46 protein-coding genes and 2 pseudogenes (1 of these 48 running past the window's edge) are annotated in these 40,773 nt (G+C 36.2%); 36 read left to right on the plus strand and 12 right to left on the minus strand.

Going from position 1 to position 40,773, the window contains the following annotated elements; translation table 11 throughout:
* The 5 genes and pseudogenes from MT489_RS10080 to MT489_RS10100 all read left to right on the plus strand — a co-directional run.
* Positions 1-525: pseudogene (locus MT489_RS10080) on the plus strand (class I SAM-dependent methyltransferase) (it extends 183 nt beyond the left edge of the window).
* Positions 526-549: 24 nt separating this feature from the next.
* Positions 550-1,095 (plus strand): ribonuclease FAU-1 family protein, encoded by a 546-nt coding sequence (locus tag MT489_RS10085; protein ID WP_244681422.1) that lies wholly within the window; start codon positions 550-552, stop codon positions 1,093-1,095.
* A gap of 417 nt (positions 1,096-1,512) precedes the next feature.
* Positions 1,513-2,445, plus strand: a complete 933-nt coding sequence (gene mraY / locus MT489_RS10090) for a phospho-N-acetylmuramoyl-pentapeptide-transferase (protein ID WP_244681466.1) — start codon at positions 1,513-1,515, stop codon at positions 2,443-2,445.
* A 384-nt stretch (positions 2,446-2,829) separates the two neighbouring features.
* Positions 2,830-3,534 (plus strand): class I SAM-dependent methyltransferase, encoded by a 705-nt coding sequence (locus tag MT489_RS10095; RefSeq protein WP_244681423.1) that lies wholly within the window; start codon positions 2,830-2,832, stop codon positions 3,532-3,534.
* Positions 3,535-3,622: 88 nt separating this feature from the next.
* Positions 3,623-4,105 (plus strand): NUDIX hydrolase, encoded by a 483-nt coding sequence (locus tag MT489_RS10100; protein ID WP_244681424.1) that lies wholly within the window; start codon positions 3,623-3,625, stop codon positions 4,103-4,105.
* Between the two features lie 423 nt (positions 4,106-4,528).
* On the opposite strand, the gene MT489_RS10105 is transcribed toward MT489_RS10100, so the two are convergent.
* A complete protein-coding gene (locus MT489_RS10105; RefSeq protein WP_244681425.1) occupies positions 4,529-5,305 on the minus strand; it encodes a class I SAM-dependent methyltransferase in 777 nt (258 codons plus the stop codon).
* A 121-nt stretch (positions 5,306-5,426) separates the two neighbouring features.
* On the opposite strand from MT489_RS10105, the gene MT489_RS10110 reads away from it, so the two are divergent.
* From MT489_RS10110 to MT489_RS10150, 9 genes are all read left to right on the plus strand, one after another.
* Positions 5,427-6,305, plus strand: a complete 879-nt coding sequence (locus MT489_RS10110; protein WP_244681426.1) for a LysR family transcriptional regulator — start codon at positions 5,427-5,429, stop codon at positions 6,303-6,305.
* A gap of 23 nt (positions 6,306-6,328) precedes the next feature.
* Positions 6,329-6,793, plus strand: coding sequence for an NUDIX domain-containing protein (locus tag MT489_RS10115; RefSeq protein WP_244681427.1), 465 nt, complete (start codon positions 6,329-6,331; stop codon positions 6,791-6,793).
* Positions 6,794-6,814: 21 nt separating this feature from the next.
* Positions 6,815-7,300 (plus strand): GNAT family N-acetyltransferase, encoded by a 486-nt coding sequence (locus MT489_RS10120; RefSeq protein WP_244681428.1) that lies wholly within the window; start codon positions 6,815-6,817, stop codon positions 7,298-7,300.
* A 147-nt stretch (positions 7,301-7,447) separates the two neighbouring features.
* The gene (locus tag MT489_RS10125) at positions 7,448-7,999 is read left to right on the plus strand and encodes an ATP-binding protein (protein ID WP_244681429.1); all 552 of its coding nucleotides are present in this window, start codon (positions 7,448-7,450) and stop codon (positions 7,997-7,999) included.
* Positions 8,000-8,169: 170 nt separating this feature from the next.
* Complete coding sequence (locus MT489_RS10130) at positions 8,170-9,066, plus strand: alpha/beta fold hydrolase (RefSeq protein WP_244681430.1); 897 nt, start codon at positions 8,170-8,172, stop codon at positions 9,064-9,066.
* 172 nt (positions 9,067-9,238) lie between these two features.
* A complete protein-coding gene (locus tag MT489_RS10135; RefSeq protein ID WP_244681431.1) occupies positions 9,239-9,664 on the plus strand; it encodes a VOC family protein in 426 nt (141 codons plus the stop codon).
* Between the two features lie 515 nt (positions 9,665-10,179).
* Entirely contained in the window at positions 10,180-11,058 is an 879-nt protein-coding gene (locus MT489_RS10140) for an alpha/beta fold hydrolase (protein WP_244681432.1), read from the plus strand.
* Between the two features lie 39 nt (positions 11,059-11,097).
* Positions 11,098-11,289, plus strand: coding sequence for a hypothetical protein (locus MT489_RS10145; protein WP_244681433.1), 192 nt, complete (start codon positions 11,098-11,100; stop codon positions 11,287-11,289).
* Positions 11,290-11,691: 402 nt separating this feature from the next.
* On the plus strand, positions 11,692-13,281 hold the full coding sequence (locus MT489_RS10150; protein ID WP_244681467.1) for an FMN-binding glutamate synthase family protein: 1,590 nt from the start codon (positions 11,692-11,694) through the stop codon (positions 13,279-13,281).
* Between the two features lie 143 nt (positions 13,282-13,424).
* Here MT489_RS10150 and MT489_RS10155 read toward each other — a convergent pair whose 3' ends face one another.
* Entirely contained in the window at positions 13,425-14,702 is a 1,278-nt protein-coding gene (locus MT489_RS10155) for a YjiH family protein (RefSeq protein ID WP_244681468.1), read from the minus strand.
* Between the two features lie 307 nt (positions 14,703-15,009).
* On the opposite strand from MT489_RS10155, the gene MT489_RS10160 reads away from it, so the two are divergent.
* From MT489_RS10160 to MT489_RS10190, 8 genes are all read left to right on the plus strand, one after another.
* Positions 15,010-15,885, plus strand: coding sequence for a Cof-type HAD-IIB family hydrolase (locus MT489_RS10160; RefSeq protein WP_244681434.1), 876 nt, complete (start codon positions 15,010-15,012; stop codon positions 15,883-15,885).
* Between the two features lie 78 nt (positions 15,886-15,963).
* Entirely contained in the window at positions 15,964-16,377 is a 414-nt protein-coding gene (locus MT489_RS10165) for a GNAT family N-acetyltransferase (RefSeq protein WP_244681435.1), read from the plus strand.
* Between the two features lie 485 nt (positions 16,378-16,862).
* Entirely contained in the window at positions 16,863-17,546 is a 684-nt protein-coding gene (locus MT489_RS10170; protein ID WP_244681436.1) for a response regulator transcription factor, read from the plus strand.
* A gap of 1 nt (position 17,547) precedes the next feature.
* Complete coding sequence (locus tag MT489_RS10175) at positions 17,548-18,549, plus strand: sensor histidine kinase (RefSeq protein ID WP_244681437.1); 1,002 nt, start codon at positions 17,548-17,550, stop codon at positions 18,547-18,549.
* A 118-nt stretch (positions 18,550-18,667) separates the two neighbouring features.
* Positions 18,668-18,754 carry a putative holin-like toxin gene (locus MT489_RS22430; RefSeq protein WP_425311311.1) on the plus strand — a complete coding sequence of 29 codons (87 nt, stop codon included), beginning with the start codon at positions 18,668-18,670 and terminating at the stop codon, positions 18,752-18,754.
* A gap of 280 nt (positions 18,755-19,034) precedes the next feature.
* On the plus strand, positions 19,035-19,718 hold the full coding sequence (locus MT489_RS10180) for an ABC transporter ATP-binding protein (RefSeq protein WP_244681438.1): 684 nt from the start codon (positions 19,035-19,037) through the stop codon (positions 19,716-19,718).
* Positions 19,715-22,294, plus strand: coding sequence for an ABC transporter permease (locus MT489_RS10185; protein WP_244681439.1), 2,580 nt, complete (start codon positions 19,715-19,717; stop codon positions 22,292-22,294). The genes MT489_RS10180 and MT489_RS10185 overlap by 4 nt, the downstream gene beginning before the upstream one ends.
* 56 nt (positions 22,295-22,350) lie before the next feature.
* On the plus strand, positions 22,351-23,583 hold the full coding sequence (locus MT489_RS10190) for a hypothetical protein (RefSeq protein WP_244681440.1): 1,233 nt from the start codon (positions 22,351-22,353) through the stop codon (positions 23,581-23,583).
* A gap of 373 nt (positions 23,584-23,956) precedes the next feature.
* Here MT489_RS10190 and bshB2 read toward each other — a convergent pair whose 3' ends face one another.
* The 3 genes from bshB2 to pdxK all read right to left on the minus strand — a co-directional run bounded on the left by bshB2 (position 23,957) and on the right by pdxK (position 25,929).
* Complete coding sequence (gene bshB2 / locus MT489_RS10195; RefSeq protein ID WP_244681441.1) at positions 23,957-24,640, minus strand: bacillithiol biosynthesis deacetylase BshB2; 684 nt, start codon at positions 24,638-24,640, stop codon at positions 23,957-23,959.
* 24 nt (positions 24,641-24,664) lie between these two features.
* The gene (locus tag MT489_RS10200) at positions 24,665-25,012 is read right to left on the minus strand and encodes a YojF family protein (protein WP_244681442.1); all 348 of its coding nucleotides are present in this window, start codon (positions 25,010-25,012) and stop codon (positions 24,665-24,667) included.
* A gap of 110 nt (positions 25,013-25,122) precedes the next feature.
* Entirely contained in the window at positions 25,123-25,929 is an 807-nt protein-coding gene (gene pdxK, locus MT489_RS10205; protein WP_244681443.1) for a pyridoxine/pyridoxal/pyridoxamine kinase, read from the minus strand.
* Between the two features lie 591 nt (positions 25,930-26,520).
* Here pdxK and rsgA point away from each other — a divergent pair.
* From rsgA to MT489_RS10235, 6 genes are all read left to right on the plus strand, one after another.
* Positions 26,521-27,576 carry a ribosome small subunit-dependent GTPase A gene (rsgA, locus tag MT489_RS10210; protein ID WP_244681444.1) on the plus strand — a complete coding sequence of 352 codons (1,056 nt, stop codon included), beginning with the start codon at positions 26,521-26,523 and terminating at the stop codon, positions 27,574-27,576.
* 2 nt (positions 27,577-27,578) lie between these two features.
* Entirely contained in the window at positions 27,579-28,022 is a 444-nt protein-coding gene (locus MT489_RS10215) for a GNAT family N-acetyltransferase (RefSeq protein ID WP_244681469.1), read from the plus strand.
* A gap of 32 nt (positions 28,023-28,054) precedes the next feature.
* Positions 28,055-28,819 (plus strand): class I SAM-dependent methyltransferase, encoded by a 765-nt coding sequence (locus MT489_RS10220; RefSeq protein WP_244681445.1) that lies wholly within the window; start codon positions 28,055-28,057, stop codon positions 28,817-28,819.
* A gap of 142 nt (positions 28,820-28,961) precedes the next feature.
* Positions 28,962-29,486, plus strand: coding sequence for a GrpB family protein (locus MT489_RS10225; protein WP_244681446.1), 525 nt, complete (start codon positions 28,962-28,964; stop codon positions 29,484-29,486).
* Positions 29,487-29,509: 23 nt separating this feature from the next.
* Entirely contained in the window at positions 29,510-29,713 is a 204-nt protein-coding gene (locus MT489_RS10230) for a hypothetical protein (protein WP_244681447.1), read from the plus strand.
* 20 nt (positions 29,714-29,733) lie between these two features.
* The gene (locus tag MT489_RS10235) at positions 29,734-30,405 is read left to right on the plus strand and encodes a hypothetical protein (protein ID WP_244681448.1); all 672 of its coding nucleotides are present in this window, start codon (positions 29,734-29,736) and stop codon (positions 30,403-30,405) included.
* Positions 30,406-30,994: 589 nt separating this feature from the next.
* Here MT489_RS10235 and MT489_RS10240 read toward each other — a convergent pair.
* The 4 genes from MT489_RS10240 to MT489_RS10255 all read right to left on the minus strand — a co-directional run bounded on the left by MT489_RS10240 (position 30,995) and on the right by MT489_RS10255 (position 34,148).
* Positions 30,995-31,384 carry a tautomerase family protein gene (locus MT489_RS10240; RefSeq protein WP_244681449.1) on the minus strand — a complete coding sequence of 130 codons (390 nt, stop codon included), beginning with the start codon at positions 31,382-31,384 and terminating at the stop codon, positions 30,995-30,997.
* A 197-nt stretch (positions 31,385-31,581) separates the two neighbouring features.
* Positions 31,582-32,364, minus strand: coding sequence for an ABC transporter permease (locus MT489_RS10245; protein WP_244681450.1), 783 nt, complete (start codon positions 32,362-32,364; stop codon positions 31,582-31,584).
* A 6-nt stretch (positions 32,365-32,370) separates the two neighbouring features.
* Positions 32,371-33,174, minus strand: a complete 804-nt coding sequence (locus MT489_RS10250) for an ABC transporter permease (protein ID WP_244681451.1) — start codon at positions 33,172-33,174, stop codon at positions 32,371-32,373.
* Positions 33,171-34,148 (minus strand): ABC transporter ATP-binding protein, encoded by a 978-nt coding sequence (locus MT489_RS10255; RefSeq protein ID WP_244681452.1) that lies wholly within the window; start codon positions 34,146-34,148, stop codon positions 33,171-33,173. Before MT489_RS10255 ends, MT489_RS10250 begins: the two co-directional genes overlap by 4 nt.
* Positions 34,149-34,278: 130 nt before the next feature.
* On the opposite strand from MT489_RS10255, the gene MT489_RS10260 reads away from it, so the two are divergent.
* Positions 34,279-34,848 carry a Uma2 family endonuclease gene (locus MT489_RS10260; protein WP_244681453.1) on the plus strand — a complete coding sequence of 190 codons (570 nt, stop codon included), beginning with the start codon at positions 34,279-34,281 and terminating at the stop codon, positions 34,846-34,848.
* A 40-nt stretch (positions 34,849-34,888) separates the two neighbouring features.
* On the opposite strand, the gene MT489_RS10265 is transcribed toward MT489_RS10260, so the two are convergent.
* A complete protein-coding gene (locus MT489_RS10265; protein WP_244681454.1) occupies positions 34,889-35,464 on the minus strand; it encodes a YdcF family protein in 576 nt (191 codons plus the stop codon).
* Positions 35,465-35,539: 75 nt separating this feature from the next.
* Here MT489_RS10265 and mobA point away from each other — a divergent pair, with 75 nt between their 5' ends.
* The 5 genes from mobA to MT489_RS10290 are packed head-to-tail and all read left to right on the plus strand — an operon-like array spanning position 35,540 to position 38,642.
* The gene (mobA, locus tag MT489_RS10270; protein WP_244681455.1) at positions 35,540-36,124 is read left to right on the plus strand and encodes a molybdenum cofactor guanylyltransferase; all 585 of its coding nucleotides are present in this window, start codon (positions 35,540-35,542) and stop codon (positions 36,122-36,124) included.
* Positions 36,121-36,585 carry a molybdenum cofactor biosynthesis protein MoaE gene (locus MT489_RS10275; protein ID WP_244681456.1) on the plus strand — a complete coding sequence of 155 codons (465 nt, stop codon included), beginning with the start codon at positions 36,121-36,123 and terminating at the stop codon, positions 36,583-36,585. The genes mobA and MT489_RS10275 overlap by 4 nt, the downstream gene beginning before the upstream one ends.
* On the plus strand, positions 36,578-36,811 hold the full coding sequence (moaD, locus tag MT489_RS10280; RefSeq protein WP_244681457.1) for a molybdopterin converting factor subunit 1: 234 nt from the start codon (positions 36,578-36,580) through the stop codon (positions 36,809-36,811). Before MT489_RS10275 ends, moaD begins: the two co-directional genes overlap by 8 nt.
* Before the next feature lie 5 nt (positions 36,812-36,816).
* A complete protein-coding gene (locus MT489_RS10285) occupies positions 36,817-37,833 on the plus strand; it encodes a ThiF family adenylyltransferase (RefSeq protein WP_244681458.1) in 1,017 nt (338 codons plus the stop codon).
* Positions 37,834-37,844: 11 nt separating this feature from the next.
* Positions 37,845-38,642 carry a YhfC family intramembrane metalloprotease gene (locus MT489_RS10290; RefSeq protein ID WP_244681459.1) on the plus strand — a complete coding sequence of 266 codons (798 nt, stop codon included), beginning with the start codon at positions 37,845-37,847 and terminating at the stop codon, positions 38,640-38,642.
* Between the two features lie 27 nt (positions 38,643-38,669).
* Here MT489_RS10290 and MT489_RS10295 read toward each other — a convergent pair whose 3' ends face one another.
* Entirely contained in the window at positions 38,670-38,996 is a 327-nt protein-coding gene (locus MT489_RS10295; protein WP_244681460.1) for a YflT domain-containing protein, read from the minus strand.
* A gap of 117 nt (positions 38,997-39,113) precedes the next feature.
* Here MT489_RS10295 and MT489_RS10300 point away from each other — a divergent pair, with 117 nt between their 5' ends.
* Positions 39,114-39,791: a uracil-DNA glycosylase gene (locus tag MT489_RS10300; protein ID WP_244681461.1), complete on the plus strand. Its 678-nt coding sequence runs from the start codon at positions 39,114-39,116 to the stop codon at positions 39,789-39,791.
* A gap of 53 nt (positions 39,792-39,844) precedes the next feature.
* Here the strand turns inward: MT489_RS10300 and MT489_RS10305 are convergent.
* Positions 39,845-40,042, minus strand: a pseudogene (locus MT489_RS10305) (spermidine synthase); the annotation flags it as partial.
* A 198-nt stretch (positions 40,043-40,240) separates the two neighbouring features.
* On the opposite strand from MT489_RS10305, the gene MT489_RS10310 reads away from it, so the two are divergent.
* Entirely contained in the window at positions 40,241-40,504 is a 264-nt protein-coding gene (locus MT489_RS10310; RefSeq protein WP_244681462.1) for a YwdI family protein, read from the plus strand.
* Positions 40,505-40,773 lie beyond the last annotated feature (269 nt).

A 40,773-nucleotide genomic window follows, 5' to 3' on the forward strand; every position in this document is an offset into this window, starting at 1 on the left:
AGAAATAGTATCCCTATGGCCTAGTTACTAAAAGACCGAGATTGCACAGTAGTCTGTGTTGATTTACTTGAGTCCGCTTTACAAAAACTAAAACAATATAGTGAAGAACATGGTGTTCAGGAAATTATTCGAAGTGTACAGACAGATATAGGAAACTTTTCAATAACTCCAAATACCTATGATTATATCGTTGCCGTTTCTAGTCTAGAACATGTTGAATCCGAAGCTGTTTTTGGCCAAGTAATCTATCAAATGGCAGAAGGAACAAAGGACCAAGGAATAAACTGTATTATTGTAAACTCAGAGGTGGAAGAAATAGATTTAGAAACGAATGATTATTTAACACCGCTAATGGAAATAAACATATCAACTGAAGAGATGATAAATAAATTGAACGATGCCTATAAAAGGTGGGAAGTATTGAAGGTGCTAGTGAAACCATTGGAATATACAATAAAGCGCAAGCAACGTCCTATCTTACTAAGAACAAATGCTATTACATACGTAGTGAAGAAAGTTAAATGAACACTGATTTTAGGGGGGACAAGATTGTTAGAGCGGAAATATGGTGACCGTTCAGAATGGAAGCGAGTGCTTAAAAGGGAATATATCCAATCATTTTTCGATACAGAAGAGTTTAAAGGGTATGTTACCTTATTAAATATTCATAATGTCAGAGAGCCATTATTTGTTAAGTATGGTGCAAATAGTGTATGTATAGTGGATGATGGGTACATTTGGCTTCAGCACTTTCCTACGGAGGGACACCATTCTTTAACTACAATGTTTGATGCTCAAGGGAATATCGTTCAATGGTATGTTGATATTTGTTTACAATGTGGGATTGATAATAATGTGCCTTGGGTGGATGATCTGTTTTTAGACATTGTAATATTACCAACTGGGGAAATCTTTATAAAAGATGAAGATGAACTGGATGAAGCATTATCGAGGGGAAGTATTGATGAAAAACAATACAAAATTGCTTGGAAAGAAGCAAATAAATTATGTAAGTTGATTGCTAATGATGGCTTTGATTTGATGAAGTTATCCAGAGCTCATAAAGAGATGTTACTTAAAAAACTGAACAAATAAGTTATTCAAGATTCTTCAATTTATTATGAAAAATCACAGCCTTATTAAGAAGCTTATTTATTAGATATTGCAATTAGACGAGTAAGGCAGCCCCAATTTAACATACTGTTTTCCATCCCCAAGGAGGGTGCAGTATGACCATAATAGGCTTTCTCGTTCGGTAAATCTGTAACTATTCTTAAAAATCCTGAATATACATAAGACTGTACTCTTTTTTAGTTATACAAAGCATTCAAGAAATTATTCACTCAAGGTTGTTAGAGATCACTACGAATAACTATTTGTCCCAATTTATTTGAGGCATACCAACGTTCTTTGTACTGTGTTTTGCTTAAAAGAGAAAATAACCCAAACAAAATAAATGAAGATTACTAGAAAGGATGTAACTGAATTGTGACTGTTCCAATAATACCAGCGATGATTTCTTTTATAGTTGTCGCGGCATTATCTCCGCTTTTAATTGCTGTGTTAAAGAAATTAGGACTTATTCAACCTATAAGAAAGGAGCTTCCTTCTGACCATCAGTTAAAAAAAGGGACTCCGCTAATGTTTGGAATGATTCTTTTTGTCGGTGTAATCGTAGCCACTCTTTATTCCCCAACTCCATTAATGTTTTTCTTAGCCATTACATATATCTTGTTCAGTTCTGTTGGGTTCTTAGATGATTTTTGGAAAGCTTCCCGGCAAGACCCAGGAGGAGTATCGGGTAAGACGAAACTCATTTTTCAGTTTTCTTTTACGGGTATTTTATTATTTTACGTCGTTAATAAACTAGGTATAGATACAAATATTCAAATTTATAAAAATGTTTCCTTTGATCTCCCAATCATGTTTTATGTTATTGTGATTACTTTATTTGTTGTAGGTTCTGCAAATGCTATTAATTTTACCGACGGATTGGATGGCCTTTTAGGTGTCGTTGCAATTCCTACTTACTTTTTCTTTTTTATCATTTCAGAAAGTACAGAAGTACAACTTTTTAGTTTAATTATGGTTGGGTGTTTGCTTGGTTTTCTTATTTATAATATTTACCCTGCCAAAGCTTTTATGGGTGATACAGGTTCGTTGGCTATAGGTGGATCATTGTCGTTTCTTGCTGTCCTTGAGAAAGTAGAAATCTTAATTCCAATCTTATTTTTCATTTATTTTGCAGAGCAATTGTCAGTTATATTGCAAGTTTCATCGTTCAAACTGACCCGCAAACGAATTTTCAGAATGACACCAATCCATTATCATTTTTCTTTAAAATATGGCTGGTCAGAAACAACGATTGTAGCCGTTTTTGGATTTGTATCTTGGATTGGAACTTTTATGTGTTTAGCCTATTGGAGATTTCTTCTACATCTATGAAAGGTACAATCGTCATCCCAACGCATATTAGCGGCAACCAAGCAACGAATAAAATGAGAAAAAGAAACACGGGCTTGAAATCAGCAACCACATAAATTGAAGTACTTATCAATATTCCGATTATTAAATAAAGAGCGAAGATCATTTCTCATCAACTCCTTTTTAATATTATAAAAAAGGAGTTGTATTTTGATTGGGCTCTTTATCAATTCGGTTACGAATGATGATGTTTATGCTTCTTCAACATAATATTAAGTTGAAATGAAGGGATTGGTAACTTCTTATAGAATAACTATCTAATACTTGGAGATGTATAAAATTGTTTGGAAAAACTGTTCTTTAATCCACTCCAATTAGAAAATTAAAGATCAGGGAGTGATCAATTTGAGTAAAGCAGAACAACATACGAAGCTGGATTTAGAGAGAATTGTTTTTATCAGAAGGACATTTGATGAATATTTGAATATGTTTTCTCTTTTAGAAGAATCTCTCAGAGGAAAAAGAATACTAGATTGTCCAGCAGGTGCTTGTTCTTTTACAGCTGTTGGCAATAAATTAGGACTGGATATTACAGCGTGTGATATTGCTTATTACTATTCTGGTGAGGATTTGAAAAACAAAGGTCTTCAGGACATTGAACATGCGATGAAGCAAATGCAAAAAGCTAAAAAAAATTATATTTGGGACTATTTTAATGACATTGAAGGTCTTAGAAATCATCGCTTGAGTGCATTATATGATTGTACTAACGATATGGCAGAATCGAGTGAACAATATGTGCCCGTTACCTTGCCTTTAATGCCGTTTGAAGATGACGAGTTTGATATCCTTCTTTCTGCGCATTTTTTGTTCATGTATGCCGATCGATTAGATATTGAATTTCATATAGCGACCATTGAAGAGATGTTGAGAGTTACAAAGGAAGAAATCCGTATCTTTCCTTTAGTGGACTTGGAAGGAAAACGATATGAACATTTAGATAGAATAATAGGACATCTCATTGATAATGGATGTTTAGTGGAAGAGATTAAAGTACCATATGAGTTTCAAGCGAATGCTAATTCGATGTTGAAAATAGTAAAAGGATAATTAAAATTAGTGGCGAAGACTTACATTAATAAATATGTCTTTTTGTCAGAGCTGGATCTGAGTAAATATAATTTCGGGGGTTATTAGGATGTTAATGCCGACGCATATTGTGGCAGTAGGTGGAATTGTAGAAAATCAAGAAGGAAATATACTTTTAGTTAAGACACGTGATGGGGGATGGGTATATCCAGGGGGACAGGTTGAAGTAGGAGAAAACCTACTCGATGCATTAAGTCGAGAAATTAAAGAAGAAAGTGGAATAGATACAGTTGTTTCTTATTTGATTGGAGTCCATTCCAATACAAGAATACATAAATGGTATGATGGTGTAACTGATGTTCCGACTAAAGTAATGTTCGATTATGTGTGCAAGCCAGTAGGCGGCGAATTAAGTATTTCGGAAGAAACAACAGATAGCCGCTGGGTTGCAAAGGATAAAGTGCTGGATTTGATTACTGCGCCAGCAATCCGTATGCGTTATCAAGCCTATTTGGAATTTGATGGAACGATCAATTATACAGAATATGTGACAAAACCTAAGTTTGAACTTAAGGTGAAAAGAACTTTGTAAAAGATAATTTGGTCCAGATGATATAGCATGCAGGATAGAACCAATAATACCGGCAAGTGAGTCGGCGTTTAAGTGTTAAAAAGACAATCCTTAAAGTAACTGCGGAATGAAAGAAGAGCAACGAAAATAGGCTGGGACATAACTTCGACAAAGATAAAGCCGAACAATAGGTTGATTAGTGTATATACGCGCTCTGGAAATATACTTCGCTTTCCGTGGGCGGCTGGTTAGCCTCCTCGCTCGTTCCGAGCTGCGCGGGGGACTCACCTAAGCCTTCCTCCCAAAGGAGTCTTCGTATATTTCCTCCGCTAAGTTAGATCATTGTTCGTCTTTAGTTTTGATTGTTTTAGTTATGTACTAGCCTCATGAACATTTAATATATTAATTGCCAGGAGGAACAGTTGAAGAACACTGCTCCTTCTATTACTCTTTTATTCCAATAACACGAATCCTTTTATAATCTGCTGTCCAATTCCGGCCATGATATAGAATTTCTCTTAAATTATTCTCAACATTTTTGATGATCTGGTCTTTTTTATCATCCGGAATTCCCTCCAACAGAGCATTTCCGAACATCTCTATCCAATTTTGTAATCCATTTTCTCCTTCCAGTTCTGTTGGTCTGTCAAAGTGTTGGGCAAGGGTGACTCTAAATCCCGTTTCCTCCATTAAAGATGAATACTCCCCAATACTAGGAAAGTACCAAGGGAATTTCCTGATATTATTTTCGAAACTAAATAGTTTCAATTGGTTTTTAATTTCATCCGTAATAATTTGAACGTTTCCTTTCCCGCCAAACTCAGCGACAAATCTTCCGCCCTGTTTTAAGCTCTGATAAATACAATGAAGTGCCTGCTGAGGCGGTTTTACCCAGTGAAGTGTGGCATTTGAGAATACCGCGTCAAATTCGTTTCTGTATTTTAAGTCTGTTGCATCACAAACAATAAAATGAATATTTGGATACTTAATTCTTGCTTGCCTAACCATATTATCAGACTTATCAACACCTATCACATCTACTCCATAGTCTAATAATTTCTTTGCCAAATCCCCTGTTCCACAACCGAGATCAAGAATTTTTTCTTCTTTTTCTGGGGCCAACCATTCAACAAGGTCATTACCAAACGTTGAAACAAATGAATGTTTGTTATCGTACAATTTCGCATTCCAAAAGTCTTTCGTATTTTTAACATTCTCCATCCATAACGCTCCTCCAAATAAGCTGTATTTTTATGTTAATTCCATTATACTTAATCAAAAGGATTGCGAATATTAACAAAAATTAAAAGTTTTAATAACTAACCGTTATCAATTGGAGAGAATGTATGTGGATATCAAATGGCTAAAGACATTTATTATTGCTGCAAAGTATGAAAATTTTCGCAAAACCTCGGAAGAACTATTTTTAACTCAGCCCGCAGTTACAAAGCATATAAAAAGACTTGAAGAAAATCTAAACTGCCTGTTATTTGAAAGAAGCGGAAAACATATTACACTAACAGCTGCTGGTCATCGTTTTCTTCCTTATGCAAGGGAAATTATTGCTACATTTGAAAAAGGGTTGGAAGACTTTGAATCTTGGAAACAAGGATATAAACGTAAATTAACCATTGCAGCAGCTCCGCAAATTGCTTCTTCTATCTTGCCTTCCTTATTGAGAAGCTTTACTGAGGAAAATCCTGATATTGAAGTATTGATCAACGTCCTTACATCATATGAAATCGGGGATGAAGTCAGTGGGGGAAGAGCTGACTTAGGATTAACACGAGTAAAGCCTATTCAAACGAATATAGATTGTCAGATCATTCATGAGGAGCCAGTTCTACTCGTCGGTCCATTAATTTCCGAAGATAGCGAATATGGTGAGATTGCAGCTTTTCGAAAATACAGGTTAATCACCCATAATCATCCCGATTATTGGGATGATTTATTAAACAATATTAAGAGATATTATCCAATTGTTCGAACAATGAAAGTGAATCAAATAGAAATTACAAAACAATTTATCGAGCAAGGACTAGGAATATCATATTTACCGGCTACGATGGTAAAGAACGAAGTAAAAATGAAAAAGCTATTAGAAATAAAGCCAGATAAAATAGTATCTCCTACCTCCTCAACATATGTTTTAACAAAAGTAGTAACAAACGAATCAAAGGAATTCATTGAGTTCTTAAAAGAGTCGATTTTAAGATATTAATTATATAAGTAGGAGGAATCTTGATGAATATTAGAAACTCAATAAAAGCAATCATCATTAATGGGGAAAATATTTTATTAACAAAAAATAGGGACCATGAAGGGGATTTCTATCTTTGTCCTGGTGGCGGACAGGAACATAGCGAAACATTTCATAAAACATTAGTACGGGAATGCATAGAAGAGATTGGGCGAGAGGTTAGCATAGCAGAACTATTGTTTATACGTGAATATATAGGTAGAAATCATGAACATTCGGCTCTCGATTTTAACGTGCATCAAGTTGAATATTATTTTTCATGTCAGCTTGATGAAGCCGAAGAAATGAGCTTTAACCCTTCTAATCCCGATCAAAATCAAATAGGAATCGAGTGGGTGCCAATTAATGATTTACTGCATTATCGGCTGTATCCAAAACAATTAAGAAAATATATTATAAAACAATTAAATGGAGAAAAAACTCCGATCTATTTGGGTGATGTTAACTAATATAGAGAAAGGATCAGAAAAATGGAACATATTATTCGCAAAATGAAAAAAGAAGATATCCAACAAGTCCAACAAGTAGCAAAAACTAGTTGGAATCATACCTATGAAAATATTATCCCTATGGAAGTTCAAGAAAGCTTTCTAAGATCCGCATATAGTGATGAAATGATGCAGAGTCGACTAGAACATTCTTATATGAATGTTGCCTTAGTTAATGGGAATATTGTGGGCTTTGCAAATTATTCTCCTGTTCAAGAGGGCGGAAAAGTAGAACTTTATGCTATCTACCTATATCCAGAGTACCAAGGAAAGGGAATAGGAACTTCCTTACTAATAGAAGGAATTAAATCCCTTGAAAATGTCAAAGAGATTTATATAAATGTAGAAAAGAATAATAATATTGGAAAAACCTTTTACATTTCCAAAGGTTTCGAAAAGGTCTCGGAATATGACGATGAATTGGATGGGCACACACTAAGAACGATTAGGATGGTTCTAAAAGTATAGAGGTACGATTAGGGAAAAAATAGGGTCATTTTTTGACTGTGTGGGATTTAACGAAAGGCAAAAAATATTCTCAATCACTACATAAATAATCTTCCGAATAATGGTAAAAGACAATTGTTCAGCAATTATTGAGAATGGAGTGTTCTTATGAAAAGATTAGTAATCATAACAGTTGGTAAAACGCATAGTGGGAAAACGACATTTGCTAGAGGATTAGAACAACAGTTATATAACTCAATTGTTATTGATCAAGATAACCATGCTGAATTCATCAATACTTATTACAGATCACTGTTACCACAAAAAGGACCTAATACTATAAAGTACGCTGTCACTCAGACAATTGTGGATTATGCTGTAAATCAGACTGATTTTCATCTTATTCTTTGCAACTCGAATCGTTCTGAGAGGGCTCGCTTGAATCTGCTAAAAAATTTTAAGAATAAGGGATTTATAACCATCCTCGTTCATTTAGATATTCCAGATCACATTCTTCAAGAGCGAGTCTCTAGCAGTCATCGCAGTACAGCCATATTTAGAACTGCTTCTACTTTTGAAGAAGTGCTTAACAGGCAACAGGCTGAGTCTCATTCGGATCCAATAGAAGAAGAAGCTGATTATTTATTTGTAATCAAAGATACGGAGGAGATTCAATTAGTCACTAGTAGGATTACGGATATTGCTAATAGTTTGGATTAGTTATTTTCAGTCTCTTTGATTGAAGGGCAAGGATTAGAAAAAATATTAAAAAGTTAATTGAAATTAAATCAAAAAACCGCACCCTGTAGAAGTTATTCTTTCACAGAATGATTGATTAAAATATTGTAGAGAGAATTCTTAGTATTAAAATTAATAGGAGGAATGTTAGCTTGACCAATTATACTATGGCATTTAGAACTATTGAGGGTTCGGAAAAATTTAAACAGATGTATGATGCCAATCTTTCGTTATGGAAAGTGGATTACGAAAGTTTTTACGTTACAACACGTTTCGGTGAAACACATATTCTTGCAACCGGACCTAAGGATGCTTCTCCATTAATTTTATTGCACGGTTTTGGATTTGGAGCGACCATGTGGTATGCCAATATCCATGAACTTAGTCAATACTACCGAGTATATGCGATTGACATATTGGCTGATTTTAACTTAAGCGTAGTAACAAAACCTTATAAGGAAAAAAAGGACTGCGCTGAATGGCTATCGGATGTTTTCCATGCATTAGGAATTGAACAAGCAGCAGTATGCGGTCATTCAGCAGGAGGATGGCAGGCTATTAATTTTTCAATTCTATATCCTGAAAAAGTTAATAAGCTTGTTCTTTTAGCTCCAGCTGCTTCATTTATTCCATTTTATAAGCAATTCTTTGTAAGGCTTTTCAGTATTATGTTAATTCCTAAACGTTCATTTGTTATAAATTCATTCTGCAGCTGGTTTGTTGCCAAAGGGAATAAGGTGGAATCAAATTTGTTCGAGCAGTTTTACTTAGGGCTAAAACACTATAAATTTACTAAAACGATCGTTCCTTCCGTTTTTAGCCATGAGGACTTTAAGAAAGTAAATATGCCGACATTGGTTATGGTTGGTGATAAGGAAGTCATTTATAATTATGAGAAAATGTTAAAAAAGGCACAGCAGCTGATCCCTCATATTAAAAATAAAGTTATTCAAAACGCGGGGCACGCCCTATCAATTGAGCAAGCCAACGTGGTAAATGATCATATAATTAAGTTTTTAAATTCAAAAGAAACAATAGAGTTTTTATGATAATGAATCAATTAAATTGGAGTGCCAATCACTGAGACTAATAGAAAATGATAAATAACAACCTTGCATATTTACATAAAGGTCTCTAGGGAAATGTTAGCCTAAATACAATATGGATTTTCTAAACTTTTCTTGAGGCTATATATGAAAATCAAGATAAGGAGAGGTACATATGAAAAAAACATGGTCACAGAAATTACCTGTCGCTCAATTCAGGATTGCAAGGCCCACTAATCAATTACAGAAAGTAATTGAATTTTACCGTGACGGAGTTGGTCTGGAGGTAGTAGGATCCTTTGAGGGCCATGACGGGTATGACGGGGTGATGCTCGGCTTGCCTGATACAAGTTATCATCTAGAATTTACCCAACATGAACATGGCAGTCCATGCCCGCCACCAACGGCAGATAATTTATTGGTATTTTATATCCCTGACCTTGACGCAAGAAATGGAATCGTTAATAGATTGAAAGAAATGGGTTACGGGGCAGTGAGTCCAGAAAATCCATATTGGAATAATTCAGGAGTGACGATAGAGGATCCTGATGGATGGAGGATTGTATTGCAAAACTCCTATACTTTGAATTTTGGCGAATGAATCGGATGTTAAATCTAAGAATAACAATTGCTTTCAGTGGATTGTAAAGATTGCTGAAAGTTTGTGAATGGTCCGGATAATTTTCTCATTCAAACTACTTTATTGATTGAGGTAATAAAGAAATATAAGCTAATTTTCATATGATAATGTAAAAAATTACAATCATTTTAATACTTTATAAGAAGAGGCTATGATTGAAAATAAAAAATTTCTTCTGAGCCTTTTTTTTATTAAGGCTAGTCAAAATTTCCTATTACACCGAATAATGGTGGGACTTCATGATGAGAAACTTACAGAACATCTAATGGTATTTCTTTTAGAATTGTTAATTCTCTTGCTCTTACAAGTGTATGTAGAGTATTTTAAAAACTTAAAATATTTCGTTAAAAGCGGGACTTTCTGAATTCTTTCTGGTAAACTATTCCTAAGAATGTATGTTTGGTAAAAACAAGTTTTAACTGCAACCAATAATATTATTAATTTCGAATTAAGTAAAATCAATTTAGGGGATAAAGATGACATCAAAATTATCAATTTTCAAATCAAAAACTGGAGAAGAAGAGTTCTTAAAATCTTATGAAGAAGTAATGAATCTATGGGAGGTAGCATACGAAGAAGTAAAAATACCCACAAAGTTCGGAGAAACACATGTAATAATTAGCGGACCAATAGATGGTGTTCCTGTTGTAATGTTACACGGTATGACTGGAAATTCGAGTTTCTGGTATTCAAATATTACTGCCCTTCAATCCTATCGGGTTTACTGCATAGACACTGTGGGCGATTTTGGAAAAAGCTTGGTACAGACTCCATTAAAAACAGAAGAAGACTGCGTTATATGGCTCGATGAAGTATTGAAAGGATTAGGTATACAAAACATTCATTTAATAGGTCATTCAATGGGGGGATGGCTCTCTTTGACTTATGCAAAAAAACGACAGGAGAATTTAAAAAAATTGATCTTAATTGCTCCGGTTGCATCAATATTACCAATACCTTTTATGAAACTTATTAGGTACATTTATCCCGCTATGCTGTTTCCGTCAGAAAAAAGAATTAGAAAAGGATGGGAATGGTTCTGTGCAAAAGGAAATGATATTCACCCTATAGTAATGCAGCAAGTTATTATTGCTTATAAGCAGTGCAAACCCATTCTTGCAGTTATACCTAAAAATTTTTCAAAAGAAGAACTGAGCGGACTGAAAATTCCCGTATTGTTTATGGTTGGAGATGAAGAAAAAATTTATCGTGCAAATAAGGCAATAAACACAATAAAAGAGAAAATTCCACATGTTGAAACAACAATTATACAAAGCTCCGGTCATCTATTGATTGCAGAACAAGCTGCAAAAGTTAATAAGGCTATAGTAGATTTTTTAATAAAGGAACATTGATTAATTCACACAATACAAGATTGCAAAAGGGATGTTTTTATGAAAGAAAATGATCACTTTAAAAGACAATTAAAAGAGCATAAAAAAAATCCAATGATAAATCTAGCTGATTCAATAAATCGTTCAATGACGGGAGATTTACATGCTTTTTCTGGAAGTGGTTGTTTTTCCATAATATTAACATTAATCATTATTGGTGGGGTTCTTTTGCTATATCAATGCTCCAATTAAAAATATGGCTCTTATCTTAACAATTGGTGCTAATTGTATTAATTGAAATTATCAGAGTGAATTTGAAACTTAAAACTTAGTTAATCTGCTAAGAAAAGAGCTGCATCCTTCATAAAAACCGCTGAACTCACCATGTATGTGTAAAAGCGGCTTTTGGGCTTTTACAATAACAACAAACTTTACGAAACCAGCCAAAAATATACATAGAAGGCTCTCTTATTAGTCAAATATTTGACTAAATAAGAGAGTCTTTTTTTCTAAAGTTTTTAATCTATTGAACTTTGGGAAATTGAACACTTGGTTAAATTGATATGTTTGAATCTTTACATAGAAGTCTAAAAGAAAAGAAACGATATAGGATGGTGAAAAAGCTTGAATTTTACTGAGATATTTGCTGTTGTTATGTTTACAATTTTTGCAGTAGTCGTCTTCGTATTTGTCGCACTTATTCTTTGGCTGTATATTAAGGATGTTAATCAAAAAGAGCACTCTGTTCTTAGGAATTATCCGATATTAGGGAAATTTAGATATTTAATAGAATTTATAGGACCTGAACTCAGACAATACTTGTTTGAAAATAACCGAGAAGGAAAGCCTTTTTCAAGACATCAATATAAAAATGTTGTTTTAGCTGGAAAATATAATGAACGAGTTCTTGGTTTCGGATCGGAAAGGGATTTTGAAGAGCCTGGCTTTTACATAAGAAATGCAATGTTTCCATTGTTATATGATGAAATGAGAATGGATCAAGGACCTAAGGTAGAAACAAAAGTTTATAAGATAGATCGGGAAGGGTTATTTAATCGAAAAGAGCATCGAGAAAAAGCATTCATTGATCCAGAGTTATTGGCGGATGAAGACATAGTTATAATAGGTGAAAAAACCTGTAAAAAGCCTTTCAAAGTAAAAGGGCTAGTTGGACAATCCGCAATGAGTTATGGTGCACTTGGAAAGCATGCCATAACGGCTCTTTCTAAAGGCTTGGGAATTGCGGGTGGGACTTGGATGAACACAGGGGAAGGAGGACTCTCCAAGCACCATTTAGCAGGTAATGTAGATATTATCATGCAAATCGGTCCTGGTTTGTTTGGAGTACGGACGGAAGCAGGAGATTTTTCTTGGGAACAGTTTAAAAGAAAAAGTGACATAGAACAAATTAAGGCATTTGAATTAAAACTTGCACAAGGTGCGAAAACTCGAGGTGGACATATTCTCGGTGAAAAAGTCACTCCTGAAATTGCGGAAATACGTAATGTTACTCCATGGAAAACAGTTGATAGTCCGAATCGCTTTAGAGATTTCAACAATACGGAAAGTTTAATGAATTTTGTAGAGCAACTAAGAGACGTTGGGGGAAAACCAGTTGGCGTTAAAATAGTTGCTGGATCAAAGGCAGAAGTTGAAAAGTTTGTGCGAGAAATGGCTGAGGTTGGGAAGACTCCTGATTTTATTACAGTGGATGGAGGAGAGGGAGGTACGGGGGCTACCTTCCAAGAATTGTCTGATGCTGCAGGTCTTCCACTTTTCTCAGCTTTACCTTTATTGGATGAGATGCTGAAAAAGTATGGAATTAGGGATAAATTAAAAATTTTTGCATCAGGAAAGCTTGTAACTCCTGATAAAATCGCATACGCTCTTTGTTTAGGTGCGGACTTAGTCAATACAGCCAGAGGGATGATGATATCTGTTGGTTGTATCATGGCACAGGTTTGCCATAACAATACTTGTCCCGTTGGGGTCGCTACCACTGATCCAAAACGTGAAAAAGCATTGGTAATTGAGGAAAAGATGTATCGTGTTGCTAATTATGTGATTTCATTGCGTGAAGGATTATTTAATTTAGCTGCAGCAGCAGGTGTCGCTTCCCCAGTAGAACTTTCTGAAGAACATCTTATGTATCGAACTCCTTCCGGTCAGCTTTTGACGGGTGAAGAATTTAAGAAGAGTATGTTGGCTCTTCCTCCCGAATTGATAGATAAAAAGATAGATTGATAAGAAAAGCGTAAGGCGCCTGGAGCTAGACAATGAAAGATGAAAGACTTCCTTTAAATAAGGATCGAATAAAATTATACCTTCTTTACTTTAAATAAAAACCGCACCATAACTTTTGAAATGGCGCGGTTTTGTGATGCAATCTAAAAAATGATATGTGCAATCAAAGTAATAATCGGTAATGTAATCAATGTCCGCAGTAAAAATAGGATAATTAGATCTTTCATCCCAACCGGAATTTTAGAACCAATTAATAACCCGCCGACTTCGGACATGTAAATTAATTGGGTGACGGATACACCAGCTATAATGAAGCGTGTCATATCCGATTCTATTCCTTCAGCTAAGATAGATGGCAAGAACATATCGGCAAACCCAACCACTAATGTTTGGGAAGCAGCCCCAGCCTCAGGGACTCTCAACAATTCAAGTAACGGAATAAAAGGTGTGCCAAGCCATTGGAATAGTGGAGTGTACTCAGCAATGACTAAAGCTATCGTTCCAAGAGCCATGACGATTGGAGCAACGCCAATCCACATATCTAAAATATTTTTGCCCCCATCTATAAAAAAGGCTTTAATACTGCTACTCTTTTTTGCTTGGAGTTGTGCTTGTTCAATTCCATAACCTAATCTTGAATAACCATCGGGAATTAGTTCGGCGGTATTGTCATCTTCTTTACCGTTTATAAAAGTGTTCGGCTTTTTAGATAATGGCCAAATCCTTGGAAGGATAATCGCGGCTATTACACCTGAAAACGTTACGGCAAAATAATAAGGTACAAAATAATGCATTAAGCCAACTTGTTTTATAACTACGATACTAAATGTAATGGAGACAACGGAGAAGGTTGTCCCAATGATAGCTGCTTCTCGTTTCGTATAATGTCCTTCCTCGTACTGTTTGCTTGTAAGCAATACCCCAATCGTTCCATCACCAAGCCAAGACGCAAGAGCATCAATTGAAGACCGACCTGGCAGTTTAAAAATAGGTCTCATAAATTTAGTCATTAACGCTCCGAAAAACTCTAATAATCCAAAGTTCAATAATAATGGCAAAAGCAGTCCCGCAAATAGAAAAACGCTAAAGAGAACGGGTAAGAGACTATATAATAAAGTTCCCCCTGTATTTTCCGACCAGATCGCTTCTGGACCAATTTTAAAGAAAACTAAAGTTGCAAAAACAACGGCTAATATGCGTGCAATCACCCATATGATAGGGATATCATATAGAGCACTCAAAAATGGTGATTGAGTAATTACCTTTGGTTTAGCTAATTTCGCAATCATTGTTCCGATGAACGCTAAGATAATGATGCATGTCATAATTGCTGGAATAGCGGATCCAAGAATATTTTGCAACGTCTCAGATAGAACGGCGATTGGAATCGTAACTCCTTCTTTAGAAGGTATGGGGATCATGAATAAAAATATACCAATTAATGATGGAATCAAAAATAGAAAAAAATCCTTTGGAATAATATTAAGCTTCTTCAATGATGTTCACCTTTCGTTTATAAAAATTCAACGTTTTTCATTTTAATGCAAAAGACGAGAAATGCCAAATGTATTAAATGGGAATTTTTTGAGGGACAGGTCCAAAGGGGACAGGTTCGATTAGACCTGTCCCCTTTGGACCTGTCCCCCTTTCTTTGCATTGATACCCTTTTTCGGTTAGAATTAATCGCAATAGAACGGTGCGTTTTAGCATGAGAAGGAGCAATGAAAATTGATTAAATGTATTGCAACAGATATGGACGGAACTTTATTAAATGCAAAACAAGAGGTAAGTGAAGAAAATATTCGAGCAATCCACGCTGCACAGGAAAAGGGAATTGATTTTGTTTTGGTAACGGGAAGAGCGTATAACGAAGTCCGTTATGTACTTAGAAAGACGGGACTTACATTGCCAGCTATTTGTGTAAATGGTGGGGAAATTCGTGATATTGAAGGGAATGTCAGTTACTCTGTAGGTTTAGATGGACCAACTGGAGCGAAGATTACTTCTGTATTTGAAGATCTGGACATTTATTTTGAACTGTATACAACTGAAGGTACTTATACAACGGATTATGAAAAAGGAATTCAAGTACTCGTTGATATTTATCATACTGCGAACCCATCTCAAGATGTGGATAAGATCCGTGAATCGGCAGATGAACGATTTAATCAACGTCTAATACATGTAATTGATAATTTTAATCCTATTTTTGATGCATCTGATTGTCATGTTTATAAATTTCTTGCTTTTTCAATGGACGAAGAATTATTAATGGAAGCGAGTGAACGATTGAAGAAAATCGGTGGTTTGGAAGTAACTTCATCTGGTCGAAACAATTTAGAAGTCATGCATCACGAAGCACGTAAAGGAAATGCCCTAAGAAGATATGTAGAGGATAAGGGTATATCACTAGAAGAAACGATGGCAATGGGAGACAACTATAATGACTTATCCATGTTAAAAATTGTGGGACATTCAGTCGCGATGGGAAACTCAGAGCCGGAAATAAAAGATATTTGTAAATATGAAACAGATACGAATGATGAAAATGGGGTTGCCAAAGCGATCATGAAAGCTCTTGTACAAATGGAAGCAACTCAATAAAAAGGCGGTTGTCATTTTGTTACTTTACTTTTGATATATCATCTACCAAATAAATAATAAAATTGGAGATGGTATATTATGAAATATAAAATTTCTCTTGATGGAATTTCTTCTGAAATGCTAAATGGTTTCTTTGTGGATTGGCCAAACCCTCCAAATCCACAAACTCACCTACAGCTATTAAAAAATAGCAGTAACGTGGTTATCGCAATAGATGAATCTACGAATCAAGTAGTCGGATTCATAACAGCAATAAGTGACGGAGTTCTATCAGCCTACATTCCACTTCTAGAAGTATTGCCGGCATACAAAAATAAAGGGATTGGCAAGGAATTAGTAAGCCGGATGCTAAAAGAACTCAATCATATATATATGATTGATCTATGTTGTGATGATGATCTAGTTCCTTACTATGAAAAGTTTGGAATGTTTAGGACTAATGGAATGATTTATAGGAATTATAGTAGGCAATCTGGAAATAAAGATGAATAAATGTATGGACAAAAACGCTTATTATAGAATATAAAGAGGGACACCAGCGGTAACGGCAACTGGCATCCCAACATACAGCTACACTGCATGAAGTGCAGCTACCCAAGGAAGAAATAACCCCCTTTGCTGGGCCAAAGCAAGGGAGAGTTATTTCTTTTTATATATTGAAACAACTACGACGACTACAGATACGATAAGACTTGAAAACCGTAAATAAGACCATTGCTTCGTATATAGTTACCATCAGCGTCACCTTCTCTCCAAGAGGACGTGATCGCCGCTCACCTGCTTATGTAACTATATATTTTTATTATTTACCAATTGGAAAGCGTCCCTCTACTATATAAGTAGAATTTCTCCTCATTCACCTCACTTAGATAAACATTCTTACAGTCTCCATAAACAATGCAATGAAAGTCATTGCACAATTAAATCATATTCCTTACACTCTATACATAATGATTCACGAAAAAGGTGATCCAATAATGAAAATTTTACTTGTGGAAGATGATAAAACAATTGCTTCTGGACTTGAATATTCCCTCCAACAGGACCATTTTTCCACGATTTTATGTCACGATGCTACTTCCGCTAAGAAGGTAATAGCGAAACAACTTGATCAGATTTCTCTATGTTTGTTTGATTTGTCTTTGCCAGATGGCAGTGGTTATGAATTGTGTAAAATTGTTAAAGAGAAGGGCGATGTTCCGGTCATTTTTTTAACGGCTATTGACGACGAAGTTAATGTCGTGATGGGGCTTGATATGGGTGCAGACGATTATATTACGAAACCATTCCGTATTCGCGAACTGCTTTCCCGCATAAAATCAGTTTTACGAAGATATAACAAGCAAGCCCAGTCAAAAACGCTCATTGAATTAGACAATATTAAAATTAACACTCTTGAAGGTAAAGTATATAAAAATGGCGTAGAGATTATTTTAACAGCCTTGGAATATCGTTTGTTGTTAATCTTTGCAAATCATATTGGACAAGTTCTTTCACGAAATCAGTTGCTTGAGCAAATTTGGGATGTAGCAGGGGATTTTGTGAATGATAATACATTGACAGTTTACATCAAAAGATTGCGAGAAAAACTAGAGGACCAACCGCAAAATCCAACAATTATTAAAACGGTACGCGGTTTAGGTTATAAGGTTGGAGATTAACATGCTGCGGAATAAAGAGATTCAGATTTTATCACTAGTTATGTGGGTAATCAGTTTAGCAGGAATGATAGTAGCGTTCTTTATTTCAACTTCTGCCTTTATTCTTGTTTTGAGTGTATCTATTTTACTGATTACCTCCTGTTACATTTTTACTCATTGGAGATATCGGGAAATTGAAAAGTTGTCTAGTTATTTACGACAAATTACTAGTGGCAATTATTCTCTCGATATACGAGATAACCATGAAGGCGAACTTAGTATTTTAAAAAGCGATATTTATAAAGTTACGTTAATGCTTTCTGAACAGAGTTCACTTTTACAAAAAGATAAAATCCAATTAACAGATGCAATTTCCGATATATCTCACCAACTAAAAACACCGTTAACTTCAATGATGGTCATGTCTGATTTATTAAGTGACGCTGAGTTGCCAACGGAGAAACGAACTGAATTCACACGCAATATACGAGTTCAACTTGAGCGGATTGAATGGCTAGTTTCCTCATTATTAAAGTTATCAAAAATCGACGCAGGTACGGTTCAATTTAAAAAAGATAAAGTTATCGTGCAGAAACTGATTCATACAGCCATGCAATCGGTCCTCATTCCAATCGACATTAAGGAACAGAACGTCTCGATAGATGGGGAAGAATTGGTCTCATTTATTGGTGATTTCAATTGGACGGTTGAAGCAATCATAAATATCTTAAAAAACTGTGTAGAACATACGGACGAAGGTGGGACGATTTTAATTACTTTTACAGAAAACGCATTGTTCACAGAACTGGTGGTTGCTGATAATGGAAAGGGCATCCCGAGAGAAGATCTGCCACACATTTTCAAACGTTTTTACAAAGGAAAAAATGCAAGTGAAGATAGTGTAGGAATCGGTCTTGCGATGGCATATAGCATTATTAAAAGTCAAAACGGGGATATCAGTGTTGTCAGTGGAAAAGGGAAAGGCACAGAGTTTAGGATTAAGTTTTATAAGCAAGTGATTTAAATGGATAACATGGACAAACTACATTCGAAAAATGATATGATAAGAGTAGGCGCAATATAAGGAAAGTTAAGGGTGGAAGGCTTTTACCTCCTAGATATTTAGAAAGGAGGTGATGCCTATGACTACTTTTCAAACCATTTATCTTATGATTAGTTTTGCAACACTGATTGTTGCTATTCTGTCATTTCATAAAAGGGAAAAGTAAAAACCACCCTTAGCCTACCAGAGCTTACCAGGGTGGTTTTACTTCATCTTAGAAAGCCTTCCCTTTTAACGGGAAATTATATTGTGCCAGTCGGTAGGGTGTGTCCAGCACCTTACCGTCTTTTTTATTTTCTGAATATCTATTAATACTATACCATAATTAATGACAATTATAACTTGCAAACAACTTTAAAGTGACTAAATTGTCATTTTAAAAGTCACTTGAAAGTCATTTTAGACAGATACACTATAATCAACAGCAAATATATGGAGGGGTTACGATGGAAATTTTAAAAATAGAAAATCTGTCTAAAGTGTATGGAAAAGGTGAGACGGCAGTTAAAGCATTAGATAATATTTCTTTTTCCGTGAAAAAAGGAGAGTTTGTTGCGATTATCGGTCCATCTGGTTCTGGTAAATCTACGCTTTTGCACTTGCTTGGTGGTGTCGATCGACCTTCAAGCGGTAAAGTATTTGTGGATAATACCGATATTTATGGACTAAATGAAACACAGTTAGCAATTTTTAGAAGAAGGCAAATCGGATTGATCTATCAATTTTACAATCTTATTCCGGTTTTGACCGTAGAAGAAAACATTACTTTGCCGCTGTTACTTGACCAACATAAAGTGGATAAAAAGCAGTTCGACGATATCGTAAAAAAGTTAAATTTAGAAAATCGTTTAAACCATCTACCAAATCAGCTTTCTGGAGGGCAACAACAACGGGTTTCGATTGGCCGTGCTTTAATTAGCAATCCAGCAATTATGCTAGCGGATGAACCGACTGGAAACCTAGACAGTAAAAATAGTGGTGAAATTATCGACTTGTTGAAAATGTTTAATAAAACATACAATCAGACTCTTATTGTCATTACTCATGATGAGCGAATTGCTCTTCAAGCAGACCGCATCATCGCCATTGAAGACGGAAAGATTACGAAGGACGAGGTGGTTCGTCCATGAATATTGTCAACAAACTGACAATTAGACATTTACGTAAAAATAAAAGACGAACACTTGTCACGATTATTGGGGTAATCATTTCCGTCGCAATGCTCACGGCGGTTGCAACGATTGGCGTTTCTTTTATGGATCTTATGAAGCGGCAGACAATTGCTGATGAAGGGGAATGGCATGTTGTTTATAAAGATGTAGACATTGACCAGGTTCATACTATAAAAAAAGACGAGGATACAAAAAAAGTAGTCCTTTCAAAAGATCTAGGATATGCATTGCTGAAAGGCAGCAAAAATGAAAATAAACCTTATCTATTCATCAAAGAATATAACCAATACGGTTTTGAGCAATTTCCTATAGAATTAAGCAGCGGAAGATTGCCACAGTCAGAAAATGAAATTGTCATTTCAGATGAAATTATTAATAATGCCAAGGTTGATTATAGAATTGGTGATATTATAACACTAGATGTTGGTAACAGGATTGCAAACGATCCGGAGATACATGGACCGATGGATCAAACTTTTTCATTAATGACTAATGAGAAAGGTGAAATGAATGAAGAGCTTAAAGATACATCAACTAAAGAATTTGCGATAGTTGGTACGATCAAACGGCCAACTTGGGAAATACCTTGGGCACCAGGTTATACAGTGATTTCTTATCTTGATGAAGAACTTCTTGGTAAAGATGACCTTGTCAATGCGACGGTAGTCTTAAACAAAGTTAAAACTTCTTTATTCAATCATGCAACCAATTTAGCTGAAAAAAATCAAATAGGAAAAGTTGATTTTAATAATAATTTACTCCGCTACTACGGTGTAATAAAAAGTGAAGGCATGCGCACAACACTTTATTCATTGTCAGCCATCATTATGGTCATCATTATTATCGGTTCAGTATCTTTAATTTACAATGCTTTCGCGATTTCTGTTGCGGAACGTTCCCGTCATTTAGGTATGCTTTCTAGTGTTGGGGCAACAAAAAAACAAAAGCAAAACTCGGTATTTTTTGAAGGCTTTGTTATTGGACTGATCAGTATTCCAATTGGAATTATTGCAGGATTAGCTGGAATGGGAATAACCTTTTTATTCATCAATACTATTATTCAGGGAGCAATGGGTGTTAGTGAAAAGTTAAAAGTGACTCTAACCCCAGGTTCAATACTTGTAGCAGTATTGGTTTCGATTATAACAATTTTTATCTCAACTTTTATTCCGGCTATAAGAGCTTCTCGAATTTCTGCTATAGATGCTATCCGTCAGTCAACGGATGTAAAACTTACTAGAAAAGCGGTAAAAACGTCTAAGTTTGTTCGAAAGGTATTTGGAATTGAAGCTGAAATTGGTTTGAAAAATTTAAAAAGAAATAAGCGCAGATATCAAGCAACCGTTTTTTCACTTGTTATTAGTATTATGCTCTTTTTATCTGTAGCATTTTTTACAGCAAATTTGAAAAAATCATTATCCCTATCCCAGGAAGGACAAAGCTTTGATATCATGATGGAAGTTCAAAAAGGGAGAGACGACCAGCTAGTCAAATCGATTTTGTCTATGGATGAAGTGACAAAATCTAGCATGATGTCGCAACAATATTTCGTATCTTCATGGATTGAAAAAGATAAGACGTCTGATGCTGTCCGCAAGTTTGAAGGTTTCAACGATCAGCTTGTAGATGGCAAGTATCCATATGGCATTAATCTTTATTCGTTAGATGAAAAAAGCTTAAAGGCCTATGCAAAAGAAGTAGGTGCTGATTATAACGAGCTACAAAATGGATTAAATGCGATTGTCATTGATCAGATTAAGTATGAGGATGCTGATGCAGGAAAATATGTTGAAACGAAAGCAATCTATACGAAAGTAGGGGAGCAGATTGATTTATTTTCCAATGATGCAGAGCATGAGAAAGAGCAATTTATAAATAAAATAACGGTAGCTGCTTTAACCAGTAAACTCCCTATGGGGGCTAATGGAGGATATCCAGGTAGTTTGGATGTAATCGTGTCTGAATCAACTTTAGAAAAATTGGGCTTTGTCGCAGAAGATAACCGAATGCTCTATTTTAACAGTAATGACCCACTTAAAACTCAGGAAAAAATAGAGGAAATGGAAGAAGTAAAGCATTACATCTGGAACGTTTACAAAAGCCGCCAGCAGGAAGAACAAATGGTCATGATCATGTCTGTCTTTACGTACGGGTTTATCGTGTTAATTACAGCGATTTCGATTGCGAATATCTTGAATACCATTTCCACGAGCATTTCTTTAAGAAAAAGAGAATTTGCGATGTTGAAATCAGTGGGAATGACACCAAAAGGTTTTAACAAAATGATTAACTACGAGAGTATATTTTATGGTGTAAAGGCATTAATTTATGGACTCCCTTTGAGTGTTGTATGTATGCTTCTTATCTATAAGGCGCTAGCGAATTCATTTAGTTATAGTTTCGCACTACCTTGGTTAAGTATTATCTATGTCATAGTAGCTGTTTTCCTTATCGTTGGCACGTCGATGCTCTATTCAAGCGCTAAGGTTAAAAAGGAAAACATCATTGATGCTCTGAAACAGGAAAGTATATAAATGTGGAAAAGGCTTCTAGTAATAGAGGCCTTATTTCTATATAAGGGGTGTTTTAAGTGATTCAAAAATGGATTGCGGAAATCGAAAAAGATTGGGGATTGGAACATTTCGATTTTAAAAAAGCATTGATTAAAAGAGATGCTTCCGCTATTAAAACAACGGAGTATAAGATGGAAATGGAATGGTTTCCCGCGGGTGCTGAAATGGAAGATGAATCGAATCCGCCGGGAACGATTTATGCCGAAGTTAATTTTACATACGGAATTTTAACAAGCTTTATTGTTGTCATGAGTGAGGATTCAAGGGAAGATCCACCTTTGCTTCAGAGTCCTAAGTTAGATGATGTAGTGGGGTGGGTTGAGTTAAATATTGGATTAAAGTATGATTCTGATTTTCGGCTGCGAAGGAAGGATAAAGATGGTGACTGCACGGAATATTTCTTTTCTTCTATTATAAACGGAAGAAAGGTATCACCTGGAGGTCATATTGAAGTTAAAGTAAATGAGCGAGGATGTATCGTGTTTTATTCGTTGTTTGGTTTCTTTCATGCGCTTTATCCTGAAATTGAAGTTAAGCATGAGGAAGATCAGTCAACCGTAAATATGGATGAGATAATAGAGAAGCAAGTCGTTCTTTTTGGAGTGCCGGAAGAAGATGGATACCAGCTTTTATATGGTGTAGACGAAGAGTTTATAGATGCGGTCCATAAGTCTGTTGTCCTCTTTTGGAATAAAGAGGATTCAGCTGAGGAAATTCGCATCTCTGATAAAATAGTCGGCACAGTGTGGGAGCAGTTTTACGAATCGCAGAAGATTTCTGAAGAAGAAATGTCATTAAATATTCCGCATTCAGATTGTCTTCCTATTTCTGGGGATGAAAATAGTGAGTTCGTAAAAGTGATTTCGAATTATTTAAAAGTACACCGTCCGAATGAGAGTGGAAAATGGCAGGTGGAAAACATCGAGCGGCTAAATGGCCTTTTACACGCGGATGTCGTTCCTGTTAATGACGCGGATCGAATTGTAGATAAATTTAGATTCTTATATGATGCCAATGAACATGAATTGCTTTATGTTTTGGATAAACGAGAGATGTTAAGTCAAATGAACCAGTTGCCTACATTTGATGTGAAAGTTACGAAAGATGAAGCGTTGGAGCTATTAGAAAAAGATATCTTTTTCGAGCAATATTATTTATACGATTTTAATAAGAAGGTTTTAAGGCCAACTAAGCGGATTGATTGCCATGAATTTGTAAATGCGGTGACAGGAGAAAAGGTGAGAGATTAAAAAAGTAGTGTTGTTTGGGAAACAAGTGACTATCTAATAGAGATGTTGTTTCATCTAATTAGAACCTCTTATCATATATAGGATTATGGAAACGTCTAATAGAGATGTCTAAACATCTAAGAGAACTATGAAATCACCTAATAGAAATCTCGAATGTCTAATAGAACTATGAAATCATCTAATAGAAGTCTCAAATCATCTAATAGAAATGGGAAATCATCTAATAAAAGCACGAAATCATCTAATATAGACTTGAAACGCGTTATAGAAAGTTCCAAACGTTTATTATTCTGTTATTATTTGCCTTAAGCAGGATGATTCGCGATTAATCCATCATTATAATAAAAAACCTGGTTAGAACTCCTAACCAGGTTTACAACACTTTATCCTTTTCCCAATCGTACGTCCAAAAGCGTTCTTTATGCCAGTGGGCCAATAATGCGGGGTCATTAGCAGAGATTTTTTCTTCCATATCAGCTAGCATCCAAGCTGTTTGGGAAATATGGGCTTTCAATGCTCCGAGTTTTTGTTCCCAAGCTGAGCTTACATCATAATGTATGTCAGCTGGGCCAATTTCCGCTTCTGTATTTTTTGAAAAAGCGACGCAATGTAATTTTGGTCGGCTTTCTTTAGGAAGTCTTCTCACGGCACGAACGACGGCTCTTCCCGTCGCCTCATGGTCAGGGTGGACTGAATATCCGGGATAAAACGAGATAACAAGCGAAGGATTAAGCTCCTCAATCAGTTCAAAGACCATATTTGCAAGCTTTTCATCACTTTCGAACTCAAGTGTTTTATCCCTGTATCCCATCATACGTAAGTCTGTAAGTCCCATTGATTTTGCAGCAGCTTCAAGTTCTGCTTTTCGAATTTTCGGTAATGACTCTCTTGTCGCAAACGGGGGATTTCCGAGATTCCTACCCATTTCTCCAAGAGTTAAGCAAGCATATGTAACGGGTGAGCCGTTTTTTATATAACTTGATATCGTTCCAGAAACCCCAAATGCCTCGTCATCAGGGTGAGGGAACACAACTAGTACATGGCGTTCTTTCTCCATTGGCACAATCTCCTTTCAAAAAACTTATTCGAATGGCGTCTTGCTGATTTCTAGAGCCACAGCTAATTTTCCATCATATCCGTGACCTGCAAGAAGCAAACGTCCTAATTCATCCAACTCAAAATGTGTAAGGCCTTCGGCGTATATCCATCCAATTGGAAGCTTTAATCCAACTCGGTATGGCCCGTCTCCTACAATTTTTCCATGCTCATAGCATACTTGTGCATTACGAATATATGCTCCGGCTGAAAAGAATGATTCATTATTATGTGCAGCGTATGCACCATTTGTTGTTTCCAAATGTATGTAAACACTTTCACCAGCGAAATCGTTTATATGTTGTTGCACCTGCAATAAATTTATTTTTTCCATTTCCTTGGCCTCCTTCCTTAAGGAACGATATATTTATTTTACTAATAAATTTGCATTTTGTCTTATAAAAAAACACCCGAAAAGATGGATTCTCTTCCCGGGCGTATAATTTAAGCTTTTTTATTGTACGCTCCATGCATAACTGGACCAACATATTGATTCAGCTTCCAACCATGTTCAATCGCTGCTGTAACAAACTCCTTAGCGGCAGAAACCGCGTCCTTCACAGATTTTCCATGTGCCAAGTTTGCAGTAATGGCAGCTGCGAACGTACAGCCTGCACCGTGATTGTATGTGGTCCCCAATTTTTCTTTTTCAAGAAGTACAAATTCGTTTCCGTCATAGAAAAGATCCACTGCTTTATCGTGATTCAAACCTTTACCGCCTTTAATGACGACATTTTTTGCTCCTAGCTCGTGAATTTTCCCAGCCGCTTCTTTCATATCATCGATTGTTTTAATTGGGCCTGTTTTAGCAAGCTGCCAAGCTTCGAAAAGGTTTGGCGTAACAACAGTTGCACGAGGTACGAGCAGTTCGCGTAAAGCTTCCGTGTTTTCGGGTTGTAGCACTTCGTCTTCACCTTTACATACCATTACAGGGTCAATTACGACTTTATCCAATTTATGCTCATCAATTTTTCGGGCGCCGAGTTCAATGATATCAACAGATCCGAGCATTCCAGTTTTCATAGCGTCGATACCAACTGATAAAATTGTTTTCAATTGTTGTTCAACAATAGATACATCGATTGGAAAAACACCGTGGCTCCAGCTATTGTCTGGATCCATTGTTACGATGGACGTTAATGCGGTCATCCCGTAGACGTCGTGTTCTTGAAATGTTTTTAAATCCGCTTGTATACCTGCACCGCCGCTGGAGTCAGAACCAGCAAGAGTCAATACCTTTTTCATAGTCATTAAGCGTTCCTCCTAGTTTCACTGGATGTTTATTTTTAGAATATACCAAATTTCCCGTTATGAAAAGATTTTTAACCTTTACAAAACAGGGTGTCCCATTGTAAACTAAAAATGTTAAATTACACATGATTTTCCAAGGGAGGAATGTAGTATGTCAAATGTAATCATTAAATTCATAGAAAACTTCATACTGCCCGTGGATCATGGTGTTAATTTAAGATAATTATTAAAAATCCATTGATTCATCCATTTTCCATGGGCACATATAAGCTCATGGTTTTATTTTTGTACGGGATACGTATGCCCATTTTACAAAAAACAGAAACCGCGACTTGCGGTTATTTTTTTTGTCTAGCTTCAGCGCCTATCAACTAGCAAACTTCTTGTTCTTCTCCCTACGATAAGTCAACATCGATTCGCCTAAAGGCTCATCGTGTTTCCTTTATCTCAGTCGAAGGCCGAAAAAGGAACGTCGACTAAAACCGCCACGTCCTGTGGCGACGTCGACGGACCCACATCCTGTGGGCCTGTACGTCGATAAGCAAGGCGCTTACGCTTTTCTACATGCAAAAAATTGGAGGAATCTTAATAATGGATTTAAAAACTTTAGGTTGGAATGAACAATTTGAAAATGAATTCGAATCAATTAAACAAGATGGCTACTCAGTGGGAAGAGTTGCCTTAGAACATAAGCATTTGTATAGAGTATTAACAGAAAGTGGAGAAGTATTAGCAGAGGTGTCTGGGAAATTTCAATATAATGCCGCCGGTCGGGGAGCTTATCCAGCAGTAGGGGATTGGGTTGTACTTTCTATAAGAATGGAAGAGAGTAGAGCAACGATTCACCACGTTTTACCGAGAAAAAGTAAATTTTCCCGAAATATAGCTGGTGCTACAACGGAAGAACAGATTGTTGCAGCAAATGTTGATACTGTTTTTATTGTAGCTGCCCTCAATGCTGATTTTAACGTCCGAAGAATTGAAAGATATATGCTGATGGCTTGGGAAAGTGGGGCTAATCCAGTAATAATTTTAAGCAAAGCAGATCTTTGTCAGGATATAGATGAGAAAGTAAGCGAAACGGAATCAGTCGCAATTGGAGTCCCGATTCATGTTGTAAGTGCTGAGCAAAATATAGGACTTGAGGCACTTTCTCCTTATATAAAAGAAGGCAAAACTGTTGCGATTCTAGGATCATCCGGAGTTGGCAAATCGACTTTAGTCAATACATTTACAGGGAAAGAAACATTAAAAACAGGCGGCATCCGTGAGGACGACGCTAGGGGGCGCCATACAACAACCCACCGTGAACTTGTTGTCCTTGAGCATGGAGGTATATTAATCGATACCCCAGGAATGAGAGAATTGCAGCTTTGGGAAACAGATACAGGACTTAGTCAAGGCTTTTCCGATATCGAGAATTTGGCATCCCTTTGTAAATTCAGAGATTGTGGCCATCATAATGAACCAGGATGTGCAGTTCGCAGAGCTATTGATCAAGGTGAATTGGACGAAGAACGGTATAAAAGCTATCTCAAGCTGCAAAGAGAACTAGCATATTTAGAGAGAAAAGAAGATAAACAACTAGCTCAAGCTCAGAAAGATAAATGGAAAAAGATTACGATTGGGCAGAGGAAAAAAAGGTGAATATGCCATATATAATAGAAGTTGTTTTAGAAAAAAATGCTGAGATTTCCTCCTTTCTAAATAAAATGATTAGAGATTTTAATAATGAGCATTCCATTCATCATAGGAAAGTAAGGAGAGAAGGTTCAAAACAACCGATAAATATTATTGTAATGGATGAGGATAAAAAATGGGTCGGTGGTATAACTGCTGAAGTTTATTGGGAGTGGCTTGAAATAAACAAATTTTGGTTTGATGAAAAATATAGAGGTAAAGGATTAGGCGGACTATTACTTGAAGAAACCGAAAGAATCGCAATAGATAAAGGTGCAAAAAAGGCACTATTAACTACTTATGAATTCCAAGCACGATCTTTTTACGAAAAAAAGGGATACGAGGTGGTCGGTGAAGTTAAAGACTATCCGCCAGGAAGCAGTTATTATACATTGGTGAAGTCGCTAATTTGAAAATGAAAGATTTAATGAGACAGGGGAAATAAATGCTAAAGAATTCCGAAGAATATAATGATCCAATTTTATATGATAAAGAAAATGAATCTTATAATGAAGATATTTCATTTTTATTGAAATGGGCTGAAAAAAAGCAAGGACCAATTATTGATTTGGCTTGTGGAACAGGGAGAGCTACAATTCCGTTGGCGAAGGAAGGACACCAACTGATTGGAGTAGACATTCATCCTAGTATGTTAAACGAAGCGGAAAAGAAGGCATCTAAACAGAATCTGCCAATCAAATGGATTATACAAGACTGTACCGAGTTTGAATTAAATGTAAAAAGTGGCTTGATTTTCACGGTTGGAAATTCTTTTCAACATTTCCTTACAAATGAATCGCAAGATGGATTATTATCTTCCGTGCATAAACATTTAGAACACGAGGGAATCTTTATTTTTGGCTCAAGGTTTCCGAGTACGGAGGAATTATTACAGCCAAGCTCAGAGGAGTATTGGAGAACATATATCGACCGTGAAACTGGGGATAAAGTGGATGTTTATACTATCAGCAGCTATGATAATCTAGACCAGATTCAACACTACGAAACGATTAGGAAATATAAAAATACTCATGATGAAATCGTAAATGAAAATAGAACAAAAATTAGTTTGCGATACGTATTTCCAAAAGAAATGGAACGACTATTATCCGTACATGGATTTAAAATATTGCATGTATATAAAGATTGGAATGAAACACCAATTACAAATGATAGCTATCAAATGGTGTATGTTTGTCAAAAAATATAAGATGTTAGATGTGAGGCCGCTTGGATAATCCGAGCGGTTTTTTGCATTATTAATAATTCGCTATGAAAGAAGGACTATACGAATAAGCGAGGAATAATTATATGAGAAAGAATGTAAACGGAATTCGAACGAGGTGAACTCAATGAAAGTACGACTCTCAGTTTTTAACGAAAACTGGGCTCAAATGTTTCAGGATGAAGCCCACTTTTTAAAAACAATATTTGGCGATGAAGTAATAAAATTCGAGCAATTTGGGAGTACATCAGTTAGAGGCCTAAAGGCTAAACCAGTAATCGACATGATGTGTATCGTGAAAGACATTGAAAAGATAGATTCATTCAATGCTAAAATGGATTCTCTTGGATATGATGTTGCAGGAGAATGGGGGATTCCAGGAAGAAGATTATTTCGAAAAGGTGGGGAAAATAGGACACATCATATTCATTTTTATCAACAAAATAATCCACATATTAAACGTCATTTAATTTTTCGTGATTACCTGAGATCTCATCCACAAGAAGCAGAAAGTTATAGTGAATTTAAGGAAGAGCTAGCGCGCAAATTTGATGACACAAGGGAGTATAGTCTAGCTAAAAGAGCATTCGTGAAAGAAATGGAAGAGCGGGCTTTGATCTGGTTTCAAAGGAAAAAAAACCTATCACTCTGAACATTTTCAGGAGGAATCTTTTTTTGAAAATATTAATATGGATTATCCCCAATATTATGTGTTACTTAATGTTTATCGGTTTGATTATTTTTATAGTAAAAAATGAGGACGGATTACTTGAAATTAATCAGTTATTCATATGGTTGTTAATAAGCATTATTCTCTTGCTAGCATCTATTTACGGCAGCTACAGAATTCAGCGATGGATAAAAGAAGGAAAAATATAGTGGAGGTCGGGGGAATTTGATTGAAAACAGTAGTTATCAATTTTCTTTTTCGAATTTTGTTTTATCCATTACCTAAAATATTGATTAGTAAAGAAGAAGAGAACGCATTTAATCATTTATTCGAAAGTTCTTGTAAAAAAGTGGATAAATTAATTACATATAACCTTGCTATCCCTAAAATTAAATTTCTTTACTATTTAACGAAAAATAAGCGAATTATTTTGCATGGATCCAATAATAAAGAAATAGATAAGTTTGAACCGCGCCAACAAACTTTATATAACGGAGAATTAGCCACAGCGATTTTTGCTACTAAGGATCCAATATGGCCTGTTTTCTATGCAATTTTGGATAAAGAAAAGATAGTCGGAAATATAAGAAACGGATCCATTTCAACAAATGGCAAAAAGTATTTTCACTTTTATTCTATAACTAAACCAACACTCTTAAATAAGCCTTGGACAACTGGAATGATTTATATATTGGCAGAAGACTCCTTTACCAAGATAAGTAAAGGTGCTATTCAGTTCAATGAGTGGGTAAGTGAAAAAGCCGTATCACCAATTGCTAAATTGGAAATTGAACCAAGCGATTTTTATTTTTTAAATAAGGTGGCAATTCATCGTTCTGAAGAATCGATTGTTAAATCATGGCTTCTATACAAAGTTAGAAGTTTGATAAAAGGCGCATAACCTAGCGTGAATAATAAAATATAATATTGGTTTTCTTTAAGAAACAGATGTCTTCTTTGAGATGTCAAACTGCTTGTTAGGAATACAAAAAGAGTGTTTAGAGCTTGTTTTATGTATCGACGTTTAGTTTGCTTCAGCGCAAAAAATATTAATAAAAGACGGAAGTGTCCTAGTGTCTTAATAGAATATATTTTGATAACTATTTTGTCTTTCTTCTTATAAAATGTTAGATGACTTTTTATGAGTGATAGCAGTGGAGAAAGGTATTCTTTGAGGTAGAACACATCATGTATTCATTTTTTTGACATAATCGTAAATTGAAAGTCTTTCCTTTTTTAAGAGAAAAGAGGCTGGACATAACTAAAACAATCAAACCTAAAGACGAACAGTGATCAAATTTAGCGGAGGAAATATACGAAGACTCCTGTGGGAGGAAGGCATAGGTGAGACCCTGCAGCTCAGGACGAGCGAGGAGGCTCACCAGCCGCCCACGGAAAGCGAAGTATATTTCAGGAGCGGGTATGTACACTAATCAACCTATTGTTCGGTTTTATCTTTGTCGAAAAGAGTTATGCCCGGTCTCATAAGCTTACACATTTATATTATAATTCAAAACCAACTCATCACCAGGTAGTCCTCTTATGCCCCAATTATGTTTTGGTGTTTCAAAAATAGTAATCTCGACATCTTGAGGGGATATTTCTAATTCTGTATTAATACGTTCAAATAACAACTTTATTAATTGCTTTTTTGCTTCAACAGTTCTACCTTCAAACATGCTAATCTCGATTATGGTATATGCTTCAGTTCTTCCATCTGCAAAATAAAAGTCACTTTTATCCAGGGGGAAAAAACGATGGAATTTCTTATCTGTAGGATATTCAAGTGCATCAACCATACAAGAATGAATAATGCTCGATAAAGTTTCCTTAATTGGATCTAGATTATCCTTAACCCCATAAATTTTAATTTGTCCCATGCTTATTTTTCCTCCAAATGATTAATCATTTCTAATACGTTTAATCGTTTTTAAAATCAAAGTGGAAGGTCTACTATGCATAAATCCTTGATTGAAAATAGAAGAAGAAGGTTATTAATCCTGAACAAAGGGAAAAGATTTTTCGCCACTTAAATTTTAATAATACTAATTTTCGTATAGAACCACTTTCTATATACTTACGAACCCGTCGATCGATAATGCTTCACCCCAAACTGCCAAACTAGTAAACAAGGGAGAATAAACACAATTCCTACAACAGGAGCCAGCATATTTATTATAGATTGTCCTTCGCTTCTCCCTAACACGTACAATAAAGGCAAGTAGTTGACGCATCCAAATGGAATAACGAATGTAAAAAATTTCGTCACCCATTTATGGTAGATATTTAATGGGTATTGTGCCATTTCTCTGCCGCCGTCTGTAAAAATGTTCACGACTTCAAGTCCTTGAATCGTCCAAAAACAAAGTGTAGCCGCCAACATAAAAATTCCGGTAAAAATAAATACTCCGCTCACAATCATCAAAATAAGAACACATACTTTTACAAAACTCCATTCAATCGATAGATTACTTAATGCCCAAGCTAGGACAATAACACTTTGTATTAGCCGTCCAAATCTCGTAAATTCAAATTGGGATCCCATCACTTGGATGATCGTACCTCTAGGTCGTACGAGCAATCTATCAAAATTTCCATTCCTCACAAGGGAAGAAAACGAATCAAATCCCCGTGCAAAACACTCACTGATGGCAAATGCCATATGGATTACGGCAAAGCAAAGGGCCACTTCAAAAAATGTCCATCCTTTTATTTGTCCGAAGCGTTCAAATAAAAAGTATAATCCGGCAAAAACGGAAAACGGAATGAAAAATTGGCCGAATGATAAGAGCCAAAACGATGTTCGATACTGCATTTGTGACTTGAACAATATATGAAGATATTTAAAGTATAAACTCATCCTACTTCACCCTCCTTGAACGACGACTCTTTGCAATGCTTTTTGAAAGGCAAATCTTCCGAGTAAAACAAGAACGACTAGCCATACGAGTTGAAAAAGAATGCCAATCAACGCCTCGTCCTGCGGGATATGTCCTGAATAAACTCGAAATGGAAAATCAGCAGTATAACGAAATGGCAGCATATAAGCGATATTTTGCATCCAAGTAGGCATTAAAGGAATTGGAATTGTCAGTCCAGCAAAAAACTCACCTATCACACTAAACATAAGTAATGAACCCACTGGTGACATCGTGATGAAGACAGAGATGTAAATGAACATGGAGATGGCTACTAGGAGTAATAAACCAAGAATGATAGATGTTAAAAATAAAAGAAAGGTAGTGAAGTTTGACGGTAATGTCATCCTATATGGTTGCGGTAATAAAAAAGCAACAATAAGGATAGGGAAGCTGCGAAGAATCGCACTTGACAGACGTTGCGCCAGTAATTTGGCATACCAAAATCCATAGATCCCGCAAGGTCTACAAAGCTCATACGCGATATTGCCAGTTGTAATTAAATCGAAAAGTTCATTATCTCGAAACCAAAGCATGATGAAGGCAAGGAACGCTTGCTGAAGCCAGAGGTATGTAATTAATTCTTTTAATGACATTGGAGGAGTTTGTATAGCATGTTCGTAAAATGCCTCAAAGATCATAATGTACATAAATCCCCAAAAAAACTGCGTTGCTACACCAGCTAGTGCCGCTGTTCGATATTGCATCCCGTTCATGAGCCTTAACTTCAAGACAGAGGTATAGGCACTCATATTTGGTACTCCTTATACAGCTGGACGATGATTTCTTCAATAGGCTGTGAATCAATCGAAAGGTCAACGATTTCCACCATACTTGATAATGTGGCAATGACTTCCGAAACCATAATTTTCTCTGTATCCACACTTAAAACTGCTCTCTCGCTAGTTTGAGAGAGTACGGTCACCCCGTTAATATCAAAATCCAGCGTTGTTTCTCGATAATCTACCGTCATCATTTTGGTAGAGCCAAACTTTTTCCGTAGGTCATTCAGCTTTCCGTCATATAGTAAACTGCCTTTTCCAATTAAAATGACCCGGTCAGCAAGTGCCTCGATATCATTCATATCATGGGTGGTCAATATGACTGTTACGCCTTTTTCTTTGTTAATCGTTTTGATGAAATTTCTTACAGCGATTTTCGAAAGTGCATCTAGTCCAATTGTTGGTTCATCCAAAAATAATACGCTTGGACTATGCAGTAAAGAAGCTGCTATTTCGCAACGCATTCGCTGACCTAAACTTAACTGTCGTACTGGTGTGTTGATAAGCTCCTTTAGTTCAAGCGTTTCTACTAATAAATCTACATTTGATTTATATTCTTGCGGGGGGATTTTATATATATCACGGAGAAGTTCAAAAGAATCCATGACAGGAACATCCCACCAAAGCTGGGAACGCTGGCCGAAAACAACTCCGATATTTTTAACATATGAAACTCTTTCTTTCCAAGGAGTGTATCCCATAATCTTGCATTCTCCGCTATCAGGTACTAAAATGCCGCTCATCACTTTAATCGTCGTAGATTTTCCTGCACCGTTCGGTCCGATATAACCGACAATTTCTCCTGGTTCAATTGAAAAAGAAATATTATTAAGCGCATGAACAATTTTATGCTCACGATAAAAAAGCGCTTTCAGTGAATTAGTAAGTCCAGTTGAGCGCTTAGCAACCTTAAATGATTTACTTAATCCTTCAATTCTAATCAAGCATGTCCCTCCCTTTAAAAAACATAATCGGAAGGAAGATGTTACCATTATATAATAAAGCTGTCAATCCGTTTTTTAAAAATTTGAAAAATATATGATATAATTTTGTTAGTAAGAAAGGATGATGACTGTGACTCTTTATCAAAAAAATCAGGTTACGTTAAATGAGTTTTTACAAATTCGAGAGAATACGGAAGAACTCTTGGAGTATATTGACGGATTTATCTACATGTCACCATCACCATCGATAAGACATCAACGAATATCTAGGAAGCTCTTAGTTCAATTGGATCGTTTTTTGGAAGGGAAGCCTTGTGAAGTTTTTTCGGCACCAATTGATATAGAATTAAAAAACGACGAGATGGATGGAACAAAAATTGTCATACCAGATCTTAGTGTAATTTGCGACAAAGAAGGATTTACGGATGCCAAATATGTCGGTGTTCCAAGTCTAATAATAGAGATTCTAAGCCCTTCCAATCAGTCTCATGATTTAATTACGAAATTAAATATATATATGACTTATGGTGTGAAAGAATATTGGATTGTTAATCCAATTCTGCAATCTATAACAGTGTACACCCTTAATGATGAAGATATGTATGAACAACATGACATGAAAACGGAAATAGGACAGATTCATTCGAGTTTTTTGGAAGAATTCTGTATTGAATTAAAGGAGCTTTTTTCTGAAAAGTAAAAATCGAGTGTTAACTGTATGCCAACGCTCAATTTTTTAATTATTTTCCGAATACTGATGTTTTTAAAAGTGCAAGACGCTCGCGGGTTTTTAATTTCCATTCAACGACTTTCGGTGTTTTTGCTGCGACGGCATCTGACTCCAAATCTAGTTGCCGACCAATTTCTCGAGCCCGAGCGAGATGATAGTCGCTTGTAATAATCGTAACAGCGTTAACTGAAGCGGGGAGGAGTTTCTTGGAAAATAGAATATTTTCATAGGTGGAAGTCGATGCTGTTTCCAGAATTAAACGATTTTCCTCAATACCATTTTCCATGAGATATCGTTTCATTGCTTCTGCTTCAGAAATATCTTCATCAGGACCCTGTCCTCCAGATAAAATTATTTTTACGTGAGGATGTTCTTTCGCATAATTTAGAGCTGCTTCAAGTCTGTAACGCAAAGAAAGTGATGGAACCTCACCATTTACTTTTGCACCTAGAATAATAGCATATTCATATTGTCCATTTGCTATAGGCAACTTGCCAGCGATTATCCAATTTCCTGTTTTTATCCACATCGTTATACCGAATACGGCAAAAGGAAGTAACCATATTAATATACGTTTTAATTTCAACTAACCTCACCTCATAATTAAAGAATATCGGACTTCTTCCTAGTAGTAAATCTATTTTTAAAGGGGGGCGAAGAAGTGAACACGATTATTTTAGCAGGGGGAAAATCAAGTCGCATGGGTGAAAATAAGGCTTTGGTGAGAATAGGCGGAAAACGAGTAATCGATCGATTGATAGAGGAATTTCTTCCTGTTTCGGAAAAGGTCATTGTTATCGCCAATGAAGTGTTTACCCTAATAGATGATTCGGTTCTAATCTTAGAAGATTCAGAGACATATAAAGGTCAAGGTCCGTTGGTTGGGATATTAACCGGGCTAACTGCTGTAAAGGAGGGCACATGTTTAGTTGTTGCCTGTGACATGCCTTTTGCATCTAGGGAGTTAGCTACGCTTCTTGAACGTACACTTATTGAAAAAAATCTTGACGCGGCGGTTCCTATTGCAGATGGACAAATCCATCCATTATTTGCTGTCTATCAAGCTCGGATATTAGATGATGTGATTTCAACTCTAAAAGAGGGTAAAAGGGCAGTGAAATCTTTGCTAGATCGTTTAAATGTTGAGTATATTGAGATTGGAAAGTCATTAGATTTTTGGAATATGAATACAAGGGAAGAGTATTTAGAAGCGAAAAACATTATTGAAGGGAACGAGTCTGATTGAATTGTGAAATTACGAGGGACACTATTAAGATAGATGAAATATACGCCAAAGTGGTAAGGAGGGAAGCCGGAGCTGTTACTACTTTTATCGGAACCGTTCGGGAGCTTACATATGGCAGAAAAACGCTATATTTGGAATACGAAGCATACGAAGAAATGGCTTTAAAAAAACTTGAGCAAATTGTAGTGGAAATGAAGGAACGCTGGCCAGGAGTAGAAGCAGCAATTTCGCATAGAATTGGACGCTTAGAAATAAGTGATATCGCTGTTGCGATTGCTGTCTCTTCACCACATCGCCCGGAAGCGTATGAAGCAAATCGTTACGCTATTGAGCGGATTAAAGAAATTGTTCCGATTTGGAAGAAGGAACATTGGGAAGACGGAGAGAAGTGGATTGGAAACCAGCGGGGAACGAAGGAATATGTGGATGGAATACCAGAGGAGGTCGATTTAATTGAATAAAATATTATTATTTGCCCAATTAAAAGAACAGGCTGGGAGTAATACCTTAGCTTTGGATGTTTCAGGAAAAACTGTAAAGGAACTGCGTGATTATCTAGAGTCAGAAACAGATTTAGGTAGCTTGACTGGAATAATGATTGCCATAAATGAAGAATTTGCTACTGATGAAACAATAATAAACGCTGAAGATGTAATCGCTCTAATCCCACCAGTAAGCGGGGGCTAATAAAAATGGATCGATACTCGAGACAAATTTTATTTAAAAAAATTGGAGAATCTGGACAAAAAGAAATAGGGAAGAAGCATGCAATTATTCTTGGGGTAGGCGCACTTGGAACGCATACCTCGGAGACACTTGCTAGAGCTGGTATAAGAAAGCTACAAATTATTGATCGGGATTATGTCGAAATGAGCAATCTACAGAGGCAGCATTTGTTTACGGAAGAAGATGCCATTAAAAAATGGCCGAAAGCAGAAGCAGCGAAAAATAGATTGCAGCAAATAAATAGTGATGTTGAAATTGAAGCAATTGTTGCCCAGGCAGACGAAGTTTTGCTTGAAAGAATAATAGAGGATGTCGACTTACTCATCGATGGAACGGATAATTTTGAAACACGATTTTTAATGAACGATATTGCTCATAAGTATGATATCCCGTATATTTTCGGTTCCTGTGTCGGTACCTTCGGAATGGCCTTTACGATTATTCCAGGGGAGACTCCATGTTTACAATGTTTATTAAAAAAATTGCCTTTACAGGGGCAAACATGCGATACCGTTGGAATTATCGCTCCAACAGTTCAAATGGTTACAGCACATCAAAGTGCGGAAGCTTTAAAAATTTTATCCGGCAATAGGAAAGCGGTGCGAAAAACCTTTGTTTCGTTTGACCTGTGGGAAAATGAATATGTTTCTTTAAAAGCAGATGCACTCAAAAGTAAAGATTGTCTTACTTGTGGGGAAGACTGTACTTTTCCATTTTTACAAGCTGATTCAAATATGAAAGTGGCGGTTCTATGTGGTAGGGATACTGTACAAATTCGTCCGGTTGATGGGGTCCCTATTTTATTGGAACAACTTGCTGATAGGTGGCGTTCCGCGGGATTTGAAGTTGGAGGAAACCCTTTCTTGCTTTCAATCGTAAAAGAAGGAACAAGAGTTGTCTTTTTTAAAGATGGCCGCGCGCTCGTCCATGGTACAAAAAATCCAGACGAAGCGAGGAAAATCTATCATTCTTTAATAGGTTAGGGGAGTTTTGTATGGTAAGTTCTGCAACAATTGTTTCAATGATTGTTTCATTTATCATTGCAATAGGTACACCTATATTTTTGCTTGTTTTTTTCAAAAAAAGATACAAAATATCGCTTATTGTATTATTGATAGGGATGGCGACGTTTTTTCTATTCGCTTCGGTTTTGGAAGGACTTTTACATAGCTATTTGCTCGTATGGAATACATCTACGAAACAATTTTTAGAAAATCCATGGCTTTTTATGCTATATGGAGGACTAATGGCTGGTATTTTTGAAGAAACTGGCAGATTTATAATGATGAAATTAGCTTTAAAGAAATACCGGGAGTGGAAAGATGGACTCGCGTTTGGACTTGGACATGGCGGAATGGAGGCTATTCTATTAGTTGGGGTCAATAGTATTGTGATGCTTGTTTTTGCTTTTATGATTAATAATGGAACGTTTGATTCATTGTTAATCAATGAACAAACAAGAGAATCGATGGCTCCAATTAAGGCTCAATTGACGAGTGGTTCTTCGTTTATCATCCTTTTAGGAGGGATTGAACGCTTAAGTGCTCTCGCCATTCATCTCGGTCTATCAATCCTCGTATTATATTCAATCCGTAGTCGTAAAATTATGTTTCTTTTTTTAGCGATCCTCATACATGCATTTTTTGATTTCCCTGCAGCTCTTTACCAAGCAGGTGTCATTAAAAACATTTATTTAGTAGAGTTGTTAATAGCAATTATCGCGGTAGGTTCAATTTACTGGGTTGTGAAATCCAGAAAATTATTCAAAGATGATATAAGGGCTGCCAGTTAGAGTATGGCAGCCCTCATTAATTGAATATTAGTGTTGAGTTGTTGCAACGATGACAACTTGTCCTTGGTCGAGAACTTTCTCGTATTGTTCTGCTTCTGCTTCAGTTAATCCGACTGCTTCAAATTTAGCGCGAAGTTCGTCTCCTCTTTTTCGGAAGACATTGCTGACCGAATCAAGAACTCCAAGCTCTCCCACTCCTACTACTCCGGTATCTGTAACGTCCGTCAAATCCTTGGATCGTTCTTCATCATGAGCAAATAAATAAATATCATCATGCTCAAATCCTTGGGCAGTAAGTTCATTTATGATATTTTTTGCTTCTAGACCATTCTCGCAAACTCTGACGGTATTCATGCATTACATCTCCTTTTCTAGTAAATATATGGACACTATTTATATAACCGGAAACATTTTAAATGAAACATTTTTGGGGTAAAGAGTACAGAAACGAATGATGAAAGAAGGGACTACATGAAGAACATTTTAAAAAATGATTGGGCTCAATTGCTAGAATCGGAGTTTCAAAAGCCATACTATGAAAAGCTTTGGGCTTTTTTAATCGAAGAGTACTCAAAGTTTACCATTTATCCAAATCAGAAAGATATATTTAACGCTCTCCATTACACACCATATGAAAATGTGAAAGCTGTTATTCTTGGTCAAGATCCCTACCATGGACCTGGCCAAGCTCATGGTCTTAGTTTTTCCGTTAAACCAGAAATGCGAATACCGCCTTCGTTAAGAAACATATTTAAAGAGTTGAAAAATGATATTGGGTGTGAAGTTCCAAATAACGGTTATTTAGTTAAGTGGGCAGAACAAGGCGTCCTCATGCTTAATACGATTTTGACTGTCAGAGCTGGGCAGGCATTTTCTCATCGAGGGAAAGGATGGGAGATTTTTACGGATAGAGTGATTTCGTTGCTTAATGAACGGGAAAAGCCAGTTGTATTTATTCTTTGGGGACGTCCAGCACAAGAAAAAATCGCGCTTATTAATACGAATAAACATAAGATCATTCAATCTCCACACCCTAGTCCATTTGCGGCAAGAAAGGGCTTTTTTGGCAGCAATCCTTTTTCAAAAACGAATGAGTTTTTGCATGAATTAGATGAAACGCCTATTGATTGGCAAATTCCTAATATATAATTTTTTCGGATGGCTCTTTTCTAAACTTTGTTGCTTTTTTATATTAATACCTATTGAGGATTTTTATGTAAAAAGAGAGGAACATGAGAAATCATTTCATTATAAATATGTCCTTCCAATGCTGTCGATTGTACGACTCCATCTAAAATTAACATCCGCCCAAAATTATAGGAAACAGCAATCATGACATGCTGAAAGGCGGACTTTACCGAAAAAATGATTTCTTTAAGACGATAGCTGACAGTTAAATTTCCTCAGTCTTTTTTAATAAGCCAGTAATTCGAATCTACTTTTTGCAGCCATTCCACGAAATATCACGCCTTTCGCATGAATTTATTTTTTGATTTTTATCGTAAAAATGCCTATGCTGTAATTGTAGCAAAGGAAAAATGCTTAAGCGAGGAAACGAATGGCTACCAATTGTAATTGCAATGACTGGAGTTGTCAGAATGAGTATTTCATATAAAACGTTGCTGGAAAAAATGGAAATCGAGATAAGGAAAGCTAGGGGAGCAAATGGAGAGCACGAGCTAAAAGGGCATCTATATGCAGTTAAAGCCCTCGCTGAATTGGCGTTAGAGGGAGAAGTTAGTGGCAATTTTACAACTCAAAAAAACACGGTTCTTGAAAATGTCCAAACTATTTCTATTCCTAGCCAAGAACCAGTTAAGATGGATGACGGAGCGAATGGAGATTCATTGTTTGATTTTTAAAAGAAAAGCGTAAGCGCCTGTCCATCGAGGTACAAACTTCGGGGCCTCTGACTGAGATAAAGGAAACACGGAGAGGAACGAGCCGATGTTGACTTATCGTAGGGAAGAGGACAAGAAGTTTGCTAGTCGATAGGCGCTGCAGCTAGACAAAGAAAAGCGTAAGCGCCTGTCCATCGAGGTACAAACTTCGGGGCCTCTGACTGAGATAAAGGAAACACGGAGAGGAACGAGCCGATGTTGACTTATCGTAGGGAAGAGGACAAGAAGTT

The sequence above is a fragment of the Lederbergia wuyishanensis genome (assembly GCF_022900255.1).
GTDB classification, from domain to species: domain Bacteria; phylum Bacillota; class Bacilli; order Bacillales; family Bacillaceae_C; genus Lederbergia; species Lederbergia wuyishanensis.

Coding starts and splice junctions, on each gene's coding strand:
- mraY (WP_244681466.1), top strand. CDS start 1,513: ATGATTTCTTTTATAGTTGTCGCGGCATTATCTCCGCTTTTAATTGCT.
- MT489_RS10215 (WP_244681469.1), top strand. CDS start 27,579: ATGCCATATATAATAGAAGTTGTTTTAGAAAAAAATGCTGAGATTTCC.
- MT489_RS10165 (WP_244681435.1), top strand. CDS start 15,964: ATGAAATATAAAATTTCTCTTGATGGAATTTCTTCTGAAATGCTAAAT.
- MT489_RS10225 (WP_244681446.1), top strand. CDS start 28,962: ATGAAAGTACGACTCTCAGTTTTTAACGAAAACTGGGCTCAAATGTTT.
- MT489_RS10100 (WP_244681424.1), top strand. CDS start 3,623: ATGTTAATGCCGACGCATATTGTGGCAGTAGGTGGAATTGTAGAAAAT.
- bshB2 (WP_244681441.1), bottom strand. CDS start 24,640: ATGGAGAAAGAACGCCATGTACTAGTTGTGTTCCCTCACCCTGATGAC.
- MT489_RS10285 (WP_244681458.1), top strand. CDS start 36,817: ATGGATCGATACTCGAGACAAATTTTATTTAAAAAAATTGGAGAATCT.
- MT489_RS10295 (WP_244681460.1), bottom strand. CDS start 38,996: ATGAATACCGTCAGAGTTTGCGAGAATGGTCTAGAAGCAAAAAATATC.
- MT489_RS10110 (WP_244681426.1), top strand. CDS start 5,427: ATGTATGTGGATATCAAATGGCTAAAGACATTTATTATTGCTGCAAAG.
- MT489_RS10120 (WP_244681428.1), top strand. CDS start 6,815: ATGGAACATATTATTCGCAAAATGAAAAAAGAAGATATCCAACAAGTC.
- MT489_RS10200 (WP_244681442.1), bottom strand. CDS start 25,012: ATGGAAAAAATAAATTTATTGCAGGTGCAACAACATATAAACGATTTC.
- MT489_RS10125 (WP_244681429.1), top strand. CDS start 7,448: ATGAAAAGATTAGTAATCATAACAGTTGGTAAAACGCATAGTGGGAAA.
- MT489_RS10145 (WP_244681433.1), top strand. CDS start 11,098: ATGAAAGAAAATGATCACTTTAAAAGACAATTAAAAGAGCATAAAAAA.
- MT489_RS22430 (WP_425311311.1), top strand. CDS start 18,668: ATGACTACTTTTCAAACCATTTATCTTATGATTAGTTTTGCAACACTG.
- MT489_RS10240 (WP_244681449.1), bottom strand. CDS start 31,384: ATGGGACAAATTAAAATTTATGGGGTTAAGGATAATCTAGATCCAATT.
- MT489_RS10290 (WP_244681459.1), top strand. CDS start 37,845: ATGGTAAGTTCTGCAACAATTGTTTCAATGATTGTTTCATTTATCATT.
- MT489_RS10135 (WP_244681431.1), top strand. CDS start 9,239: ATGAAAAAAACATGGTCACAGAAATTACCTGTCGCTCAATTCAGGATT.
- MT489_RS10250 (WP_244681451.1), bottom strand. CDS start 33,174: ATGAGTGCCTATACCTCTGTCTTGAAGTTAAGGCTCATGAACGGGATG.
- MT489_RS10140 (WP_244681432.1), top strand. CDS start 10,180: ATGACATCAAAATTATCAATTTTCAAATCAAAAACTGGAGAAGAAGAG.
- MT489_RS10150 (WP_244681467.1), top strand. CDS start 11,692: ATGTTTACAATTTTTGCAGTAGTCGTCTTCGTATTTGTCGCACTTATT.
- rsgA (WP_244681444.1), top strand. CDS start 26,521: ATGGATTTAAAAACTTTAGGTTGGAATGAACAATTTGAAAATGAATTC.
- MT489_RS10185 (WP_244681439.1), top strand. CDS start 19,715: ATGAATATTGTCAACAAACTGACAATTAGACATTTACGTAAAAATAAA.
- MT489_RS10300 (WP_244681461.1), top strand. CDS start 39,114: ATGAAGAACATTTTAAAAAATGATTGGGCTCAATTGCTAGAATCGGAG.
- MT489_RS10175 (WP_244681437.1), top strand. CDS start 17,548: ATGCTGCGGAATAAAGAGATTCAGATTTTATCACTAGTTATGTGGGTA.
- MT489_RS10180 (WP_244681438.1), top strand. CDS start 19,035: ATGGAAATTTTAAAAATAGAAAATCTGTCTAAAGTGTATGGAAAAGGT.
- MT489_RS10310 (WP_244681462.1), top strand. CDS start 40,241: ATGAGTATTTCATATAAAACGTTGCTGGAAAAAATGGAAATCGAGATA.
- MT489_RS10220 (WP_244681445.1), top strand. CDS start 28,055: ATGCTAAAGAATTCCGAAGAATATAATGATCCAATTTTATATGATAAA.
- MT489_RS10155 (WP_244681468.1), bottom strand. CDS start 14,702: ATGATCCCCATACCTTCTAAAGAAGGAGTTACGATTCCAATCGCCGTT.
- MT489_RS10105 (WP_244681425.1), bottom strand. CDS start 5,305: ATGGAGAATGTTAAAAATACGAAAGACTTTTGGAATGCGAAATTGTAC.
- MT489_RS10170 (WP_244681436.1), top strand. CDS start 16,863: ATGAAAATTTTACTTGTGGAAGATGATAAAACAATTGCTTCTGGACTT.
- MT489_RS10245 (WP_244681450.1), bottom strand. CDS start 32,364: ATGAGTTTATACTTTAAATATCTTCATATATTGTTCAAGTCACAAATG.
- MT489_RS10115 (WP_244681427.1), top strand. CDS start 6,329: ATGAATATTAGAAACTCAATAAAAGCAATCATCATTAATGGGGAAAAT.
- pdxK (WP_244681443.1), bottom strand. CDS start 25,929: ATGACTATGAAAAAGGTATTGACTCTTGCTGGTTCTGACTCCAGCGGC.